This is a genomic window from Mycoplana sp. BE70 (assembly GCF_031455855.1).
GTDB lineage: Bacteria > Pseudomonadota > Alphaproteobacteria > Rhizobiales > Rhizobiaceae > Mycoplana.
This window is the reverse complement of record NZ_JAVDTM010000003.1, coordinates 1-54,378: the sequence shown is the minus strand read 5'-3', so window position 1 is coordinate 54,378 and position 54,378 is coordinate 1. Positions and strand designations below refer to the sequence as shown.

The following is a 54,378-nucleotide window of genomic DNA, read 5'->3' as shown; positions in this document are numbered from 1 at the left end:
CTCCTTCCCTTATAGTATACCCCCCTATGCTAATTGTCAGGCTCATCCCATGTCGCACACGACCCGTGAAAAAACAAAGCTGATTGCCCGCATCCGCCGTCTCAAGGGCCAGATGGAAGCGGTCGAGCGTGCGCTTGAGGCCGAGCGCCCCTGCGGGGAGGTCCTGCAACTCCTGGCCTCGATCCGCGGAGCAATGAACGGGCTGACGGCGGAACTGATCGACGGGCATCTGCAGGAGCACGTTCTGGCGGCGACGGGCGAGGAAGATCGCCGGCAGGCAGTCACCGAACTGGCCGAAGTCATTCGCAGCTATCTGAAATAGCGCTGCCGCCGAAAGAGATATGAAGGAACTGTCGATGACAAACCTGGAAGCGAAGCGGCGCGGACACACCCACGATTTCCTCGGAAAGAATCACGCCCGGAATGAACGGCGGGTCTGGCTGGTGATAGCGCTGACGGCGGTCATGATGGTCGCCGAGATCGTCGCGGGCACGCTGTATGGGTCGATGGCACTGACCGCCGACGGCTGGCATATGGCGACCCACGCCGGCGCCATGCTGATCGCCGCCTTCGCCTATTTCTACGCGCGGCGCGAGAACGGCAACGCACGCTTTACCTTCGGCACGGGCAAGCTTGGCGATCTCGCCGCTTTCGCGAGCGCCGTGCTCCTGGCGCTCATCGCCCTGCTGATCGCCTGGGAAAGTTCCGTCCGACTCGCCAATCCGGTATCGATCGATTTCGGTCAGGCGATCCTCGTCGCCGTATTGGGCCTGGCCGTGAATCTCGCGAGCGCATGGCTGCTGAACGACGGCGGCCAACACCACGGTCACAGCCATCATCATGGTCACGCCCATCCCCACCATCCGCATGGTCACGCCGGACGCAGCGATGACGACGATCACGATCATCAACACCACGACGACCACAACCATCACCACGGTTACGAGCGGAGCGGTGCCGGCAGCAATTTGCGGGCGGCCTATCTGCACGTTCTCGCCGACGCACTGACCTCTGTGCTGGCCATCCTGGCCCTGGTGTTCGGCCTGTGGAACAACTGGGCGTTCCTCGATCCGCTCATGGGCATCGTTGGTGCACTGGTGATCGCCAGATGGTCCTGGGGGCTGATCCGCAGTACAGGAGCCGTCCTGCTCGACGCGCTGCCGGCAGGCGAGACCCTGCCAGAGGAAATCCGCGAGGTGATCGAAACGCCGGCAGATCGCATCACCGATCTGCATGTCTGGCAGGTCGGCCCTGGCCACCACGCCGCGATCGTGTCCCTGGTCACCTCGGATCCGAAGGAGCCAAGCTTCTACAAGGCAAAGCTGGCCGCGTTGCGCGAACTATCCCACGTCACGATCGAGGTAGCGACGGCGGCGTGAATCTGCCTGCGTGAGCATTCACGGCAGCGTATAGGGTCGGCGCTCCTTTGCGCCCGTACGGCAACGGCCTCCGCCAACAGCCTCGGCTATGAGTTCAAATGACAAAGAAGTCCGCAGCCGAAAGGGCGAGGCCCTTCGCCAGCAGCGCAAACTGCACGGCGCCGGCCGAACCCGTTCCGTCGGTATCGTAGAAGAGCTTGCCGGTGTCACTTTCGTAAACGATGCGGTCGCTGGCATCTGCCGCCTTGCCACTGGTGTTGGCGACGAACGCGGCCGCGGCGAGCTTGCCGGTGGAAAGTGCCGTAAAGATCGCATTCTCCAGCCGGATCGTGTCGTCGGCGACGTTGTAGTCGGTGATCGTGTCGATGTTTCCGCCGCCGAGCGAGGAATTGAACAGGAACTGGTCCTTGCCCGAACCGCCCGTCAATCTATCCGCACCGCCGCCGCCGGAGAGCACGTCATCACCGGCTTCGCCTGACAGCAGGTTCTTCCCGCTGTTGCCGGTGATGATGTTGGCGAGGGAATTGCCCTTGCCGGCGAGGTCTCCCTTGCCCGTCAGCGTCAAGTTCTCCACGTTGGCGGAGAGTTTATGGCTGGCGCTGGACCGCACCGTGTCGGTGCCACCGTTCAGCTGTTCCTTGATCGTGTCGCCGCCATCCGTGACGTAGGTGTCGTTGCCCGCGCCCCCTTCCATGTAGTCGATGCCGCTTCCGCCATCGATCTTGTCATTGCCGGCGTCGCCGTAGAGACTGTCGTTGCCGCTGCCGCCCTTCAGGCTGTCATTCCCATCGCCACCGCGGAATAAATCAGCGCCGCTGCCCCCAAGTACGGTGTCGTTGCCCGCTTTGCCAAGCACTGCCCCGGTCAACGTTCCCTTCGAGCCGTCGTAGACATCCGCGCCGCTTCCGAGGTCAATCGAGCCGATGATCTTGCCTCTGTTGTAGATGAGGTCGGGGGCATCCATCAAAGACGTGTAGGCCCAGCCGTTGCCGCTGTCGATCGTGCCGGTGTTCGTCAGTTGAACCCTGTCCGTTCCGATGTTGCGGATACCGGAGAAACTCGTGATGCGGCCTTCATTCGTGATGGTCGAGGTCACCGTGGATAGCCCCGACGAGCCGTCGATCGCAATGGCGGTGCCTTCGGACCATATGGTCCCGGCATTCTTGACACGGTTGCCGATGCCAGCCGCATAGATTGCGGCTTCGAAGCCGCCGACCTCGGCCCCGGCCTCGATTGTGATGCTATGGCCGCCTTCGGTTGGCAATCGACCCAACATCAATGCGTAGGTTCGCCCGACCACCGCTCCATTGATCCAGAGCGCGGTGGAAGGGTCGTAGGCATAGATCGCTGCGGTGTCGCTCGATGCAACCAGGACCCCCGCGCGAACATAGGCCACGTCACTGCCCGCGAGTGTGGCGCGGACGCCGGTTCCGACAGAATCATTCGCAAAGACATAGGATGCCATTTCCTCACCTCATTGCTGATTGGGATTGCAATTCTCGAGATCAGGTGTGCGCGGGGCCTAGCCCAGGATTGCCATAGATGCAGCGCTGTCGGTATTCCACGCAGATCGATTGTCGAGCGCGAGATAAACCTATACGATTAATAATCTACCTAGGGTTGAGACTGAGGGCAAGTCGCGGATGGAAATGGAAAGGTTGCTGCATGTTGCCCCAGCAGCGCGGCCTTGGAGCGCACAAGAAAAGGTAGAGTTGTCAACAGGCTGCGGACCAGCCATCAGTTCCAGTCAGGGAGCCGCAATCGTCGTGTCGATTCCGAGCTGCGCTTCGATCGCCTGGCGGATCTCGTCCTCGATCGCTTCGCGCTCCGCTTCCGGCAGTGTCTTCAGCGATGCTTCGGTATGGCCCAATTCTTCGAGCACCTGGGCTCGGATTCGCTCGGCGGGCGACATCTCCGACCATTCCATGAACTCCGCCACCAGGCTGGCGCTGGCAGCCGCGGTGTTCTCCGCCTTCGTATCCTTCTCGACGCCGATCAGCCAGAGGGCACTGGCAAAGCCCGAAGAGGCCGGAAGCGACGGTGCAACGCTGGGCGTAAGGTTTCGCGGAACGGCGCCGCCCCGGTTGGATTCGTTGACGTCGTCGTCCCCGGACGCGGCGCGGTGCTGCCGTGCGATGGCATGGCTTGCCAGAAGCCCACTATCGATCTTCATGAAAATCTCTCCCTGAAAAGCTAGTCAGGAAGAGGCTAGGTCGCACACCTTATGCGAGCCTTGCTGACGTTACGGCAGCGTATAGGCGATCACATAGTCGCCCGGCTTCGTCCCGATCGAGCCGTGGCCACCGGCGACGATCAACACGTACTGCTTGTCGCCGGCCGCGTAGGTCATCGGCGTCGACTGGCCGCCCGCCGGCAGCCGCGCCTCCCAGAGCTGCCGACCGGTCGTCAAGTCGTAGGCGCGCAGGTAGTCGTCGACCGCGGCTCCGAGGAAGGCGACGCCGCCCTTGGTGATGATAGGCCCGCCGATGCCCGGCACGCCGACCTTGAAGGGCAGCGGAATCGGTGACAGGTCCCGCACGGTGCCGTTCTTGTAGCGGTAGGCGATCTCGCCGGTGCGCAGGTCAGCGCCGGCGACATAGCCCCAGGGCGGTGCCTGGCAGGGAATCTTCAGCGGGCCGAGGAAAGGGCCCATGTAGACGCCATAGGGTGCGCCCTCGTTGCGGTTCAGGCCCTGTTCCGAACCCTTTGCGCTCTGTTCCTTCGGCGGGATCTGGTCGCGCGGCACGAGCTTCGAAGTGAAAGCCAGGTAGGTCGGCATGCCGAACATCACCTGCCGCTCCGGGTCGACGGCGACGGAGCCCCAGTTGAAGACGCCGAAATTGCCGGGATAGATCAGGCTTCCCTGCAGCGACGGCGGCGTGTAGCGCCCCTCGTATTTCAGCCGGTGGAAGTCGATGCGGCAGGCGAGCTGATCGAACATCGTCACGCCCCACATGTCCTTTTCCGTGAGCGGCTCGGGCATGAAGGTCAGGCCGGAGACCGGCTGCGTCGGCGCGGTGAAATCCTCCGGGATCGCGCCGGTCGGCGCCGGCTCCTCCTTGATCGGGATCAGCGGCTCGCCGCTGCGCCGGTCGAGCACATAGATGTCGCCCTGCTTGGTCGATCCTACGAGGGCGGGAACCACGGTGCCGTCCTCCTTGGTGATGTCGAGCAGCGCCGGCTGGGCGGGGATATCCATGTCCCACAGGTCGTGGTGCACCGTCTGGCGCACCCAGCGTACCTGGCCGGTCTGGAGGTCGAGGGCGACGATCGAGGACGAATACTTTTCGACATGCTCGCTGCGGCCCATGCCGAGCTGGTCGGGCACCTGGTTGCCGAGCGGCACGAAGATCAGGCCCAGATCTTCGTCGTAGCTCGACACCGACCAACTGTTCGGCGAGTTCGTCGTATAGGTCTGCCCCGGCGGCAGCGGCGTCGTCACGTCGGGATTGCCAGAATCCCAGTTCCAGATCAGCGCGCCCGAATTGATGTCGAAGGCGCGGATCACGCCCGACTGCTCGTGGATCGAATAGTTGTCGTTGACGGCGCCGCCGACGATGATCTTGCCGGCGACGGCCACCGGCGGCGAGGTCGAATAGTAGTAGCCAGCCGGATTGTATTCCATGCCCTGTTCGAGACGCAGCGTGCCGTGGTCGGCAAACGAGGTGCAGACCTCGCCCGTGCCGGCATCGAGTGCGATCAGCCGCGCATCCGAGGTCGGCAGGTAGACGCGCTCGGCGCAAGGCGTTCCCGCGGCAGCGGCGGGGTCCTTCCAGTAGGTGACGCCGCGGCAGGTCTGGTGCTGACGGTCGGGGTTCATGCCGGAATTGCTGTCGTACTTCCACTTCTCCTTGCCGGTGGCTGCGTCCAGCGCGATCGCCCAGTTGTGCGGCGTGCACAGATAGAGCGTGTCGCCGACCTTGAGCGGCGTCACCTGGTAGGTCGTCTCGCCGATGTCGTCCGGAAGCTTCACGTCGCCGGTCTGGTACTGCCAGGCGACCTTCAGCGTGCCGACATTGTCGGTGGTGATCTGGTCGAGCGGCGAATAGCGCTGGCCGAAGGCGGTGCGGCCGTACTGGTGCCAGTCGCCGGGCGGCACGTCGCCGCCGAGAGCCGGCGTGGTCGTAACGGCCTCCAGGGGCAACGCGCCGCCGATGTCGTGCATGTCGCGCGTCATGGCGTAGACAGCGACGCCGATCGACAGCAGCCCGGCGATGGCGAGCGGCAGCGCCGAGGCGGGGTAGGTTTCGCCGGTGGGGCTGGTGAACCCGAGCGGACGGCGGATTGCCGGCAGCATCAGCCAGAGGCCTAGCAGCACGATGATGCCCCCGCGCGGACCGAGCTGCCACCAGTCGAACCCCACTTCCCACAGCGCCCAGGCAAGCGAGCCGACCATCAGGATGGCGTAGATCCAGATGGCGATCGGTCGCTTGAGAAACAACAGGATGCCGGTCGCGAGAAAACCGAGGCCGGCGATGATGTAGTAGGGGCTGCCGCCGAGCGAGACCAGCCATCCGCCGCCGACGACGAGAACGATCCCGATCAGGTCGAAAAGGATGGCGGTGAGAATGAGCAACATGGACGCTTTCTCCCAGAACGGACCGTCGGATACGGCAGCGTGTGGCAACAATGCGTGGGTTGAGGCTCGTCTTCAGGAAAAGCTAGTCCAGCCTCGGCCGGAATCAATGCCATCGCCCACAATTCCTGCGCGAGGCTTCGGGCTGTCGAGGTGATGCGGTGCCTGCTTGGTGAGGCTTCGGCGCTCGAATCCCGCTTCGCGTGGCGGAGCCAGTTCCGGGCGCCGTGGCGGTCGAGGCCCTGAGCCTGAGATCAGGCCCAATAAAGTGAGGCTTCGACAACCTGATCTCGTGGGATTAGCATGAGCTAAAATGAGCTGGCGTCACATCATGCTGTCGAGGCGTCGTCGAGACGACGTCCTCCCCGGGGGAGATCGACAATGTGCTACAGACTGCTTGGACATGTCGCATGTGCACTGGGACTGGCCAGCCTGGTCTCGTTGGCTGGCCCCGCGAAGGCGGCCGAAATTCAAACCACCGGCACGCCAGGCGCACCGGACGCGACGACGACAATCGATGGCAGGCAACTGCCTGCCCCGATCCCCAGTTCGGTGGCGAGATCAAGGATGATGCCCTGAGTTCAAAGCCGTGGTGGGCACCGCGGATCCTGCCGCCGAAGAGCGCTCCCAACATCCTCCTCATCATCACTGACGATGCCGGATTCGGCGTGCCCAGCACCTTTGGCGGCGTTATTCCGACGCCAACCATGGATCGCATCGCCAATGATGGGCTTCGCTACAACAATATCCATTCAACGGCCCTGTGCTCGCCGTCACGGGCAGCTCTCATTACCGGGCGAAATCATCACTCGACCGGGTTTGGGGTGATTTCCGAACAGTCGACAGGATTCCCCGGCTACAACAGCCTCATCCCCAAGGACAAGGCCACCATCGGTCGAATCCTGCTCGATAATGGCTACGCGACAGCGTGGTTCGGCAAGGAGCATAACACGCCGGCATTCGCAGCGAGCTCGGTTGGACCGTTCGACCAGTGGCCCATTGGCATGGGCTTCGAGTACTTTTACGGCTTCGTCGGCGGTGACGCGAACCAGTGGCAGCCGAACCTGTTCCGAAACACCACGCAGATATATCCGTTCGAGGGCAAGCCAGGCTGGAACCTGGTCACGGGAATGCCGATGACGCCATCGACTATCTGAACCGCCTGAACCAGACGTTGCCAGACAAGCCCTTCTTCGTGAAGTACGCGCCGGGAGCGACCCACGCGCCCCACCATCCGACCAAGGAATGGGTCGACAAGATCAGCGCCATGCGCCTGTTCGACGATGGCTGGAACAAACTTCGCGAAAAAATCTTCGAAAACCAGAAGAAGCTCGGGGTCATTCCCGAAAACACCCAGCTGGAGCCCTGGCCGACTGAAATCCTGCCCAATTGGGACGATGTGTCCCCTCAGGACAAGAAGCTCTTCATCCGACAGGCCGACGTCTTCGCTGCCTACACCGCCTACAGCGACCATGAGATCGGGCGCGTCGTGCAGGCGATCGAGGACATGGGTAAACTCGACAACACCCTCATCATCTATATCAACGGCGACAACGGGACGAGTGCCGAGGGCGGCCCGCTCGGCACCCCCAATGAGGTGGCGTTCTTCAACGGTATCAACAAGATGCCGACCGACGTGCAGATGAAGGGGTATGACGTCTGGGGCACCGAGCAGACCTACAACCACATGTCCGCCGGCTGGTCCTGGGCCTTCGATACGCCCTTCACCTGGTTCAAGCAGAACGCCTCGCGGCTCGGCGGCATCGGCCAGAACATGGCAATCTCCTGGCCGGCCCGCATCACGGACAAGGGCGGGCTGCGTCAGCAGTTCATGCACTTCATCGACGTCGTGCCGACCATCCTCGAAGTGACCGGGATTCCGGCACCCGACATGGTGGACGGGATCAAGCAGTCGCCGATGGAGGGCACAAGCTTTGCCTACACGTTCGATGCGAACAACGCCAAGGCACCGTCGCAGCACAAGATCCAGTATTTCGAGATGATGGGCCAGTGGGCCCTGTATGATGACGGATGGCTCCTCAGCACGAAGGTCAACCGCGCGCCGTGGGAGGCCTTTGGTGCAGCCAATCCCGACCCGTTGAACAACCAGGTTCTGGAGCTTTATGACCTCAATACCGATTTCAGCCAGTCCCAGAACGTCGCGGACAAACACCCTGACAAGGTCAAGCAGTTGAAGGAGGCGTTTCATCGCCGAAGCAAGGAAATACCAGGTCTTCCCGATGGATGCGTCGGTGGCCGCGCGCATCGTCGCACCGCGTCCTAACATAACGGCCGGGCGAACCGAGTTCACCTACACGATGCCGATGGTGGGCCTGCCGCAGGGAGATTCCCCCTCCATCCTCAACAGCTCGTACACGATCACGGCTGACATCGATGTCCCCGACGGTGGCGCGGAGGGGATGATCCTAACCTCGGGCGGGCGCTTTGGCGGCTATGGCTTCTATCTGCTGAAAGGCAAGCCCGTGTTTGTGTGGAACCTTGTCGATCTGAAACGCGTGAAATGGGAGGGGGCTGACGCGCTCACGCCCGGTCGGCACACCGTCGAATTCGACTTCAATTATGACGGACTGGGTGTCGGTACACTGGCGTTCAACAATATGAGCGGCCTGGGGAGACCAGGGACCGGCACCTTGAAAGTCGATGGAAACACCGTGGCGACGGAGCAGATGCAGCGCACGTTGCCAATGATCCTGCAGTGGGATGAGAGCTTCGACATCGGCTCCGATACGCTGACGGGCGTCAATGACGCGGACTATCAACCTCCGTTTGCTCTGACCGCCAAGCTCAACAAGTTGACGCTGAAGGTGAACCGGCCGACGCTTTCACAGGAGGACATCAAGAACCTCCAGAACACGGAAGCCATCGCTGTCGACGGCAATCCGATCCATCACATGCAGCCTGGGCCGCAATAGGCCAGGCCTTGAGACAGACCAGGGCGAGGAGCTTTGAGCAGTAGAGGCCACTCCCTTTGGAGTGGCCTCACGTTACTCCGACTTGTGACCGCTTATGGCGGCGCAAAGCGCGCATGGCATCCGCGCGGATGAGCCGCGCGCGCGGCGACCTCGGCCTCAGGTGCCGCAGAAGGTCTGCAGCACCTCTTCGCCCGGTTTCGGCGGCTCGGCATAGGAGGCAAAGGCGGGCTGATCCTCGAACGGTCGCGCCAGCACGTCGTTCAGCGCCTCGAACAGCGAAAAGTCCTGGTTCTCGGTCGCTGCGGCCAGCGCTTCCTCGACCTTGTGGTTGCGGGGGATGAAGGCCGGGTTGACGGCGCGCATCATCGTGGCGCGCTGATCCGGCAAGCGCTCGTCGCGCGAAAGTCGCTGCCGCCAGCGGGAGAGCCAGGGGCCTGCGGATTGCGGATCGGCCAGCAGGGAAGCAAAGGTCGCATCCGCGCCTTCACCTGCCGCAGCATCCGAAAGCCTGCGGAAGGAGAGCGTGAAATCCGCCTTCTGCTCGTACAGCAGCGCCAGGAAGGCGCGGATCAGGTCGGTGTCCTCGTCCTCCTCCTGCACGCCGAGCCCGAGCTTGGCGCGGATCACCGCTTTCCAGTGTTCCTGGAACCGCTCCATGAAGCGCGTCACCGCATCATTCGCCAGATCCACCGCCTCGCCGGGCGTCTCGTGGATCAGCGGCAGCAATGTCTCGGCGAGCCGGGCGATGTTCCACTGGCCGATCATCGGCTGGTTGCCATAGGCATAGCGCCCCATCTGGTCGATCGAGGAGAAGACGGTGCGCGGGTCGTAGGTGTCCATGAAAGCGCAGGGGCCGAAATCGATGGTTTCGCCCGAGACCGCCATGTTGTCGGTGTTCATCACGCCGTGGATGAAGCCGACGCCGAGCCAGCGCGCGATCAGCCTGGCCTGCCGCTCCGCCACCGCATCGACCAGCTTCAAGTAGCGGTCGTCCGCGCCGGCAAGCTCGGGGTAATGCCTATCGATCACATGGTCGGCGAGCGCGCGGATACTGTCGGTGTCGCCGCGCGCGGCAAAATACTGGAACGTGCCGACGCGGATATGGCTTGCGGCGACGCGGGTGAAGATTGCGCCTGGCAGGATCGTCTCGCGATAGACCGGCTGGCCGGTCGTCACCGCGGCAAGCGCCCTTGTCGTCGGAATGCCGAGTGCGTGCATCGCCTCGCTGACGATGTACTCGCGCAGGACCGGGCCGATTGCCGCCCGCCCGTCGCCGCGCCGCGACCAGGGCGTCTGCCCCGACCCCTTGAGCTGGATGTCGCGGCGGGCGCCGTCCGGGCGCACCACCTCGCCGAGCAGGATCGCCCGTCCGTCGCCGAGTTGTGGCACGAACTGGCCAAATTGGTGGCCGGCATAGGCCATGGCGATCGGCTCGGAGCCGGCAAGCAGCCGGTTGCCGGAGAAGACCGCAGCCCCATCGCGCTCCAGTGCATCGGCATCGAGGCCCATCTCGAGCGCCAGTGGCCGGTTGAACTTGACGAGCCGGGGCGCGGCAACCGGCGTGGGTTCGGTGCGCGTGAAGAAATTCTCCGGCAGCCGCGCATAGCTGTTGTCGAAAATGATGGGAGCCAGTTCCTGCTGGGTGAGATTTGGCGCGGTTTCGGTCATGGATGGGCTCGCAGGCGTTCGTGGGTACGGTTGTGCTACCCTATTAGATAGGAACGCGCGGCGCGAGCAAAAGTGCCTGCGACAGGTGGGTGGCCCTTGTCCGGGCCACCCACGACGGTTGGGGGCTAGTGCCCGCAGGTGCGGTGGCGTGCGGGTTTGCGCGGCAGACTTGGCAGGTCGCCCTCGCAAACGAGTTGCTCCTTGAGGACATCGGACTCCGCTACGTCGATCGGGCCGCAGCCCCAGTCGTAGTTCGCTCGTTCAAGCCATCCGCCGAACAGGCGTCCCAATAACCCGTGAGGTCGATGGTCAGTCGTTGTCATGAGTTTGTTCTCCTCATGCGCTCATCGCCGGCTGTGGCATGCACGCCGCGCAGATGGCGCCTATGTGTCGATGATCCGTTCCGCAACAGCCGCCGAGCAGGCGCAATTGCGGCATCCGGCGGACGAGGTCCTGGTAGCGGCGGCCGAAATCGATCGGGTCGCCTGCATCCAGGGTCTCGCTCTCGTCGAGTTCCTGATGGCTCTTGGCCGAGGCATTGGCGCGAATGCCGCCAAGGCGCTTGATCCAGGTGCTGTTCTCGTCGAGGGCGTCCTCGAAATGCGTCGGATGCGCGCAGTTGACCATGTAGAACACGGGATAGGCTCCGGTCGCCGCATCCACGGCCTCGATCGCCTCCTGTATCGTCCTGCCGGTCACGATCCTGCCGTCCGTCTCGACAGTGAACCCGATCACGCAGGGGATTGCGGCCGTCCGGGCCGCCCGCGCAACGCCGATCGCCTCGTCGATGTTGGTCAGCGTTATCGCGCTGATCATGTCGGCGTCGGTGGCGGCGAACGTTTCGACCTGCGGCCGGTGATAGGCCTCCGCTTCCTCGGCATCCATGGTGCCGGCCTTGTAGCCGTCACCACGCGGGCCCATGGCGCCGTTGATGATGATCGGTGCGCCGGGGCGCTCGTACTCGTCACGCAACTGGACGAGGAGTGCTACGGCTTCCTCGTTGACGCCCCGCAGCGCATCGCCGTCATACCCGAGTTTTGCCGCCCAGTCCGGGTTGGCGCGCCAGGTGGCCGTGTCGAGCACGAAGCCGGTGCCGGCGCTACGGGCGATGTCGAGATAGCGGACGTAGTATTCTTTCAGCTTCCGCCGACCTTCCGGCGTCACCAGAAGCACGAACGAGGCGAAATGCGGCAGGTCAATTCCTTCATGAAAGATCAGCGTCGTCTCCATGCCGCCGTCGGTGAGGAAACGTCCGCCCTTGGTCAGCGGCAGGCCATGTCTGTATTTTGCCATAACTGTCTCCACTCGTTCCAATTTCGCTTCGGAAAATTGCAGAGCCGCCCGTTCTGCCGAACGGTGCCAACGAGACCCATGTCATGATTTTTGTTGTATCGCTTTCGGTGCTTCGTCTGGGTGAGAACCCACGTATTCCGAAACGCGCGTGGATTTTTGCCTGTTTTTCGCCTGTAAAACTAGGCGACTTGTGGTCAAGCGGACCGAAGAAAATTGTATATTAGCAATTAATCAATTGCTTGCGCCCCGCTTTCACGCCAAAGTTGGCGCCGCAGGGCTGGCGTGAGGGGAGAGAACTGTACCGCCGGTACTGGAGGCGACGATGCGCAAGGGCGAGGAGACGCGCGCGAGGATTCTCGATGTGGCCGAAGCCGCAGTGCTTTCCAAGGGGTTCGGCGCGACCTCGATCGAGGAACTCATCGTCGAGACCGGCATCACGAAAAGCGGTTTCTTCTATCATTTCCACGACAAGAACGAACTGGCGAAGGCCCTTCTGGAGCGCTACGTCGAAAACGATACGAGGATCTACAACGAGATCTTCGGGCGCGCGCGCGAACTGGCGGACGACCCGCTGCAGGCCTTCATGCTCGGCCTGAAGCTCTTGTCGGAACAGCTTGCCGACCTCCCGCGTGGTCATCCGGGCTGCCTGGTCGCCACCTTCTGCGTCTACGAGCGGGCCTACGACCGCGACATACAGGAAATCAACCGCCAGGCGGCACTGATGTGGAGGCGCCGGTTCCGCGGCTACTTCGAGGAGATCATGGCGGTCTATGAGCCGCGCGAGCCGATCGACGTCGACCAGCTCGCCGACATGGTCTCGACGGTGCTGGAGGGCGGCATCGTCATGTCAAAGGCGCTCAAGGAGCCGAAAAGCCTGTCGAAGCAACTGCTGGTGCTGCGCGCCTTCGTCAAGATGCTGTTTCGCGGCGGGGAGGGGCGAAGGCAGTTTGATGCGTAGGGGAGATTTCGACAATCAAGCATATGAAGGCTGGAGATCCCCCACCGACTTTAATGGCAGATGCGGACATCTATTCCGTCGAGAAGGGATTGACTCTCCGGATCCTGGCGGTCGAGCCAGGTCAACACTGCGGGGTTGCCGGCAAGCCTTATCGGCTCCGAAACGACGTTCGTATCGAGGATGATCATTCGAAATCTGCCGGTTCGATCGGCGGATGCCTCTCGATCCGATCAAGGTCGATATCGCCGTATTTTTCCCCGAACGCTTTCAGCGCGGTGCCGATCTTCATCCGAGCCTCGGGATTAACCTCGCTCTCGAGGATCTCCGCCTCCGTGCTGCGACCGTTGCGTGCGGCACGCAGCTTCAGGGCGCGATGCGTTTCTTCCGGCAGATTGCGAATGGTGACGGCCGCCATGTACGCTTCCTCATCTCAAAGGAAACGATATCATGATCGGCAAGTGTTGAGGATCACATCTTCCCTGCCACCTTGATCGCAAACGCGTACTCGAAGGCGATCTCCTCCAATCGCTGGAAGCGCCCGGACGCGCCGCCGTGGCCGGCGCCCATGTTGGTGCGCAGCAGGATCGGCGCGTCGCCGGTCGCCTTCTCGCGCAACTTCGCCACCCACTTGGTCGGCTCCCAGTAGGTGACGCGCGGGTCGGTCAGGCCGGAAAGGGCGAGGATCGGCGGATAGGCCTTGGCCTCGACGTTGTCGTAGGGCGAGTAGGAGGCCATCAGTTTGTAAAAGTCCGCGCTTTCGATCGGGTTGCCCCATTCGGCCCATTCCGGCGGCGTCAGCGGCAGGGTGTCGTCGAGCATGGTGTTGAGCACGTCGACGAAGGGCACGGCGGCGATGATGCCGCCGAATTTCTCCGGCGCCATGTTGGCGATGGCGCCCATCAGCATGCCGCCGGCCGATCCACCCTCGGCGACGATGTTCGCGTAGGAGGTGAAGTTCTCCTGATTCAGATAATCGGCTGCCGCGATGAAGTCCTTGAAGGTGTTGGGCTTCTTGTCCATCTTGCCGTCTTCGTACCAGGAAAAGCCCTTCTCCTTGCCGCCGCGGATATGGGCGATGGCATAGACGAAGCCGCGGTCGACCAGCGACAGGCAGTTGGTGTTGAAGCCGGCGGGGATGGAGATGCCGTAGGCGCCGTAGCCGTAGAGCAGGCAGGGGGCCGAACCGTCGAGCGGGGTGTCCTTGCGGTAGAGGAGCGTGACCGGCACGCGCTCGCCGTCATGGGCGGGGGCGAAGACGCGGCGGGTGACGTAGTCTTCGATGTTGTGGCCGGAGGGAACCTCCTGCGTCTTCAGGAGCGTCCGCTCGCGCGTCGCCATGTTGTAGTCGTAGAGTTGCGACGGCGTCGTCATCGACGAATAGGAGAAGCGGATGACGTCGGTGTCGTACTCGGCCGCCCCCGAAAGCCCGAGCGAATAGGCCTCCTCGGCAAAGGCGATTTCATGCTGCTCGCCGGTCGTGCGGTCGCGCACGATGATGCGCGGCAGTCCCTCGTGGCGCTCGAGCCAGACAAGGTGGCGGGCAAAGGCGAGATGGTTGAGGATCAGCGTGCCGGACCGGTGCGCGACGACCTCGGTCCAGTTCTCGCGGCCCGGCGCGTTGATGGGGGCCTCGCAGATCTTGAAGTCCTTGGCGCCGTCGGCATTGGTCAGGATGAAGAAGACGTCGCCGCCCTCCGTCATCGAATACTCCATTCCCGTGTCGCGCGGCGAGACGATCGCCGGTTCCGCCAGGAGATTCTTGGTCGAGAGCAGCCGGTATTCGCTGGTCTCGTGGTCATGGATGTCGATGTAGATGAAGTCGTCGAGCAGCGAGCCGCCGACCGACATGAAGAAACCCGGATCCTTCTCCTCGTAGACAAGCCGGTCCTGCGATTGCGGCTCGCCGAGGATGTGGTGGTAGATCTTCGACGGGCGGTGGTTCTCGTCCTGCAGCGTGTAGAAGAAGCTCTTGCCGTCCGGCGCCCAGGCGCCGCCGCCGGCGGTGTTCTCGATCGTGTCGTGGCGATCCTCAAGGGTGGCGAGATCGCGCACCTTCAGGGTGAAATATTCCGAACCCTTGTCGTCATAGCCCCAGATGCCGAGTGAATGATCCGTGCAGTGGTCCAACCCGGACAGCCGGAAGTAGCCCTTGCCCTCGGCCTCCTTGTCGCCGTCGAGCAGGAGCGTCTGCGCGCCGCCGTCGCGGGGCTGGCGGAAGTAGCGCGGCTGCTCGCCGCCGGTGACGAAGGACGTGCCGTAGGCAAAGGGGCCGTCCTTGACCGGCACGGAGCTGTCATCCTCCTTGATGCGACCGCGCATCTCCGCGAAAAGCGTCTTCTGCAGGTCCTTCGTATCCTCCATCGCCGCTTCCATGTAGGCGTTCTCCGCCTCGAGGTGCGTGCGGATCTCCGGGTCGAGGATGGAGGTGTCCTTGAACATGGCCTGCCAGTTGTCGGCGCGGAACCAGGCGTAGTCGTCCGTCCGGGTGATGCCGTGGCGCGTGTCCTCGACCGGCTTTTTCGTGGCGATCGGGGCGGTGGGCAGGTTCTTGAAGGCGGCCAAGGCGGTACTCCGGCAAATCGGGCAAGGATGAAGCACAGAGATAGAGGTGAGGGCGGGCCGCATCAAGTCGCTTCTCTACAGCGACCGGACAGCGGTACCTGCGCGGCTGGATGCCGGCTCGGTGGCCGGCCAGGACTGGCAACCCCAATGAGCGCTGAACGGCCGGCTCACCGCCGGTCGCCGCGGATGTCCATGTCGAACTTGACGACGTTGAGGTAGATCGGCGTGCCGACATCCATCTTGTAGCGAGACCGATAGACGTTGCCGGTCACGTTGAAGGCGATGGCATTGCCCTTGAGGTTCTGCAGGCGCACCGCGAACTGTTCGCGATGGGTGATGCCGCGGGCGGTCAGCATGCCGTCGACGATGGCCGTGTTCTCGCCGGTCTGGCGCACGGCGGTCGAGCGAAAGGTCACGGTCGGATAGGCTTCGGCATCGAAGACGGCGCTGGAGCGCAGAAAATCAGCCATGCGCTGTTCGGGCGTGGCCACGCTCTGCGGATAGAGCGTGAAGGACACGGTGGAAGCGCCGACGCTGTTGCCGTCGATGCGCAGGCGTCCGGCAAACTTGGTGAACTTTCCGTTGATGCCGCCGCCGCCGACCTGGTCGACCGTGAAGCGGATCTGCGACGAGCCGCTGATGTCGTAGGTGCCGGCCGCCTGCGCCAGTTCGGGCGCCGCGGCATGCGCGGCGGAAGCGCAAAGAAGCGCAGGGAGAACGAGCAAGGTCATGGCGACGGATTTCATTGCTTTCTTCCTTCTCTTGGCGCCGGCTGCGGGGCAGGGGAGGCCAGCCGGACGTTCCCACCTTGCGGACCCTTCCGCCCCAGCATGCGCAACAGCACCTCGTCGTGGCGGACGAAGTGATGGTAGAGCGCGGCCGCGACGTGCAGTGCGGCGAGCGCCAGCAGCAGATAGGCCGTGCTCGCATGGACGAGCGACCAAAAGTCCTCGCCCGCCTCGCTGCGCCCGAGCGGCAGCGGCGGGATTACCACCAGCTCGAAGAAGAAGGTCGGAATGTTCAGCGGCGTGGTCGAGGCGACCGTCCAGCCGGCAACCGGAACGACGAGGCAGAGCAGGGCGAGGGCGAGGTGGGTCGCCAGCGACGCCCGCCGCTCGATCGGCCCCAGGGTCGGCACCGGCGCGGGATGACGGGCGGCGAGCCAGTGCAGACCGTTCAGGGCCGCCAGCCCGAGAACGACGAGTCCTACCGACTTGTGCCACTGGTAGAGTGAGAACTGCAGGGCGGGATCGATCGCCGTCCGGCGCATGATGAAGCCGAGGCCGAGCAGGCCGAAGATCAGCAGTGCGATGAGCCAATGCAGGCCGATCGCCCAGAACCCGTATTCGTTCACCTGATGACGCCGCATGAACCCGGCCTCCATTGTCCCATACAGACACTTCAGGGCTGCCGATTATTCCGCGCGCATGTGCCGCTGGCCGCCTCTGTGACGCGCTTCGAGCGGAATGCCACAGTCTCGGCGCTTTCGTGCCCGATGGAAAGCGCCACAACCCTACGGCCCCAAAGGCGTCGCCTCATGTATCGTTTCCTTGTGCCCTTCACCTGTGCGCTTTCCATCGCTGCTTCGGCAATTGCCGGTCCAAGGCTGGTCGAGCCCAGGCTGCATATCGGCAAGGAACATGGCGGTCCCGCCCACGTCGCGCTGACATTCGATGCCTGCATGGGCAAGGTCGACATGCGCATCCTCGACGTTCTGCTGCGCGAAAGGATCCCTGCGACGATCTTCGTCACGGCGCGCTGGCTGCAACACAATCTGCAGGCGGCCGCGTTGCTGCGCGCCCATCCCGACCAGTTCGAGATCGAGAACCACGGCGCCATGCACGTGCCGGCGGTCGACCACCCGGCCTCGATCTACGGCATCACCGCGGCGGGCTCGCCGCAGGCCGTCGCCCGGGAGGTCGAGGGCGGCGGAGACGCGATTATGGCGACCGGCGCGCCGCAGCCCCATTGGTTTCGCGGCGCCACCGCCAAATATACCGCATCTTCGATCACCGAGATATCAAGGCTCGGTTACCGGATCGCCGGTTATTCGCTCAATGGCGACGACGGCTCGCTGCTCGGAGCAAGCGCGGCCGAACGGCGGATCGCTGCGGCGCGCGACGGCGACGTGGTCATCGCGCATATCAACCAGCCGACCCACGCCGCCGGCGCCGGGGTTGCCAAGGGCATCCTGGCGTTGAAGGCGAGAGGCGTCCGGTTCGTGCGGCTCTCCGACAGCGAACCTGTTTTGCCCGCCTTCTGACGAGCCTGCTCAGCTGGGCAGATCCGGCTGTATCTTGTCGTCCGAGCGCAGTTCCTCCGCGATCGTCATGCCGATGATCGACAGGGGCAGCGCCAGCATTGCGCCGGCCGCCCCCCACATCCAGCTCCAGAAGACGATGGCCGTGAAGATAATGAAGGCATTGACCTCAAGCCGGCGGCCCATGATCGACGGCAGCACGAAGTTCTCGATCACCAGATGCGTGCAGAAGAAGGCGAGCGCCGGCGCCAGCCCGGCCAGCACCGTGTCGTGCGCCAAAAGGCCGGCAGCTGAAAGCGACAGCGTCATGGCGGCCACGCCGAGAAACGGCACGAACGAGGAGACGAAGGCGAACAGCCCCCACATCCACGGCACGCCGAGATTGCCGATATAGGCGATCAGGGTCGTGAGGATCCCGAGCGCGCCATAGGCGAGGGCGGCGGTGGCAAAATAGTAGCTGAGCGCCCGGTCGATGGCGTTCATGACGCGGATCGCCGTCAGGCGCTGACCGCGCTCGGGAAAGGCCAGGATCAGCATGCGCCGCAGCTTCAGCCGCCCCGACAGAAAGAGGACGAGGGCGGCAAAGAAGATCAGCACCTGCACAAGCGCCGGCGTGACGCCGGCCGTGATGATGCCGAGCAGGCTTCCGGCCTTTTCCAGAAGACCGTCGAGGGTGACCGAACCGGTCATGAAAGCCCGCGGGTTGATGTGCAGCCATTCGAGCTTGTTCAGCAGCGGCGTGACCCGGTCGATCGTCGCATTGACGATGTCGGGCGCTTGGCCGGCAAGGCGCATGAGCGGACCCGACAGCGTCGCCGCCGCAAAGAACAGACCGACGGCGAAGGCGCTGGCAAGCAGGAGTGCGGTCGGCAAGGGCGGAATACCGAGGTCGTTGAGCTTCTCCGCGGCCACGGCAAGGATCAGTCCGGTGACGACCGCCAGCGTCAACGGTATGAGGATCGGTGCCATCAGGTAGATCGCCCCCAAGGCCATCAGGACGAAGATGCCGACCGTCGCCCAGCGTGCGGCGACCGTCACATCGCGCTCGTCGTCCGGTACCGAATCCGTCGGTGGAACGGCCGGTGGAATGGTCTGTGATCCGTTGGTCTCGCTCTTGGTCAATCTCCTGTCCATGGCGGCCTCCCCTCTCGCTGCGGCGGTAACGCGCGGCGGCGAATACGGTTCCCCGCAGGAGCGAGACGCTTCGGGAGCATCTGCGTCCGCTTTGCCTCAGGGGGCGAATTTCACGTCTCGACTCTCAATTGCCCCATTTCGGCCGCATGCACGGCCATTCCCAACACAGGAGTGATTCTGCGAATGAGAACCGCCATCGCCTCGATCGTGATAGCCTGCGCCATTGCGCCCTCCGCGCATGCCATGGATGCGCGGTTGCGGGGGCAGCTCGCCAAGCTCGATCTTGAGACCCGTTTCGAGCAGCGTTGCGACATGGAAGCCATGGATCGCATCAAGGCGGCGAAGCTCGGCTACAGGCCGGACAAGGTGATCGCCTACTCGTTCGGCGACCCCGGCGCCGACGGCAACCTGTTGAAGACCAGGGGCGCGGTGTTTCGCAGCGAGGGCGAATGGTATCGGCTCGCCTTCAAGTGCGAGACGACGCCGGATCGCTTCGACGTCACCGCCTTCAAGTTCCGCATCGGCGAGAAGGTGCCGCGCGAGGACTGGGACGCGCACTATCTCTACGACTGAGCTGCCGTGATGCAGCCCGTCAGGCCGACAGCCTGAGACCGATGCCCCATGGGTCGATCAGCGAGATCACCTCGCCGTCGCGGGTCGTCGGGATTTCCAGCTTATCGAGCGACTCCGCCGCCTGCTCCAGCCGGTCCTTGCTGCTGAAGCGGATCGTGTAGTCGGCAAGGCCGGTCATGTGGGCCTCGCGCTTGGCCGCGCCGCGTGAGTTCCAGACGTTTGCGCCGATGTGGTGATGGTACTTGCCCGAGGCGAAGAAGCTTGCGCCGGGATAGCGGGCCATCAGGTCGAGGCCGAGCACGTCGCGGAAGAAGGTGTCGGCCTGCGGAATGTCGGACACCTGCAGGTGGATGTGGCCCATGGCGGAGTCCTCCGCCAGCCCCGTCCAGCTGTCTTTCGGCGCCTCGTCGTAGAGCTTCTGCAGATCCAGCGGCAGCGTCGCCATCTCGACCATCCCGTCGTTCAGGTAGTGCCACTCGTCACGCCCCCGGTCGCGATAGATCTCGATGCCGTTTCCTTCCGGGTCGTCCAGATAGATCGCCTCGCTGACGAGGTGGTCGGATGCACCCGTCAGCCGCACGCCGCTGTGGGCCGCGTGGGCCAGCCAGCGCGACAGTTCCTTGCGGCTCGGTACCAGGAACGCATTGTGAAACAGGCCGGGCGTGCGCCGTGAGGCGCGCGCGGCGTTGCCTTCCGTCGTCAGCGTCAGCAGCGGCCGCCCACCAACCCCGAGCGTCTGGCCCGAGGCGCTTTTGTCCAGGACAGACAGGCCCATCACCTTCTGGTACCAGTCCGACGTCAGCGGCAAGTCGGTGACGACGAGATGCGAATGATCGACATGCGCCGGCATGTTGACGGCGTGATCGGGCGAGGAAAGCGCCGAGGCTGCGGTCATTTGTGTTCTCCAATTCGACGTCGTGGTACGCCCCTTGGTATCGGCGGCGGCACCGGGTCGGTTTCGACGAAACCGTTCGTTGGACTGCAATATGGCCGCCTGCCACCGTTCGGAAAAGATGACGAATCGGTGAAATATCGTCAACGCAGCGTTGACGGCCTCTACATTTGGCTCCGGCACCTCACGCTTGTCCGATTGATGCAACCATTTGTTTTGCGGTTCCGCTGCCACCACACAGATTTGTCTTGATCCCTGTCAATGCAGCGCGCAGTCTCCACGGACAAACCTGCTGCATCCAATGAATCTGGATAGGGAGCCAGGCATGTACAAGAAGATCATCGTTCCCGTGGCCATGGACCAGTTGGAACGCGGCGAGCAGATCCTGCGCAGGGCAGCGGACCTGCTGGCAGACGACGGTGAAATCGTCCTCGTCCATGTGATCGAAGCGGCCACCGGCTATCTCTCGATAGAGTTCCCGGCCGCCATGGTCGAGATGGAGATCAAGCAGGCCGAGGAGCGTCTGGGCCGGATGCGGCAGGATCTCGGCATTTCCGCCCTTATCGACATCCGCTATGGCGGGAGTGCGCGTCAGATCATTGCCGCAGCGGAGGAGCACGAGGCCGACCTGATCCTGATTGCATCGCATCGTCCCGGATTGACCAACTACCTGTTGGGCGCAACGGCGGATCGGGTTGTACGCCACTCGCCGATGTCCGTTCTCGTCGATCGCTAGGCATATTCATGTGAAGATCGAATTCGATCTTCTCACAGCGTGCGCAGCTTTAGGCCCAAAGCGGGCCGGTACAGACGGATCCTGCGACGGCGCCGCCGGGCAGGAATAGTCAGAAAGGAAAGTCCATGCTGGATACCGCACTATTCAAGGACAGGCTTGTCGGCCGCAAGCACGAACTCTACCGCCGTCTGCACAAGATCGAGGGCGATCTGGAGGCCACCCCGAATCCCGACGCCGAAGAGCGGGCGACCGAGCGGGAAAGCGACGAGGTTCTCGAGGAAATCGGCAATACGGGGCTTGATGAACTGGCGGCGATCGATGCCGCACTCGATCGCATCGAGGCCGGGACGTTCGGCATCTGCCCCAAGTGCGGAAATCCAATCTCGCCCAGGCGGCTCGAGGCCGTTCCCCAGGCGGCGCTCTGCGAGGAATGCATCAAGAGATAGGCGCTGCAAGCCGTGATCGTTCGATCATCGCAGGAGCCGCTCCAAGGTCCTGGAGCGGCGACAGCGACGCACCGAACGGTTACAGCCGTTACCAAAAAGTGAAGCGAGTTCCGGCACTTGGCCCGCAATCGGCCTTGATGATGACACGCGCAACCGCCACCATGACACTTTCAACAGGTCCCGATCCTCTACCCAAAGCGGGAAGGCCGGGCATCTATGGCGCCGATCTAACGATGCGCCTTCGCGAAGTGTGAACAAGCGGCATGTATTCGCGTGGAACGGTTCGCATGGAACCCGTAAGTTTCAGATGGCAGTACGATCGCCATGAACTGATCGCCGATGGCATCGTTCATGGCGTCGGCGTTGTGCTTGCCCTGGTCGGGGTCACGGCGCTCCTCTTCTACGCGACGGTCTGGGCCACGAGCGGCCAGCTTGCCGCAGCCTGGATCTATGGCGTCGGCCTGGTCCTCTCGCTCGGCATTTCCTTTGCCTACAACCTGTGGCCGGCATCGAACGTCAAATGGTACCTGCGGCGGTTCGACCACTCGGCGATTTTCGTTCTGATCGCCGCAACCTACACGCCCTTCCTGCAGCGCGGCTGGGACGATCCGATGCTGGCGGGCATGCTGGTCGCGGTCTGGCTCATCGCGGCTGCCGGGACCGCGCTGAAATTCTTGCGCCCCGGGCGCTACGACCGAATGGCGATCATCCTGTACCTCGCCATGGGCTGGAGCGGCATCATTGCAGCCGATTCCCTCTTGGAGATGCTGCCGGAGACGACCATGGCCCTGCTCCTGATTGGCGGCGTGCTTTACTCGGTGGGAGTCGTCTTCTTTGTCTGGCAGAGCCTGCGATTCCAGAACGCGATCTGGCACGGCTTCGTCGTCGCCGCAGCGGCCGTCCACTATTCCGCCGTCGTTACGTGCGTCAGTGCCTGAGGGCATCGCGGTTCTCAACGTGCGTGCTACACCTATGTGATCAATCGACAGACCCAACCGAAACCGTGAGGTCAATTGTGATGGAGCAAGCGACGCTGATCCGTGACGCGCGCGAAGAGGACATGGCGGCGGTGATGGCGATCTACAACGATGCCGTCGCCAACACGACCGCGATCTGGAACGACGCGCTCGTCGATCTCGACAACCGCATCGAGTGGTTTCGCGGCCGCCGTGACCGCGGCTTTCCCGTTGTCGTCGCCGAACTGCACGGCGAGGTGGTCGGCTATGCAACCTATGGCGACTGGCGCGCCTTCGACGGCTATCGCCATACCGCCGAGCACTCGATCTATGTGCACAAGGACGCGCGCGGCAAGGGGATCGGCCGGCAGTTGCTCGCACACCTGATCGACCGTGCCCGGTCCTCCGGCATCCATGTGCTGATCGCCGGCATCGAGGCGGAGAACGACGCCTCGATCAGGCTGCATGAAGGCTTCGGCTTTCGTGTCGTCGGCCGCTTCAAGGAGGTCGGCACGAAGTTCGGCCGGTGGCTGGACCTGACGTGCATGGAGCTGTGCCTGCAACGCCCCGATGGGCGAACAAGCGGCTGAGCCTGCCATTGGTTCGCCCGCAGCGTGAGGTGGGCGGAATCAGTTTTCAAGCCCGGCTGCGCAAGCGGCTGATATTGCCGATTTAACCGGCCGTCATTCTTCCGAAAATGTCAGCGCTACGCCGTTCATGCAGTAGCGCAGACCTGTCGGCGGTGGGCCGTCCGGGAAGACGTGGCCCAGGTGGGCGTCGCAATCGGCGCAACGGATCTCGGTCCGGTCCATCCCATAGGACACGTCACGGTGGCTCGTCACCGCACCCGGTTCGATCGGCTGGGTAAAGCTCGGCCAGCCGGTTCCGGAATTGAACTTCGCCTGCGAACTGTAGAGCGGACGGTCGCAGCAGACGCAACGATAGGTGCCCGTCTTCGAGCTGTCGAAGTCCGGGCTGGAAAAGGCCCGTTCCGTGCCGTGCTGCCGGGTGATCCGGTATTGATCCGGCGTCAGCAGTTGGCGCCATTCCTCGTCCGTCTTGACAACCTTCAACTGGACATTGTCACTCATCGGAGCCTCCTTTGCGCATGAAGCATGTAGGGTTCGGGCGAGGGAAATGCAATCGAGCCGCAATTCCGCCGCGTCGCGTTCGAAGAGGCGCGCGGGAAAAAGCCTCGGCCTTGCTTTTCAAGGGTGGCGATTTCGGCCATACCGACATAGAACGAGCCCATTGATCCATCAGGGGATTCGGCGCTGGTTCGGGAGAGGGTATGCAAACAGACATGGCATTGACGTTTGTCGCCTTCTGTCTGCCGTTCCTCGGTGCGCTCGCCGCCCCCTTGCTCACCCGTATCCTAGGGCATCGCGCCGCTTGGCCGCTCGCGCTCTTTCCGGCGGCGATCCTCTGGCACTTCACCGGCTTCCTGCCCGAGGTCTCGCGCGGTGAGATCGTCACCGGCGGCTACGACTGGGTCCCGTCCTACAATGTCAGCTTCTCCTGGCTGATCGACGGCCTGTCGCTCACCTTCCTGCTGCTCATTTCGGGTATCGGCACGCTGATCATCCTCTATTCCGGCGGTTATCTGCGGGGACATCCGCATCAGGGGCGCTTCTTCTCCTTCATCCTGATGTTCATGGGCGCGATGCTCGGGCTGGTGGCCTCCGACAGCTTCCTGATGCTGTTCGTGTTCTGGGAACTGACCTCGATCACGTCCTTCCTGTTGATCGGCTTCGACCATGCGCGCGAGGCCTCGCGCCGCGCCGCGCTACAGGCGCTGGTGGTGACGGGCGGCGGCGGCCTGTTGCTGCTCGCCGGCCTGCTCGTCATCTGGAACGTCACCGGCGTCACGCAGCTTTCGCTGCTGTTGTCGTTTGGCGAGGAGATCCGTGCGAGCCCGTTCTACCTGGCGATTCTTCTGCTGGTGCTCGGTGGCGCCTTTACCAAGTCCGCGCAGTTCCCCTTCCATTTCTGGCTGCCGAACGCGATGGAAGCGCCGACGCCGGTTTCCGCCTACCTGCACTCGGCGACGATGGTGAAGGCGGGCGTCTATCTACTGATGCGGCTCAATCCCGTCCTCGGCGGGACCGCGCCCTGGGAGACGATCCTGCCGGCCTTTGGCGGCCTGACGCTGCTCGTCGGCGCCGTGCTGGCAATCCGGCAGACCGACCTGAAGCTGATGCTCGCCTATACGACCGTCGCCTCGCTCGGCCTGCTCGTGCTGCTGACCGGGTTCGGTTCCGAACACGCGGCGGCGGCTGCCGCGCTCTACCTGGTGGCACACTCGCTCTTCAAGGGAGCGCTCTTCATGGTGGCCGGCCTCCTCGACCACGAGACCGGCACGCGGCACATCACCCGTCTCGGGGGTCTCGGCCGCGCCATGCCGATCACCTTCGCCGCGGCGGTGCTCGCAGCCCTGTCGATGGGTGGCCTGCCGCCGTTCTTCGGTTTTCTCGGCAAGGAGGAGGTCTATACGGCCCTTGGCGGTGGCGACCTTCGCGCGATTGCGTTTACCGCCGCTGCCGTCATCGGCAATGTGCTGATGGTCGCCGTCGCCTTCGCCATCGCCATCAAACCGTTCCTCGGGGCGAAGGTCGCCACGCCGAAGACGCCGCATGAGGGGCCGTTGCTGCTCTGGCTCGGCCCGGTCGTTCTGTCCGTCTGCGGGCTTGCCGCCGGTCTTCTCTCCTCCTTCGTCCATCCGCTCATCTCCTCACCGCTCGCCTCTGCGATTGCCGGCCGGCCCGAAGCGGTGACGATGTCCGCAATGCCGCACGCCAGCGTCGCCCTCTTGCTGTCGGCGGTGACGGTCGCGGCCGGCATCGGCCTGCTTGCCGGGTTCGACCGGGCGCGCGCGGCCGCCGACAGGCTGGTCAACGACATCGGCTGGGGACCCGATCGCGGCTTCGACCAGTTCATGACCGGCCTCGTTCGCTTCGCCCACCGCCTGTCGCGCCTGCTGCAGCCGGGGCTGATGGAAGCCTATCTGACGGTCACCTTCGTCATGGTGGCACTGGCGCTTCTGCTGCCGCTGGTCTGGTACGGCGAGTGGCCGCGCCTGCCGATCTGGCCGGCAGACGCACAATTTCATGAGCTTGCCGTGATGGCGCTGGCCCTGCTCGGGGTCGGCGGGGTGCTGACGGCGCGCAACCGGCTCAACGCGATCCTTGCGCTGGGCATCCAGGGCTTCTCCGTGGCGCTGCTCTTCCTGCTGTTCGGCGCGCCGGACCTGTCCTTCACCCAGTTCATGGTCGAGACGCTTTCCGTCGTGATCCTGGCACTCGTCATGACCCGGCTGCACCTGCAGCCGCGCGATGCCCGGCCGTTGGCCCAAAAGATCCCCGACGCCGCGGTCGCGATCGCCTGCGGGCTCGGTTTCTGCCTCTATCTGCTGCGCGTCACCCAGGGGCGGTTCGATCCGCTGCTCACCGATTTCTTCAATCTCTACTCCAAGGCGATCGCCCACGGCGCCAACGTCGTCAACGTGATCATCGTCGATTTCCGCGGCACGGACACGCTCGGCGAAATCGCCGTTGTCATGACGACGGGACTTGCGATCCTGTCACTGATCCGCATCCGCAAGCCGGCGGCAGAAAACGGGAAGGAGACGCGCCGATGAACACCGTCATCTTCCGGACCCTTGCTCCGTTCCTGACCGCGCTGATGCTGCTCTTTTCGGTGTTCGTGCTGCTGCGCGGCCACAACGAACCGGGCGGCGGCTTCATCGGCGGGCTGATCGCCGCCTCCGGACTTGCGATCTACGGCATCGCCCGCGGCATCCAGCCGGTGCGCCAGGCGTTGTGGTTTCATCCGATGACGATCGCCGCGATCGGGCTCTTCCTCGCCTGCATCGCCGGCCTGATCTCGATGTTTGCCGCCGTGCCGTTCATGACCGGCCTATGGATTACGCCGTCGCTGTTCGCCATCGAGGCCCCGCTGTCGACCGTCATGCTGTTCGATTTCGGCGTCTACCTCGTCGTCGTCGGCGCGATCACCTCGATCGCGCTCGCGCTCGAAAGGGAAGACATCTGATGGAAGCGCTGTTCTCCGTCCTGATCGGCATCTTCTTCGCCGCAGCGGTCTATCTGATGCTGTCGAAGTTCCTCGTGCGCATCCTTCTCGGCGTCGCGATCCTCGGCAATGCCGTGAACTTGCTGCTTTTCACCACCGGACGCATCGTCCGCGAGGTGCCGCCGATCATCCCGGCCGGCCTCGACCGGCAGTTCGCTGTGACCGCCAACCCGCTGCCGCAGGCACTGATCCTGACGGCGATCGTCATCTCGTTTTCGTTCTTCGCCTTCCTGCTGGTGCTTTCGTATCGCGCCTTCCAGGATCTATCGACGGACAATGCCAATGAAATGCGCGTGGCCGAGCCTGAAGCCGACAGCGCGCCCCCGACCGGATATTAGGACTGCCGATGGCCGCCCCCTCAGGTTCTGCGCTCGATCTTTCCCAAGCGCTCGTCATGTCGCCCGCGGCGCCGCGCGACTGGCTCGTCGTGCTTCCCGTCGTCTGGTGCCTGGCAAGCGGTGCCATTCTGCTCATGATGCGCAAGCATGTTCGCCTCCAGCCGTGGCTTGCCGTCCCCGCGCTGGTCGTTCTCCTCGCGCTGGACGGGCTGCTGCTCTGGCAGGTCGCTGTGGGCGGTCCGATCACCATGGTCATGGGGCGCTGGCTGCCGCCGTTCGGCATCGCGTTCACGGTCGATCTTCTGGGTGCGCTTTTTGCCTTCTTCTCCGCCCTTGTCGCCCTTGCCGGCGGCGTCTATGCGATGGGCAGCATCGATGCCTCCGGTCGCCGCTATGGCTTTTACCCGTTCCTGATGCTGCTGATGGCTGGCGTCTCGGGCGCGTTTCTGACCGGTGACGTCTTCAATCTCTATGTCTGGTTCGAGGTGCTTTTGATCTCCTCCTTCGGCCTGCTCGTGCTCGGCTCCGAGCCCCGGCAGATCGATGGCGCTGTGAAGTACGCCTTCCTCAACCTCGTCGCTACGACCCTGTTTCTCATCGCTGTCGGCTATCTCTACGGCCTGTTCGGCACGCTCAACATGGCCGATATCGCAGCCAAGGCGGCCGCACGGCGTGGCGATCTGCCATTGATGACGCTCGCCAGCCTCTTCGTGCTCGCCTTCGGCATGAAGGCCGCGGCCTTCCCGGTCAATTTCTGGCTGCCTGCCTCCTACCACACGCCGCGCATCGTCGTCTCCGCGCTGTTTGCGGGATTGCTGACCAAGGTGGGCGTCTATGCGCTGATCCGCGTCATGGTGATGCTGTTCCCGGTGGAGCGGGAGGAACTGAGCTTCGTGGTCGCCGTCGCAGCCGCCGCGACGATGATCCTTGGCGCATTGGGCGCCATCGGCCAGAGCGACATCCGTCGCCTGCTCGGTTACCTGGTGATCTCGGGGATCGGCGTGATGCTCGCAGGTGTCGCCGTCGGCGGTCCCGGCGGGGTCGGCGGCGCGCTGTTCTATGCGCTGCATTCCATGGTGGTGATGACGGCGCTTTACATGACGGCGGGCATCGCCGGCCGGATCGCCGGCGGCTTCGACCTGCATGCGAGCGGTGGCATCTACGCCCGCGCCGCCTACTTCTCAGCCGTGTCGCTCGTACTGTTTTTCTCCGTTTCCGGCATGCCGCCATTCTCAGGCTTCTGGCCGAAGGTGATGGTGGCAAAGGCGGCGCTCGACATCGGCGCGTGGTGGCTGGCGGGGGCGGTGCTCCTGACCGGCTTCCTCACGATGATCGCCGTCGCCCGCGTCTGGTCGCTTGCCTACTGGCGGCCGGCGGTCGCCTCGGTCGGCGCCGATCCGGCACCGCGAAACGACGGGCTCGTGCCGCTGTCCATACTGGCGCTGGTGTCGGTGCTGGTCGGGCTGTTCCCCGATTTGCTCCTGTCGCACATCCAGTCGGCAGCAGCGCTGCTGGCGGAGCCCTCGGCCTACGTCGATTCCGTCTTCCCGCAAGGAGCGCGCTGATGAAGCTGTTTCTGATCGCGGTGGTCTTTGCCATGGTCTGGGCGGCAGTGACCGGCAGTCTGTCACCGCCGAACCTCGTCCTCGGCTTCCTGCTCGGCCTTCTCGTGCTCTGGATCGTCCGGCGTGATTTCGTCGGCGGCCGGACCGTCTTCCGGCCCCTGAAGCTCCTCTCGCTCGCCGTGCTTTTCATCAAGGAACTGGCGCTGTCGGCCTGGCGCGTCGCGGTGCTCGTGGCCAGTCCGAAAATGGACCTGAAGCCCGGCATCTTCGCCTTCCCGCTGACGGTGGATCGCGACATCGAGATCACGCTTCTGGCAAACCTCATCACGCTGACGCCGGGCACGCTGTCGGTGGATGTGTCCGAGGACCGGCGCGTCCTCTACGTCCATGCGCTCGACTGCTCCGATCCTGTCGCCGTCAAACGCGACATCGCCAACGGCTTCGAGCGAAAGATCCTGGAGGCGCTCCGCTGATGGCCGCGCAATCGATCGTCCTTGCCGCCGCAAACGTCGCGCTGTTTCTGATGTGCGTCGCCTTCTTTCTCACGGCCTATCGGGTGATCCGCGGGCCGACGCTGCCGGACCGGATCGTCGCGCTCGACATGCTGGTCGCGATTGCGATCGGATTCCTTGCCGTCGTGGCGATCAAGACCGGCTTCAACCTCTATGTCGACATCGCCATCGCGCTCGGTCTCGTCGGTTTCCTCGCCACCGTCGCCCTGGCGCGTTTCGTGCTGACGCAGGGCATGCCCGTCGACGAAGCGGACCCGATGGCGGGACGGGCCGAGGGGGCATCCAGGAAGGCCCAGGCAGGATCGAGAACGCCAAAGCGGAAAAAGAAGGGAAGGGGACGGTGATGCAGGTTCTTTTGGCGCTCGTCGTGTCCGCCATGCTGGTCTCCGGCGGCATCTTCACCTTTCTGGCGGCCGTCGGCGTCGTGCGGCTGCCGGACGTCTATACCCGCATGCATGCGGCCTCCAAGGCCGGCACGATCGGTTCCGGCCTCATGCTGATCGCCGCCGGCCTGCAGGCGGGCGATTTTGCGACCCTTGCCCGGGCATTCACCGGCTTCGTCTTCTTCATCCTCACGGCTCCCGTCGCGGCACATCTCGTTGCCAAGGCTGCCCACCAGGCCGGATACCGCCTGTCGCGCCGGGCGGTCTGCGACGAAATGCGCGATCATGCCAAGAAGTGAGGCGCGGCTCCGTCCGTAACGAAACCGGCCGATACACCCTTTTTTGTCCGCATCTCCCCCAAATGGGGGATGTACAAGACACACATTCTGATCTCCAAAATATTATTGGACTTTCTTGAAAACGATGTTATTCCACGTCAAGTAAAGCTTGTATGTTGATTTTGCTTGCGCGATGAACTCCAGTCTAAGTTGCGGCCATTCTAAAGTGCTCCTTTTCTAACGTGGATCTGGCCAAGATTTGGAGAGGTAAGGGGCGCTCCGGTGTCGGAAGTAATATTAGCGCAGTGTGAATCTGTTGCCGCAGGGGCATCCATTCACGGATGCGGGCAGGTTTACCCAGAAAACACAAGGTACGCTTTGCGCATTACGCAGTTTGATTCCGCTGTTGCCCAGGCGTGACAGCCGGATCGTCCGACAGGAGAAGAAAATGACTGAGACTTCCGACGGCAACGGCTCAAATCTGCTCGTTGAACTGACAGCAGATATCGTTGCCGCCTATGTCAGCAACCACGTCGTGCCGGTTTCCGAGCTGTCGACCCTGATTGCCGACGTGCACGCCGCCCTCAACAACACGTCGCGTCCCGCCGCGGTTGTCGAGGAGCCGGTGCAGGCCGAAAAGCCGAAGCCGCCGGTGCCGATCCGCAAGTCGGTCCAGAACGACTATATCATTTGCCTGGAAGACGGGCAGAAGTTCAAGTCGCTGAAGCGGCACCTGATGACCCACTACGGCATGACACCGGAGCAGTACCGCGAGAAGTGGGACCTGCCGCCGGACTATCCGATGGTTGCGCCGTCCTATGCCGAAGCGCGTTCGCGGCTTGCAAAGGAAATGGGCCTCGGCCAGCGCCGCAAGGCGAAGCGCTAAAGCATGTCTCCCGAAAGCGGGAACCGGTATCGGGACAAAGGCGAAAGAACAAGGACTTGAAGCGCGGCAAGCGAATCTGAAAGATCGCGAGGTGCTTCAGGTCAGCGACCGCACCGAAGCTGTTCGTCCACAGCGAGCAACGCGGAAAAGAGCGGATCGATCACGCCGGGTCGCGTTGGTGGCCCGGCTTTTTTGTGTCCTGAAAAAGGAAAATATGCCTATTGCGGGATAGGTTCTGGTAATTATCCTGTGATTTCAACTTGAGTAAGCATTGACACGCTCCATTCATCCCCGCTTCCTGTGTAGGGTGATATGAATAAATTCCTATCAATGGAGTGAGCGCTATGCCCAGCACCCTGCCTTTGCCCGACATCCCTGCCATTTCCGCCTGTTCTCAAGCGGCGCGCGGCGATGGAAAGCATCGCCTGCGGCAAAGGCGTGCCCGGTTGCTGGCCGTTGCCTTCGGTGGAGCGGGGGTGTTCCAGCGCTGCGAACCTCCCGTGCGTTCGGTTTGCCGCGTCGTGCGCCAGCTTGTCGCCGAACTCCTGTCACTGTCGCACGAAAGGATCCTGCGTCGGCGGCACAGTCGCCGTGCCGCGGCCCATATCCGCCAGATCGCCATGTATGTCTGCCACGTCGCGCTGCAGATATCGCTCGCCGACATCGGTGCGGCGTTCGGGCGCGACCGGACGACCGTCGGCCACGCGTGCAATGTGGTGGAGGACCGCCGCGACGACCGCGCGTTCGATGACTTCGTCGCCACCGTCGAGCGGATAACCCTGTCGGTCTTCGGCACGATGGGGGCGTTCGACCATGAGTGAACGCAAGGGCGAACCCGTATCACCCGCCGGACGTCCGCTCGCGGCCCTTCTGCGCTTCCTCGTCGACGCCGGTGGCGGCGTGACGATGTCGGACACCGATCCGGTTCGGTTGCAAAAGTCCTGTGGCAAGGAGGGGACCGTGACGCGCGCCGTGCTCGAACACGCGCTGCGGGCGGGACTGGCGGTGCGGCACGGGGCGACCTTGGCTGCCTCGCCTGAAACCCGCGGGTACATCAAGCGCTTGCTTTCCGGTGCCGATGGTTTTCAGGATCAGCACCGCGCGCTCGAACAGCGGACGGTGCAGGTATCGGCCACCCGCCAAGCGGTCAGCGTCAATCTGCTCGAGTCGCCACTCTCGGCGCTGTCGCGCCTGAAGGACAAGGCGGGAACCCCGTTTCTTTCCGGCGAGGCGATTGCGGCGGCCGAGCAGTTCGCCCGTGACTTCCATCGTGCCGGCCTCACGCCCCGAATGACGATGGCCTGGCAGCCGCGCCTGGCCGGCCGCACCGCCGGCGAGATGGGACAGGCACGCGACATCTCGGACACGGCGCTCGCCGCCCGCCAGCGCCTGCAGCGGGCGATCGATGCGATGGGCCCGGAACTTTGCGGCGTGGCGCTTGACGTCTGCTGCTTCCTGAAGGGGCTGGAAACGGTGGAGCGCGAGCGGCAGTGGCCGGTGCGTTCGGCCAAGCTGATGCTGCGCACCGCGCTGATGGCGTTGTCACGCCACTATGCGCCGCAGCCGTCTTTGCCGAGGCCCCATCGCTGGGGCGCGGACGGCTACCGCCCGGATCTCGCGTCCCGCCCCGGTGGAGGAGCATGACGCAACAGGCGTGTACCGGCTCGACGCGCCCATCTTCCAAACGCGGAAACCAGTTCGTGACGGCGGTGAAACGCAACCAGCGGCGCGACGCGCTTTGCGCCGTTACGCGGCGACGCGGATAGATGCTTCGTCGCGAATGCGCCGCACCATCGAGCGCAATCCGTTAGCGCGCTGGGAGGAGAGGTGTTCGACCAGGCCGATCGTGTTGAACACGTCGAGCGCATCGGTGCTGGAGATTTCGGAGGCGCGCTTGCCGGAATAGACGGCGAGCACGATCGCCACCAAGCCCCGCACGATATGCGCGTCCGAATCGCCTTCGAACGTCAGCACCGGATCGCCGCCGCCATCCGAATGCGTCACGAGCCAGACCTGGCTGGCACAGCCGTGCACCTTGTTCTGCGCGCTCTTTTTGTCTTCGCTCAATTCCGGCAACGCCTTGCCGAGTTCGATGACATAGCGGTAGCGGTCCTCCCATTCGTCGAGAAAGGCGAAGTCATCGATGATCTGGGCAAGGTCTGTCATGGCGGATCCAATTCTACATCTGCCAGACATATAATGCACAAGGACGCCGATTTGAACCCAACGCCCGCCGTGTCGTTCTTCAAGAAAAGAAGCGCCGCGAGGCAGGGACGCTCCTCGCGGCGGTTGCAACAGCAACAAGGCGGGCAAATTTCAGAGGAGCCGTTACCTGGCCGGGTCGGGCCGGCGCGAGGGAACGGCGATCGTGCCGGTAATGACGGTGTCGGCCTCGGCTGCCTCCGCGTCAACGGCGGCGAGCGCCGGCAGCGGCTGTGCCAAGGCGGCCCTGGCGTCGGCGGAGTCCTCAGCCGGATCGGCAAACTGCGCGTCGAGCAGCTTGTAGGCGACGCGGGCGCCCTCACGTGCCCGGTGTCCGAGCGCCACGAAGGTTTCCGCTCCCTTCTCGCAGACGTCGGGTTTCTGCAGGCACAGGGCGGACAGATAGGTGATGGCCTCGCTGGCGGCGCTGACGGTATCGCCGATTTCGACGGAGGGACCTTGTTGCAGCTTCGTCGCCGCGTCGTTGTCGAACAGCGGCAGCAGCACCAGCACCAACGAGAACCAGAACGCTCCCTTGATCAGAAACCACATTGCCTTGCCCATCCTCGTTCCGGCGCGGCTCTTGCCGACCGCTGCCTCGTCGCCGTCCCGGTCGTGTCTACCGGGTTCAAGCCATTGATGCGAGCATAGCGATGGCAGGAAAATGGCCCTTTGCTGGAATCGCTCGTGTTTTCCTCAAAATTGCATAAAACTTGAACGATCGGCGTTTGATCGGCATTTCTCTCAAATTTTAGGGGCCGGCGTTAAGCATGATGGCAGGGCAGGTCCGCCACACCGCCTTGAAGACCGGCGTTCCTGCCGCGCGGGCACGTCCGAGAAGTTAACACGAACGAAAAAATGCCGCATTTTGAAACGCTTACCCCCCATTAACCACACCGGACGAATGCCGGCTGTGTTGCTTTGAAACAGGCTTTTTCGGCTCTTTCGGCCTCTTTCCGGCGGCGTGTGTTTAATCTTTTCTAAGCCGCCGGTGCGATTCTGGGCGCAGATAAAAGAACGACTGACGGCAGGGTATTGCGTGCGTTTCCTGAGTGACATCGCTGACAGAATGGCAGCCACCGCGGCCGCTGTTACGGGTGACATGCGTACCTCCGGCGCAGACGGCGGCGCGCCGGTCGGCCTGCGGGCGATCTTCCTGACGGCACTGGTCGCCGTTCCAGTCCTGCCGCTGGCGCTCTCAATGGTCATGCCGCTGTCCTCCGCTCTGCCGGCGGGCGCAGCGCTTGCCGCCGCCGGCGGGCTGCTTGCGACGGCCACGTCGTCGGCCCTCGGCCGCCACGGCGCCGGCGGTCGTACCGTCGCGCCCGTCAATTCGCTGTCCGCCGCCCCGGAGACCGCGTGCTACGACCTCTTTGCCGGCCTCGTCACGCTGCACGATCCCCGCGGCTACGTCACGGCCGTGCATGGTCGCGATCGCAAAGCGATGCTGGCTGCGATGCGCGATCCGCTCGCGCGCGGGTTCATCGACCAGATCCATGTTTCCGACCGGCTCGGTTTCCTGCAGGCGATCGATCGCCTGCGCCAGGGCCAAGATCATGTCAGCGTCGACCTTCGACTTGAGCAACGCCGCAAGGCGATGGACGGCGAGCAGTTCCTGAACGTGCGCACCGATATGACGGCGATCCGCGACGCGGCTGGCCTGCTCGCCTCGATCGTTGCCCAGTCGCGTGATATTTCCGCCGAGGCTGAGCTGCGCAGCGACAGCGCGCGCAAGGCGGCCGAAGCGGAATCGGCCAACGACGCCAAGACGCGGTTCCTCGCTGCCGTCAGCCATGAGTTGCGCACGCCGCTCAACGCGATCCTCGGCTTTTCCGACATCCTGGCCGGCGAATATTTCGGTAAGCTGGAAAACGATCGCCAACGGGAATACGTCGCGCTGATCCATCAATCGGGCGATCACCTGCTCTCCGTCGTCAACACGATGCTCGATGTCAGCAAGATCGAGGCCGGCCGCTACGAGCTGGTCCTGGAACCTTTCCCCGTTGCCGATAGCGTCCGCACCTGCGAGCAGATGCTGGCATTGCAGGCGCGTCAGAAGGGCGTGCAACTCACAAGTCGCGTATCGCACGACACCGGCGAGGCGGTCGCCGACCAGCGCGCCCTGCAGCAAATCCTCATCAATCTCGTCGGCAACGCTGTGAAGTTCACCGACAAGGGCGGCCTTGTCACCATCGATGCTACCCGCGCGGGTCGTGATCTCGTGCTTTGCGTCAGCGACACCGGCATCGGCATTCCCGTCGAGCAGCTCGACGTGATCGGCCAGCCGTTCGTGCAGGTCCAGAACCAGTATACGCGCAAGTACGAGGGGACGGGCCTTGGACTGTCCCTGGTCAAGGGTCTGGTGAGACTGCATGGCGGCAGCGTTACCATCCGCAGCAAGGCAGGCGAGGGAACGCAGGTCATCGTGACGATCCCGGCGGATGGGGCGAGCGCGGCTGGCACTGCCGTGGGCTACGGTGCCCAAGACAATGCTGAGGAATTCCCGCCCCGCCTGTATTCCCGTGAGCGGAACCATGCGATAGCGATGCGCATGACGGAGGGAGGCATCCCGGACGGCGACAAGGAAAGGGGCCATGACGGCACGCGCGCGAAAACAGCTTGAACGGGGCGGCCGCAGCCGCAACGCGGGCAAGCGGAAGGCTGCGGGCCCCGGCATTGTCCAGCGCGCCGTTCTGGCGCTCGGCGCCTTCGCGGCCCGGCATCCGTCCGTGGTCGGCGGAGGCGCGGCCTTTGCCGTGGTCTTTTCCTTCGTCGCCGCCAACGCGCTCTGGTATCAGCCGAGTGACCACCCGTCGCCGATCATGAAGACGCGATCGGCGCAAAATTCGCTCGGTTTCTCGGCGTTGCGCAAACCGCCGACGGACGTCACCACCTTCCTGATCGAGCGGGAGGGCGAGCAGGCCGCCGATGCGGCAGCGGATGCGCAACCTTCGAAGCTCGTTTTGGAGATCCAGACGGAACTGGCACGGCAGGGGTTCCATGCGGGCGATCCGGACGGGCGCATGGACGAAGGGACGATGGCGGCGATCCGGCGCTTCCAGCAGCAGCGCGGGCTTGCGGTGACAGGCGCGCCGAACGAGGAGCTGCTTTCGGCACTTCATGGCGACCTGCCGGCGCAGGTGGCCGTCCTGCCGGCACAGCGACCGCTGCCGGACGGCAGCGCCTCCGACATGGGAGCCGAGATCGATCCTGTCGCCGCTGCCATCCGTGCCGCCGAGGCCGAACCGGCAATGGCACCGACCTCGAGACCGGCGGAATCGAGCGCGCTGGTGATGAAGATCCAGAAGGGATTGAGCAACATCGCTTATGCCGACATCGCCGTCGACGGCGTCGCCGGTTCAAAGACCCGCGAGGCCATCCGTGCCTTCGAAAAGCACTACAGGCTGCCGACCACCGGCGAGCCGAACGAACTCGTGCTCAGCAAGCTGAAGGAAATCGGCGCTCTCTGACGCGAACAGGCGCCGCCTGTCGCGGTTTCTTGTGACCCAAACTGTCCCACCCGCGTATTCGACCAAAGCTGCAACTTGTCGCCTCCGCGGGGAAAGGATGCGTTAACCATGTTGCCGCACTCTTTTCCCGAATTACGGGAGGAAGGTGTGAGATCTGCAATCATGGCGGCAGAAACTGCCGAAGATTCGCTCCCAGTGGGCGAGGAAAGCACACAGATGTTGCGCGGTGTAATCGCGACGCTCGCGGGCGAGGCGTCCCGGCTGGGCGTCCATCTCGTCGACATTGCGGGAGCGATCCAGGATACGGCCAACCAGTCCGCCGCGCACGCGGCCCATTTTGCCCGACTGACCCGTGCAGCCGAAACCGTGGCCGCCGCCAATGGCGAAGTTGCGCGTTCCCTCGGTGAAACCGACAAGTTGGCCGCCAATGCCCGAACCCTGCTCGGCGAGCAGGCATCGCAACTCGATGGATCCATCCAGGCCATCGACCAGATGGTGACCGCCTCCAACGAGATCGGAACCGAAATATCCGCCGTCTCGGGGGCGCTGTCCGATGTCGGCATGCTTGCCGACGCGATCGGCACGATCGCGCGCCAGACCAATCTTCTGGCTCTGAACGCGGCCATCGAGGCGGCCAGGGCAGGCGATGCCGGAAAGGGGTTTGCCGTCGTCGCTGCCGAGGTGCGGGCGCTGTCCCTGCAGACCTCGCAGACGACCGCATCGATCCAGTCGACCCTTCGGGAACTTGCTCACCGTATCGACCGCCTCGTCGCTGCCGGCGAGGGCGCACGTCTGTCGGCGGAAGGGGTGCGAACCACGGCGGCCGTCGTCAAGGGTTCGTTTGCGGAAGTTGGCGGTGTCATGGCGCAGATCCTTGACGGGGCCTCGGCCCTTGCTGCGAACACGGGGAGCGTCGACCAGCAATGCGCGGATCTGGCGCAGACGCTGTCGACTGTTTCCTCCGAAATCCTCAAGTCCGATGACACGTTGCAGGCGACCTCGGGGCGGGTCAACGACGTCGTCGCGATCTCCGAGCGCATCATTCAGGCGACCGCGAGCGCCGGCATCGAAACGCCGGACAGTCCCTTTATCCGCAAGGTAATGGCAGTGGCCGCCGATATGTCCGAGCGCTTCGAGGCGGCAGTTCGTTCCGGGGCGATTGGCATGGACGCGCTTTTCGACCGGCGTTACCGGCCAATTCCGGGATCGGATCCGGTCCAGTACCTGACGAGCTATACCGAATTTGCGGAACGCGTCCTGCCCGAGCTTCAGGAGCCGGTCCTGGAGATGGATGACCGTATCGCCTTCTGCGCCGCCGTCGACGAGGGTGGCTATCTGCCGGCGCACAATCTCAAATTCTCCGCACCGCAGCGGCCTGGAGATGTCGCCTGGAATACCGCCAACTGCCGCAACCGGCGGATATTCGACGACCGAGTCGGCCTGGGCGCCGGCCGCAGCACGGAGTCGTTTCTCGTGCAGACCTACCGTCGTGACATGGGTGGCGGCCAGTTCGTGCTGATGAAGGACGTATCCGCGCCCATCACGGTCAATGGCAGGCATTGGGGCGGATTGCGCCTGGCGATCCGCGTCTGAGCGCGAGCCTGCTGGGCGGAAGGTTGCGTCGCGGGCAGCCTGCCGGTATGGAGCCTGATGCGCCTGAAATCCGAGATCTTCGCCGCCGCCCTGGTCCGCAACGCCTTCGCGCGCGGTGATTTCGCCGCAATCGAGCGCAAGGGGGCTGCCGAAGGCGGCGCCGTCTTCGTCCGCCAGTCCTTCCGCGACGGCACGGAAACGCTCTACGCACCGGCGCCGCAGAGCTTTTTCGACGAGGACACCACCGGCAAGCGCCTATTCGAGCTTCGGCTCGATCGCCAGCCGCGCGAAGCTGTTTCCGAGGCGCTCGATCGCGAAATCCGCTTCGATCCGGACCTGTGGATCGTGGCGTTGGAGGCCGAGGAGATCGGCAGCCTTGTCGAGCTGCAAGCGGCCGAACGGGACGATCCCCTGTTCCGGCGGTAACAGCGTCGGCGGCGTGGCTGTGGGACAACACGGTTCAGGAAATGCTGAACCGGAGCCCCGCGATGTTGATCGTCCTTCCCGTTTTCGTCCTGCTTGTAGCCGGCATGTTCGTCGCCACCATGCTGGCCGCGGTTCGGGCCGACCTGCGCGAGCAGGCGACCGGCCACTGACACCGGGCTGCTGCACCGCACACAGAGCGCGATCACGACCTCCGGGAAGGGACGCGGCATCGCGCCTCGATGGGGCTTAGCCCGCGGCGCGCCGCGACGCGCCTGCAGAAGGAGTCTCGGTTCCGGCCGCATTGCCAGCCGCAAGAGGCTGGTCGCGATGGGTGTAGGCGTCCGCCCGGCGCCAGCTTTCGACCCGCGCGACGCAGGCGGCCCGTTCGAGCCCGGCAAGCAGCATGTCGGCGCGACTTCCCACCCGCCCGGTCTGTGCAAGGTGCGGATAGAGGCGGGTGAGGACAAAGGTGCAATCGATGTTCGGTGCGGCGAGGGCAACCAGCACCGTTGCAAGCTGCTGGCCGGAAATGTCGAGCAGGATGCGCTCGGTGAGCCACTGGCTGGAGCCGAGCGCATCGGCAAGGGTCACCGATAGCATTCCCGTTTCGCCGGAGCGCGCAAAACGGACGATCAAGGCGAGATGTATCTCGGCGATCGCGGCGAGCGGTGCAAGGCCCGTCTCTGCCGGCGTCTGCGCGCGCGCCAGCGCCTTGATCTCCTCGCGCAGTTCCTCTTCCCGCGCCTGGCGACGCGTCTCGGCCAGGGTCGCCTCGCGGTCAACCTCGTGTTCGACGGCGCCACGGCTGCGGTGAGCCTGATGCAGCCCCACCAGGTTTTCGATCAGCCGGGGCGAGAGACTGTCGCGGCGTTCGATTGCGCGAGCGTGCGCCGGAGAGGCGCCGGGCAGGATGCCAAGCAGGGTGGTCTCGCTGATGGCGCTCGATCGGGTGAGGAAGATGGCGGCGATTGCAATCGGCTGGCGAGCGATGAACAGTGCCGTCTCCTGCGGCACGACCGGGCATTGCGACAGCGCGGCGACCGCCTGCCGGCGGGCCTCGTCGCTGGAAGCGAGGTAGGTGGCCAGAAACAGCTCGTGGAATTGCTTGAGGTCGGAGCGCGTCGGCCGGGAGAGGCTTTCGAAGCCGGAGACCGTCGCCATCAGGACAATATCCTTCGGCCGTCCCGACTGCGGTCGTTCCAGTTCGCGAAATCTGTCCCCCACGACGTACCACTCTGACACGATTGCAGCGATTGACCGACGCTTTCCTGTCGATCCTACGGCTTTCGGATGCGGCAGGAGTGCGAGCAGTCAACGGTTCGCATGGAACCCCAGCCGCTTGAAACCCATGATTGCCAACAAGTAGACGAAAAGAATTAGCAAGATGTTAACCGTAATGGCACTACGATTCGATGGTGGGAAGGGGCATGGGCAAACGACAATCACATGCTATGCTTCCCGACATGCGCAGCTGCTTCGCGCGGATGCCAGCAGCGGCGCACCAGGGCAGGGTGCGATGTACCGGATGCCTTGGACGGCGGCGGCAGGCATTTTCTTTCCCGCTTCGGGAAACCATTCAGCGCCCTCGTCCGTTCAAGGTTGGCTGTGGTGGCACTGTTCAGCGTTCGAAAACCACCATCGGCAGCGGATACGGTAGCACCGGCTCGGACAGGGTGAGTTATGTGCGGTCCTTCATCCGTCTCAATTCTTGTTAAGGAGGCGAGAATGTCAGACGTGGTACGATTACAGGAACGACTGTCGCGCACGCCCAGACGCGATAAGGTCTGGCACGAGGCGCCGGCAGCCGTGCTGCTGTTTACCGGTGTGCGTTACGAGCGGCTGACCCCGGCCATGATCGCTGCGAAGGCGCGCGCCAGGAAAGCGAGCGAAGCCGGCAACGACGCTCGTCGCTAGAATAATTCGCGCTTGCTGAGCTTCTCGGCGGCGTGACGATCGCGTGCATCCGGGCATCTCTCGAAATGCCCATTGGAAGCTGTTCGCTTCATCCTTCCTTGAAAACTGAAAAGATCTGCGCGGCGTCGTCGCCCTAGGCCATCACGTGCAACCGCGCGGTGTCAGCGGTTGGTTCGGCCACTCATTCCGTCTCGTCCTCGATCGCCTCGCAGCCGGCATCGCTGAGGAAGGAATAGGCAGCCTCGTCCATCGTGGCGGTGGGCACGAAGGTGCGCAGCACCGCATAGCCGTCCTCGCCCGCCATCTCGACGAGGATCGATCGCGACAGATCTGCCGGCAAAGTTTTGCGGATCGCGTTCAGCTGGATCGGCGTGGCGACAACGACGTCGAGCACGCCGCCCACCGACGTGCGATCGTTCATGCTGAACACCTCGTTTGCGGTGCTGTCGAAGAGGCCGATCGACCAGAACGGGACACCGGCCGGGGCGTACAGCCGCACAGGACGCTCGGCGACCGAGAGCGCGCAGACGGCGATCCGCATGCCCGGATCGTCGTTGACGAGCCCGCCGTCGGCGACCGGATCGTTGTCCAGCGGATAGAAATGCTGCGGCTCGCCCAGTTCGGTTATCCGCGTATAGGCGTCGTTGCCGGTGAAGCCGGGCACGGCCAGAATGATCAGGATGTGCAGCGCGGCGGCGCCCAAAATGCCAACGAGCACGGCGAAAATGACGCTACGCATTGGCGCATCCGGCCCGGGTGATTACCGGCATGGACAGGTCCACCACCCCGGAACTGCCAGCCGCCGGCGTGTCGAGCAGCGTCAGAACGAGGCGGAACGGCTGACCCGCCGGGACAGCCAGCCAGTTGCCCGGCTGGGCACTAGCGGCCACCCGGACGGTGAAGTTGCTGTCGGCGCCCCGCAGGACCGTCCAGGAATTCAAGCCGCCCGGCATATTGCGATCGAGCGACAACGGCTTGCCGTCCGGTGTCGTGGCATGCAGCGTCCAGAAGCGGGCAGCGGGTGTCAGTCCGGCCACGTCGTAGCTGCATCGTCCCGTGAGCGTGAGTCCGCTGCTGTCGTGGGAGGCACGAAACACCAGCCCCTCTGCGCTGCCGAGGAGCAGCGCCCCGTCCCGTGCCCGATGGGCTCTGGCGTACGGGTCGGCGCTGCCCGTCTGCGCGTTCGGAAAGGCGTTCCAGGGGCCAAGCGCAATCGATCCGAAGCCGATCGTCGCCTTCAGCGCCCAGACCGCCGAGAGCGTGCCGAGACCGAAGGTGATCGCAAGGGCGAGGGCGACAAGCAGGGGAATACGGAACAAATGGGCCTACCGATTGGACATGCGACGGTCGTCTTGCGCCCAGCACACCTGAGCTTGGGCGGGAACAGCCAGAACCTTGCATGATTCCGCGCCGAAATCGATTCCCATCTGAATTGCAGCGACGGCCCATCGACCGGAAGCGATCGGGGGCATGACCACCGGCTCACAGCGCCGCCACGTGGCCATCGGCGGAAACCGGCTTGGCGTCGCGAAGATCCCTGGCGATCGAGCGCAGCAGCCGCGTCGTCCCGACCGACAGCGAACGCGGCCGGACAAGCGGCGGAAGCGCATCCTCGGCCGTGCCTGCCGTCGCTGCCGTCGCCGTTTTCGGTGCTGCGCCCGGCAACGGATTCTCGATGCCTGGGATCGGCCGCAGTTCGATGCCCTGATGGGCGTAGTCCATCAGCCGCTTGAACGTCATGGCGGGCAGCGAGCCGCCGGTCATGTTGTTGGTCGACGTGTAGTCGTCGTTGCCGAACCAGACAGCGGTCGTGTAGTTGCCGGTAAAGCCGACGAACCAGCCATCGCGATAGCCCTGGGTCGTGCCCGTCTTGCCGCCCGTGACGATGCCGCCGTCGAGCGCGGCCTTGCGGGCCGTGCCGTTCACCGGGATGTTGACGAGCATCCGGTTCATGTTGGCATTCGCCGTCTCCGAAAGCACCCGGTTGGCCGGCTGTTCGTCGCGACCGAAGTCGTAGAGGATGTCCCCCTTGTAGTTCAGGATCTGGGTGATGCCGTGCCGGCGCGATTGCACCCCGCCGGCCGGAAAGACCGCATAGGCGGTGGCCTGGTCTAGCACCGTCAACTCCGAGGTGCCGAGCGGCATGGTCTTGTCGGTCCGCAGCGGCGTCTCCACGCCCATCGCCTTGGCGGTCTGGGCGATCAGCTCGGTGCCGAGGAAGTCCTTGGCGAGCCGCACCGGCACGGTGTTGATCGATTTCGCGATCGCCGTCATCAGCGTCACCCGGCCGGCATAACTGCGGCCGTAGTTCTGCGGCGACCAGCCGCGCCAGGTGATCGGTGCGTCGATGATCGTGTCTTCCGGCGTCTTGCCCTTCTCCATCGCGGCCGCATAGGTATAGACCTTGAAGGACGAGCCCGGCTGGCGGAGCGCCTTGGTGGCGCGGTTGAACTGGCTCTCGCCGTAGTCGCGCCCGCCCACCATGGCGCGCACGGCGCCGCCGTTCTCGACCATCACCAGCGCCCCCTGCTTGACGCGGAAGCTCTCGCCGTACTGGCGCAGCCCCGTCTCCACCGCCTCTTCGGCCGCGGCCTGCAGGCCCATGTCGATGGTGGTGCGCACGATCAGCGAGTGCTGGGCGAAGGGGCGGGCGATCCGCTGCACCTCGTCGAAGGCCCAGTCGAGGAAGAAGTCCGGCGCCGTCTTCTCCTGCCGGTCGATGACGCTCGCCGGGTTGCGGCGGGCGGCGATCACCTGGCCCTCCGACATCAGCCCGCCCTGGACGAGGTTGGTCAGTACCTCGTTGGCGCGGGCGCGGGCGGCCGGCAGATTGACGTGCGGGGCGTAGCGCGCCGGGGCCTTGAACAGGCCGGCCAGCATCGCAGCTTCAGCGAGGTCCACGTCGGTGATGTCCTTGCCGAAATAGAACTGCGAGGCGGCCGCGACGCCAAACGTGCCGCCGCCCATGTAGGCGCGGTCGAGGTAGAGGCGCAGGATCTCCTTCTTCGAGAGGTTCGCCTCCAGCCACAGCGACAGAAAGGCTTCCTTGATCTTGCGTTCGATCGTGCGCTCGTTGGTGAGGAACAGGTTCTTGGCGAGCTGCTGGGTCAGCGTCGAGCCGCCCTGCACGACGCCGCCGGCGCGCGCATTTTCCGTCATGGCGCGGGCCAGGCCGAGGAAGTCGATGCCGAAATGGTCGAAGAACCGCCGGTCCTCGGTCGCCAGCACCGCCTTGATCAGGTGATCGGGCAATTCGTCGATCGGCACCGAATCCTCGTGGATGATGCCGCGATGGCCGATCTCGTTGCCGTAGCGGTCGAGGAAGGTGACGGCGAAATCACCCTTGTTGCGCCAGTCGCCCTTGGTCTCCTCGAAGGCCGGAAGCGCCAGCGCGAGGAGCAGGATGAAGCCGGCCGTGCCGAGGTTCATGCCTTCGCCGGCAAGCTCGAACAGCACCCGTTTCCAGCCCTTCACGATGAAGCGGCGGAAAAAGATGGTGATCTCTTCCCACCACTCGGCGAGGCGGAAGCCGGCGTTCCAGATCGTCGAATCGATCCAGGAATCGATCCGCAGCAGAATATGCCGTTTGCGGCGGCGCGGCTTTTCCCCCGGCGTTTCGTCTGGCGACGGATCCTGGTCCTGCAAGGCTTCATCCCTCATGCGCGCGGCGCAACCCACCGGCTCCTGCCTACGATATCAGGCAAACGTCACGGATAAAACAACATGGTTTCCGTTTCGTTTCCTGGTCGTCACGGGCGCGTTCTGGCTGAAGCGACGTCGCCGCGTACAATCCTTCCTTGCCGCAAAGCGGGTTTGCGGCCCGAACCGATGCTTTTGCTTGACCTTTCAGGCGGTTGGGTCCACTGGACAGGCATGGGTGCGACGAACGAGATGAAGAAGGTTCCGTTGACCGACGAAAGCGTCGGCAACGAGCGGCCATTCTGGCAGTCCAAGTCGCTGGCTGAAATGACAGACAGCGAATGGGAGAGCCTTTGCGACGGATGCGGGCTTTGCTGTCTCAACAAGCTCGAGGACTGGGATACCGGCGAAGTCGTCTGGACGTCGATCCGCTGTCAGTTGCTCGACGAGCATAGTTGTCGCTGCAAGGACTACGAGAACCGGCAAGCGACGGTGCCGGACTGTATTCGCCTGACGGTGAAATCGGTCGGCGAGATCAGCTGGCTGCCGCCCACCTGCGCCTACCGCCTGGTCCGCGACGGCGAGGATCTCTACTGGTGGCACTACCTCGTCTCCGGCGATCCGGAAACCGTCCACCAGGCCGGCATCTCCGCTCGCGGCCGCACGGTCAGCGAGGTGGGGATCGATGTCGAGGACTACGAGGACTATCTCGTCACCTGGCCACTTGAGGTGGGCAAGGCCGGCAACCGGTAAGGATGCGACCGCTCCGCGCCGGGTTGTAATCACGCAAACGTCATTGTGGTTGAACGCTTCGCCGCACTCGCGCCATAGACTGGACAAGAGCGGCCCCTAGTTTTGTTTTCGCAAGGGACATTTCCCGAGGAGAAACAAAACGATGACCAGCAATATCCCGAACCGCTCCAGACGACTGCGCAATGCCTTGGCTCTAGCAGCCGCGCTGCCGCTGATGGTTGCGCCGGCGCTGCCGGCGCATGCGCAGGATGCCGGCCACCCGGCGCGCGCAGAAACACAATCGGGCGATCGCGACCGCATGGAGCGCGGCTACCGGCATGAAGCACATGGCCGCGATCGCGACCGTGGCCCCCGGCGCTGGCACGGCGCCAACTTCGCCGAGCGGCTGGCGACGCGGCTGGCCGCGGCGGAAACGGCGGCCGGCATCAAGACGGCGCAACTGGACGCCTGGCGGACCTTTACCGCGGCTCTCGTCGATTTCGCCACGCCCCAGCGCGCGTCCATGGCGTCACGCGACCAGGCCGGGGACGAGGGCGCAATGAAGGGAGAGACCCTGGCACCGACTGACGAACAGCAGGCAGCGCAGACGCCCCCCGCCGAAGGCACGGCATCCGGTCGCGCCGGGCCTTCCGGCCTCGACTTCCTCGACCGGATGATTGCCCGGGCCGAAACCCGCGCGGAAAAGGCGGAAAAGCTGAAGGCGGCCAAGTCCGCGCTGGAGGCAGTCCTGGAACCGGGACAGAAGGAAGTGCTCGAACGCTTCCTGTTGCCACCGCGCCGTTCTGGCGGGCGTGACTGATCGGGACGCTACGCCATTGCCCGGTTCACGGAGGTTGACCCGTGGGCTGGGCCTTCCGGCACTGCCTCCTTTCAGGCGAGCGACCTCATGGGTCGCCCGTTGACGTGACGCGGTCTTCCGCGTTAGCCCAAGAAACGACGAATGGGTTGCCGGCGGGATTGTGGATGGCGAGCAGGGAAGACTTAAGGGCACGGCTGAAGCAGGCAGAGGCGCTTCGGGAGGAGGGACGGTTCGAGGATGCCCTTCAGATCCTCGATGCCGTCGCGGCCGACCCCGACAACCATCTCCTGGGTCCTCTGACGGTGCTCGGTCTGCCGCGCAAGCTGCATTCGGCCTATCTGAAGATCGCCAAGCGGCAGGGCGAGCCGATCCGGCGCGTCGGCTACCAGTACACGCTGGTCCCGCCGCCGGAGCTTCTGGCTCGCTACGGGCAGTTTTCCTCCGCCGAGCGCGCTGCGCTGGCCGAAGCGGACCGGCAGCCGGTGCCGCGCATCATTCATCAAGTCTGGATCGGCACGGCGGACGTGCCGGTGTCCACGCAGGCCTGGGCCGACCATGCTGTCCGTCACGGCTACGAATATCGGCTGTGGCGCGAGGCGGATCTGCAGGCGGCGGGCTTCGACCGGCATCCGATCCTTGCGGCCATGCGGGACGCCGGCGATCTGCCGGGGGCGGTCGACGTCGCCCGTTACCTCATTCTCGAACGCTTCGGCGGCATCTACCTCGACTGCGACTGGTATCCGACGCGGCGCGACGTCGCCTTGCACGACGTCATGCCGCTGGTCGGATTGACGGCGCTGGCGGAGAAAACGCCGCGCGATCTGGGGACGGGCAGCCTGCTCCTGACCAATTCCCTGATCGCCGCCCCGCCGGCGCATCCCGTCTTCCGGCGCATCCTCGACGCGCTCCCCGATGCGGCGGCCGCCTTGCCGGACGCGCCCGCCTGGTGGTCGACCGGGCCGCTGCTGTTCACCGTGGTCTGCCGCGGTGGTGCGGTGACCGTCACCGACGCTGCGCTGGTTGCGGGCGAGGTTGCCCGCCGTGCGCCGATCGAGGAGGTGACTGCCCTGTGCGAGCGCGCCGAGCGGGAGGATGGCGGGCTGCTGGTCGCCTGGAAGCCGTGGTAGGCTGAAACACTACGCCCGGTTCGCATTGCGGCCGCCCCCGGTTGCAAACTGGAGCGGCGGTTCACGTAAGTGCAGAGGTTCGCCGTGCGCGCGGCTATGAAGACGTGGGCGGCAACAATACCTGGTGAAACGCCGCGACCAAAACCTGCGCCAAGGTCCACGTTTCAAACGGCCGCTACAGTCGGATCGACACCCTGAAGGCTGGTCAATGCGGGAAGCAGGGCGGCGGATCGACGTCCGCCGGGGTGGCTACTGGCGAGGTTCCGCAGGCGGCGCTCGACGCCTGCATGCGGGGTGCCGATGAATTTCAGGACGCGACGCCGGGAACCTCGGTGGCGAATGGTGCCGAGTGCTCCGGCCCGAACTGGGTCTTGACCATGGGAACGGGCGCCTACACCTCGAAATGCACGGTCACCGGGTCGGGCAAGATCGTCAGCATGGATCCTGTCTGAGACCCGCGCGGAAGGCCCTGCCGCAGTTGGCAGCCTTTCTGCTGCGGCGTCTCGTCAACGCACCAAAGCGCAGGCCTTCTCGTCGCGCAACACGTCGATGCAGTCCGGCGACCGGCGGAAATCGTCGTAGTAAAGCGTCCACTCGCCTTGGCCGGCGGCGCGGTAGGGGCCGAACTTGAAGTACTGGTTCTCGCCGAGCCCGCGGTCGTTGTGGCCGATGTAGCCCTTGGCCGTCATGATCCATAGTCCGTTGGCGAAGATCTCGATATGGCCGGTGCCGTCCGGACCGGGCCGCGTATAGATGGCGAAGTCGATCCAGCCGGAGGCGGGGGCCGGCAGCGGATTTCCGCGCCCGGTCACGACCAGCTTGTCGGTGCAACTGGGAAAGATCTTGGCGTCCTCGGCCGTCCAGTTGGCGTCATGGGCGACGAGCGAGCGCATCTGTTTGGTCTCGGGCCGCAGCCACACCGGCGTGCTTCCGGTCGGGCATGCCGCCACGCCGTCCTTCATCTCGGCGCTCGTGCCATCCTGGTAATTGCTCTCGATCGTGGCGAAGAGTTTTCCGTTGTCGAGCCGCAGGGCGAGGAAGGGGCTGAAGTCGCCCTCCGCGTCCGATCCGATCTCGCGCTTCCACTGGGCGATCAGGTAGCGGTGGTCGTCCTGCGGGATCGGATCGACAAACAGGACGGAAAAGCCGAACCATACACCCTCGTCGTAGGGCACGCGCAGTGCCGTCTTCTCCCAGATTTCCGCCCGCTCGCTGCAACCTTCGCTTTCGGCGTCGCATAGCGGCCGGACGCTGAGCTTCAAGGCACCGGCGCCCTCGCGCTTCACCTCGCTCTGGAACGTCGCTGTTCCCGCCTGCTGCTCCGCGTTATCCCGGTAGTAGAGCCCGCCGGTCTCGACGAAATCCGCAGCGTTGAAACCATCATAGAGCTTCCGCTGCGCTGCATCCTCGGCGGAGGCGGGCATTGGAGCAGTCATGAGGACGAGAGCGGCAAGCGCAGTGCGGGCGAATGGCAACATTGCGGGCATCCGAAAGGCTCCTCTTGATATCGCCGCGAGACTAGCGCGGAATTGTTCTTTTCGTACATCAATTTTGACGGAGGATCCGTGGCGATTTTCAATGCGTTACGGGATGCATGGACGACGGGTCCATTTCCAAACCGCACGCTGATGCGCTAGAACGCTCTCCTGATGAAGATCGCCTTCTACGCTCCGCTGAAATCGCCGAACCACCCGGTACCCTCCGGTGATCGCCTGATGGCGCGCCTCCTCATCGAGGCGCTCGAGCGCGGCGGCCACACGGTGACGGTCGCTTCGGAACTGCGCAGTTTCTCGTCCGATCCGACCGGGAAGGAAAGAGAGCGCACCGACCGAGAGGCGGACGCGGAAGTCGAACGGCTGTCGCAGCTCTGGAGCCTCGAAGGCGCCCCCGATGCCTGGTTTTGCTATCACCCCTACTACAAGGCGCCCGACTTGATCGGCCCGCAACTCGCCCGCCGGTTCGGGCTCGCCTACCTCACCGCCGAGGCGTCCTATTCCCGGCGGCGCAACCAGGGGATATGGGCCCGGAACCAGGACCACCTGATCGAAGCGGTGCGTGCGGCCGCCGTCAACATCTGCTTCACGCGCCGCGACCGCAACGGTCTCCTCGAAGGTGTTCCGGACGGGCGATACGTGCTGGTGCGCCCCTTCATCGATCCGGCGCCATTCCTCGCTAAAGAACCGCGTCCACAGCCGGGCCGGCTCGCCACGGTCGCGATGATGCGCGCCGGCGACAAGATGGAAAGCTACCGCATGCTGGCGGCCGCACTGGTTCGTCTGCCGCACGTGCCCTGGACGCTGTCCATCGTTGGCGACGGGCCGCTGCGCGATGAGGCGACGTCGCTGTTCGCGGCGCTTCCGTCCGAACGCATCACCTGGCATGGGCAGCGCAGCACGCAAGAGGTTGCCGAGATCCTCCAGCAGTCCTGCGCCTATGTCTGGCCCGGGACGGGCGAGGCCTATGGGCTCGCCTATCTTGAGGCGCAGGCGGCCGGGCTGCCGGTTGCGGCGCAAGCGGTCGCCGGCGTGCCGGAGGTCGTGCGGCACGGCGAGACCGGCCTGCTGACGCCCGCCGGCGACGTCGGCGCCTATGCCGCGGCGCTGGAGCGGCTTTTGACCGAGAGCGACGAGCGGGATCGCATGGCGAAGGCTGCGCGCCGCTTCGTGACCGAGGACTGTTCGATCGAACGCGCGGCACGGCGCCTCAACGACATCCTGCATGAACATCTGGGAGCCCGCGCATGAGCGATGACGCCGTCTGGCAGCCGCTTCTCGACGAACTCGATCGCTGGCATCAGCGGGGGCGGGTCGCGACATTGTGGCTGCGCGACGACGACGCGGTCGAGCCGACGGTTCTCCTCGAGCGGCTGCTGACGCTGTCGGGCCATTACGCGGTACCCACGACGCTCGCAGTCATCCCGGCCTTCACCGGTGAGGCACTGGCGCATCGGCTGGCGACGGCGGCGCATGTCGAGGTCACGGTGCATGGCTGGTCGCACGACAATTTCGCGCCTGCCGGCGAGAAGAAGCAGGAGCTCGGTGGCCATCGGCCGGCCGATGTCGTCCTCGCCTCGCTGGAAAAGGGGCTGGCGCAGCTTTCACGCCTCCATCGGTCCCGTTTCGTGCCGGTGCTCGTGCCGCCCTGGAACCGGATCGATGTGAAGCTGATCCCGGAGCTCAGCGGGATCGGCTACCGCGCGCTCTCGGTCTTCGGCCCGGAAAAGGACTTGGGGCTGCGGGCGATCAACACTCATGTCGACGTGATGGACTGGCGCGGAACGCGTCGCGGACGCGACGCCGGCATGCTGGTCGGGGAGATGGCGGCGCGGTTGCGGGCGATGGAAGCGGGCGGCGGGACGCTCGGCCTGCTCACCCACCATCTCGTCCACGACGATGCGGTATGGACTTTCCTGGAAACGCTGTTCGAGCGGACGGTCCGCCACCCCGGCTGCACCTGGACCAGACTTTCGACTTTGGTTGAGGCAATAGTCGAGACGGCGTCGGAATTTGGTCCATCGACTTGCCTGAACGGCAAACATTAGCCGGCACGTCCGAGAAGACGCGGATCCTCATTCGCATGCCGCCCGTTCAGCTTATCTGAAACCGACTCGCAGGAATGGACGTTCTGTGCTGTGTTTACATTCCAGTCCATCAACTGTGGTGAGGGCAATGTCGGGACGGGACGAGCAAGACACCGGCGGCGGCAGTGCCGGCGACCAATAGGGACGCCGAGGGCGCGAAAGAAAAGACGAGCAGCCGATCGCCTGCAACCGAGCGCGCGATGCCCTCTGCTGGTGGCGAGCCGCGCCTGCTTTCCGGCGGCAACCCGCAGATCGCAAAGGGTGCCGGAGATGCTCCGGTGCAGGCCTATATCGCGGCCATGCCGGGCTGGAAAAGCGAGGTCGGGCGCCGCCTCGACGCGCTCATCGCCCGGACGATCCCCGGCGTGCACAAAGCCGTCAAATGGAACTCGCCATTCTACGGCATCGAAGGCCAAGGCTGGTTCCTCAGCTACCATTGCTTCACGAAGTACATCAAGGTGGCCTTCTTTCGCGGGACGTCGCTGCGTCCCGTCCCGCCAGGCGGCTCCAAGCAAAAGGAAGTCCGCTATCTCGACATCTACGAGGATGACATGCTCGACGAAGCGCAGTTCGCTGCCTGGGTCGAGCAGGCCAGCCGATTGCCGGGAGAGCGAATGTAGGTGGCCGGTGCAGATTGGACGTCTGGCAGGACCACGTCTCTACACCGTGTGAGAGACAGCGAGCCGAAGCAAGCGGGCAAGTGAATCTGAAAGATTGCAGCACGCTTCAGCCGACGGTGGTGTATTCCAGCACTTGGCCGTCGCGGGCGGAGAAGGACTTGGGGAACTCGGCAGCCGCGAGGCGGTCGATCTGTTCCAGTTCCGCGTCGGTTCGCCACGGCGCATGGTGGATGAAGGCGATCTCCCTGGCATTGGCGGCCCGGGCCAGGCGGATCGCCTGCTGCCAGGTCGAGTGACCGAAGCCCTTGAAGATTTCCATTTCCTCGTCGGTATAGCAGCAGTCGTAGATGAACAGGTCGACGTTCTCGATCAGCCTCAGGACTTCCGGATCGAGCGTACCCGGCACGTGTTCGGTGTCGGTGATCATCGCCACCGATCGCCCATTCCATTCGACGCGGTAGCCGATCGCGCCACCAGGATGGTTGAGGTTGCCGGTATGCACCGTCACGTTCGGGCGCGGCTCCAGCACGTCGCCGGCGCGGAAGTCGTGATAACCGAGATGGGCGCGGCAGATTTTCGGATCGACAGGGAACCACGGCGGCTGCATGAACTCGCAGACGATCTCCCGGGTCGTCATGATGCCCGCCAGGTGTCCCGACCAGATGTTCACGGCGCAATCGGGGTTGTACAGCGGTTTGAAATAGGGAAGGCCGATGATGTGGTCGTAGTGGCAGTGGCTGAAGAAGAGATCGACCTTGTCGACGCCCTCAGCTTTCAGCGCCAGGCCGGCGGGGGGGATACCGGAACCGGCATCGAAGAACAGGACCTGGTCGCCGCAGCGGATCTCGACGGAAACGGTATTGCCGCCGTAGCGGCTGAACTGGGGGCCGGAAACCGGGATGCTGCCGCGCGTCCCCCAGAAGCGCACAGACATGACATCGTTCGCGCCGTTGCTTTCCTTCAGCCGGCGGGGGCCTTGCGTTTCGTGCCTCGAATGCGGCGGCCTTCCCAACATGTTCATCTCTGCCTGACCTCTTCCGGATCGCCGAAGGCGGCGAAGGCTCTTAGCCTTCCACAGTTCCTTTCGGTGCCCCAGACACAATTGGTATTTCAAGCGTAGCGAATGTGAAACTGTTTTGCGAGAAGGAAGTTGGGAGGGAAACTCCAGCCTCCGAAAGTCCGGAACTCTGAAACCATCCTGTCTCAACGTTTCAATGCCGCAACTGGTTCCTTTCCTGTGTGCAGGCTAATCCTGCTTGCGTGCCCGAGCGCGCGCCTCGGTCAGCTCCGCCGTGGTGCGGCTGAGACGGCTGGCGAGCTCGCGCATGATTTCGATCGTCATCTCGGGGAAGTCGGTCAGCAGCTTGAGGAAGTGTTCCTTGCTGATCCGCAAAGCCTCGAGGCTGGTCGCCGCCTTCACGGTCGCGGTGCGCGAGACATCGCAGAGGATCGCGATTTCGCCGACGATCGAGTTGTCCTCGACCTCGGCCACCTTGATCTGGCCGCCCGGCGCCTCCACCAGGATGTCGGCCTTGCCGGTCAGGATGACGTAGGCGGCGTCGCCGCGGTCGCCCTGCCTGAACAGGATTTCGCCGGCCGCATAGCTCACCCGGTCGGAGGTGAAGGCCAGAAGCTTCAGCTTCGTCGGCTCCACTCCGGCAAACAGCGGCACCCGCCGCAGCATTTGTACCTCATCCTTCAAAAGCATGGTCTCGTCCGTTCCCCGGTGCTGGTGGCGTAAGGCCTTCTATCGCGCCATTATGACACCAATTCCTTGAATGTCGCATTGTCTGCAAGTTCGGCATGATTACCATCTCCCACCAGCCGGCCTTTGTCGAAGATCAATACCCGATCGAAAAGGTCCGTCAGCGACGTGTTCGACAGCACCCAGACAACCGCCGAACCCCGGCTGTGGTTTCGCACCAGCGCCAGCGCGTTTCTGCAGATCTGCTCCTGCAGCCGTGAATCGAGCGCCGGCAGCGGGCGGTTGAAGACATAGAAATCGGACTGGCGCAGGAGTGCGCGGGCGAGATTGAGCTTCTGGCGCTGGACCTGGGTGATGCGGCGGCCGCCCGGACCGAGATTGAATTCCAGCCCGATCGACAGCACCTGGTCGTACAATCCCGGCTCGCTGAGCAGCGAGATCACCATGGCACGCACCCGCTCCGGACCGTCCGCCTGGCGGTGACTGACGCGGCCGAAAAGCACGTTGTCCAAGATGCTGGCCGAGGCGGTGAAGGTGTCGGGATCGTAGCGATCGATCGCGTCCTTCATGTCGTCCGGCATTCCGTCGTGGAACTGGCGGCGCACCTCGACGATCTTGGCCATCAGCTCGTCACTGAGCAGGCCGAAGCGATGCCGCGGCTCGATATAGGCGAAGCTCAGGCGGATGATGTCGTGCTTCTCGTCGTCCGTCGTCTCGGCGAAGTCCTTGCCCTTCAGCCGCTGCAGCAGCTGCTGGTAGTGCGGGATGTCGTCCGCCGTCATGAAGGTGAGCTGCTGGAAGAACGGATGATCCGGCGGGAGCCCGGCGAAGAGCTCGACCGCGTTCTCGGCGATCTCGTAGCCCATCTGGTAGAGAATGCGGTCGAGGCCGTTGCGGGTGACCACGTCGACGAAATACCGGTTTCGGCCGATGGCCCGGCCCATCAGTTCTTCGCCGATGGCGGTGCCGAACAGCAGGTTCTCGCCGACTGTGGCCTCGACATTGTAGCGATCCGGCTCGAATGGAACGACGAGGTTGCCCAACCCAGCCCTTTCCAGTTCCTCGCGGAAGGTTTGGCGCAGCTCAACGATATGTGCCGTCAGGTCCGGGTGGAGCGCCGGATTGATGGTCGAGCGCAGCGCCAGCTCCAGAATATCTTTGGTCAGGTACACGCAATCGAGCGCCGCGGTCACCGAGTCGAACAGGTCTTCCGGCCCGGTCGCCCCTGCCGCCTCGTAATCGATCCAGTCGCTGTGGATGTCGAGATCGGGGTTTCCGGCCAACCTGGCCTCGGCAATCTCCCATTTGCGCTGGCCGATGTGGGCATCGTCGTATTCAGCAGCCTTGAGCGGCGCGTGCTTCAGTCCGTAAAGCAGGTTATCGCGCAGCGAGCCAAAGAAGAAATAGGCGTCGGAGGTGACGTAGGTAATGCGCCGCCCGGTGACCGATTCCGGCAGCTCGAGCAGATCTTTCGATCCCACGGTGATACGCCCCGATTCCGGCCATACGGTCCTGCCGATCGCCTCGGCCAGCGCCTCGCCGCCGGCTGCGGCCCCGCCGATGATCGCCGTGAACTGGCCCGGATCGAACTGGATCGACACGTGCTCGAGCGTGCGGGCGCCGCTGTCGTCGGCAAGCGTCAGGTTGAAGGTCGAAAGCGGGCCATCGAGACGTTTCGGCTCGTCGATCGCAACCGTTTGCAGGGCGGGATCGATGAGGTTGTTGACCTTGAACTGCTCGACGACCTGAGTGTACTTGATCTGTACATCCTGGCGCGCCTGGTCCCAGTCGATCAGTTCCTTCAGCGGACCGGGCAGATCCTTGTAGGCCGCGATGACGGCCACCAGCTGGCCGATGTCGAGCCGACCCTGCAGCGCCAGGTAGCCGCCGATGCTGTAGAACAGGAAGGGTGTGACGGAGGCGAGGAAATTGTTGATGAACTTGACCAGGAACTTCCACTGGTAGAGGTCGTAGCGGATCTTGAAGATCCGACCGAGCCGGGCGGCGATGTCGGCGCGCTCCAGGTTCGAGGTGTCGAAGGCGCGGATCGTGCCGATGCCGTCGACGATTTCGCTGACCCTGCCGGCCAGTTCGCGCGCGGTCAGTTGCCGTTCCCGTCCCAGCACCAGCAGC

The 54,378-nt window shown here is 64.1% G+C and carries 55 protein-coding genes and 1 pseudogene; 32 read left to right on the top strand and 24 right to left on the bottom strand.

Going from position 1 to position 54,378, the window contains the following annotated elements:
- The first annotated feature begins 49 nt into the window (after nt 1-49).
- Together J2Y48_RS06405 and dmeF are read left to right on the top strand one after the other, a co-directional pair.
- Nucleotides 50-322, top strand: a complete 273-nt coding sequence (locus J2Y48_RS06405) for a metal/formaldehyde-sensitive transcriptional repressor (protein WP_310414501.1) — start codon at nt 50-52, stop codon at nt 320-322.
- Nucleotides 323-341: 19 nt separating this feature from the next.
- A complete protein-coding gene (gene dmeF, locus J2Y48_RS06400; RefSeq protein WP_310414498.1) occupies nt 342-1,379 on the top strand; it encodes a CDF family Co(II)/Ni(II) efflux transporter DmeF in 1,038 nt (345 codons plus the stop codon).
- Nucleotides 1,380-1,473: 94 nt separating this feature from the next.
- On the opposite strand, the gene J2Y48_RS06395 is transcribed toward dmeF, so the two are convergent.
- From J2Y48_RS06395 to J2Y48_RS06385, 3 genes are all read right to left on the bottom strand, one after another.
- Complete coding sequence (locus J2Y48_RS06395; RefSeq protein WP_310414494.1) at nt 1,474-2,844, bottom strand: calcium-binding protein; 1,371 nt, start codon at nt 2,842-2,844, stop codon at nt 1,474-1,476.
- 282 nt (nt 2,845-3,126) lie between these two features.
- Nucleotides 3,127-3,552, bottom strand: a complete 426-nt coding sequence (locus J2Y48_RS06390; RefSeq protein WP_310414491.1) for a hypothetical protein — start codon at nt 3,550-3,552, stop codon at nt 3,127-3,129.
- A 69-nt stretch (nt 3,553-3,621) separates the two neighbouring features.
- The gene (locus J2Y48_RS06385) at nt 3,622-5,958 is read right to left on the bottom strand and encodes a glucose/quinate/shikimate family membrane-bound PQQ-dependent dehydrogenase (protein WP_310414488.1); all 2,337 of its coding nucleotides are present in this window, start codon (nt 5,956-5,958) and stop codon (nt 3,622-3,624) included.
- 378 nt (nt 5,959-6,336) lie between these two features.
- Here J2Y48_RS06385 and J2Y48_RS06380 point away from each other — a divergent pair.
- Nucleotides 6,337-8,888, top strand: a pseudogene (locus J2Y48_RS06380) (arylsulfatase).
- 156 nt (nt 8,889-9,044) lie between these two features.
- Here the strand turns inward: J2Y48_RS06380 and J2Y48_RS06375 are convergent.
- From J2Y48_RS06375 to J2Y48_RS06365, 3 genes are all read right to left on the bottom strand, one after another.
- Nucleotides 9,045-10,520, bottom strand: a complete 1,476-nt coding sequence (locus J2Y48_RS06375) for a protein adenylyltransferase SelO (protein WP_405030176.1) — start codon at nt 10,518-10,520, stop codon at nt 9,045-9,047.
- A gap of 161 nt (nt 10,521-10,681) precedes the next feature.
- The gene (locus J2Y48_RS06370) at nt 10,682-10,879 is read right to left on the bottom strand and encodes a hypothetical protein (protein ID WP_310414482.1); all 198 of its coding nucleotides are present in this window, start codon (nt 10,877-10,879) and stop codon (nt 10,682-10,684) included.
- 13 nt (nt 10,880-10,892) lie between these two features.
- Nucleotides 10,893-11,849, bottom strand: coding sequence for a homocysteine S-methyltransferase family protein (locus J2Y48_RS06365; protein WP_310414479.1), 957 nt, complete (start codon nt 11,847-11,849; stop codon nt 10,893-10,895).
- 322 nt (nt 11,850-12,171) lie between these two features.
- Here J2Y48_RS06365 and J2Y48_RS06360 point away from each other — a divergent pair, with 322 nt between their 5' ends.
- Nucleotides 12,172-12,807 carry a TetR/AcrR family transcriptional regulator gene (locus J2Y48_RS06360; RefSeq protein WP_310414476.1) on the top strand — a complete coding sequence of 212 codons (636 nt, stop codon included), beginning with the start codon at nt 12,172-12,174 and terminating at the stop codon, nt 12,805-12,807.
- Between the two features lie 50 nt (nt 12,808-12,857).
- Here the strand turns inward: J2Y48_RS06360 and J2Y48_RS06355 are convergent, their stop codons facing one another.
- The 5 genes from J2Y48_RS06355 to J2Y48_RS06335 all read right to left on the bottom strand — a co-directional run bounded on the left by J2Y48_RS06355 (nt 12,858) and on the right by J2Y48_RS06335 (nt 16,738).
- Nucleotides 12,858-12,995 (bottom strand): hypothetical protein, encoded by a 138-nt coding sequence (locus J2Y48_RS06355; RefSeq protein ID WP_310414473.1) that lies wholly within the window; start codon nt 12,993-12,995, stop codon nt 12,858-12,860.
- Nucleotides 12,992-13,222 (bottom strand): FitA-like ribbon-helix-helix domain-containing protein, encoded by a 231-nt coding sequence (locus J2Y48_RS06350; protein ID WP_310414470.1) that lies wholly within the window; start codon nt 13,220-13,222, stop codon nt 12,992-12,994. The genes J2Y48_RS06355 and J2Y48_RS06350 overlap by 4 nt, the downstream gene beginning before the upstream one ends.
- Before the next feature lie 53 nt (nt 13,223-13,275).
- Nucleotides 13,276-15,369 (bottom strand): S9 family peptidase, encoded by a 2,094-nt coding sequence (locus J2Y48_RS06345; protein WP_310414467.1) that lies wholly within the window; start codon nt 15,367-15,369, stop codon nt 13,276-13,278.
- A gap of 167 nt (nt 15,370-15,536) precedes the next feature.
- Complete coding sequence (locus J2Y48_RS06340) at nt 15,537-16,115, bottom strand: YceI family protein (protein ID WP_310414464.1); 579 nt, start codon at nt 16,113-16,115, stop codon at nt 15,537-15,539.
- Nucleotides 16,112-16,738, bottom strand: a complete 627-nt coding sequence (locus tag J2Y48_RS06335) for a cytochrome b/b6 domain-containing protein (protein WP_310414461.1) — start codon at nt 16,736-16,738, stop codon at nt 16,112-16,114. Before J2Y48_RS06335 ends, J2Y48_RS06340 begins: the two co-directional genes overlap by 4 nt.
- 168 nt (nt 16,739-16,906) lie before the next feature.
- Between J2Y48_RS06335 and J2Y48_RS06330 the strand changes: the two genes are divergently transcribed.
- Nucleotides 16,907-17,632 carry a polysaccharide deacetylase family protein gene (locus J2Y48_RS06330; RefSeq protein WP_310414459.1) on the top strand — a complete coding sequence of 242 codons (726 nt, stop codon included), beginning with the start codon at nt 16,907-16,909 and terminating at the stop codon, nt 17,630-17,632.
- A 9-nt stretch (nt 17,633-17,641) separates the two neighbouring features.
- On the opposite strand, the gene J2Y48_RS06325 is transcribed toward J2Y48_RS06330, so the two are convergent.
- Nucleotides 17,642-18,763 (bottom strand): AI-2E family transporter, encoded by a 1,122-nt coding sequence (locus J2Y48_RS06325; protein WP_310414455.1) that lies wholly within the window; start codon nt 18,761-18,763, stop codon nt 17,642-17,644.
- A 183-nt stretch (nt 18,764-18,946) separates the two neighbouring features.
- On the opposite strand from J2Y48_RS06325, the gene J2Y48_RS06320 reads away from it, so the two are divergent.
- Nucleotides 18,947-19,336, top strand: coding sequence for a DUF930 domain-containing protein (locus J2Y48_RS06320; protein ID WP_310414451.1), 390 nt, complete (start codon nt 18,947-18,949; stop codon nt 19,334-19,336).
- A gap of 19 nt (nt 19,337-19,355) precedes the next feature.
- Here J2Y48_RS06320 and J2Y48_RS06315 read toward each other — a convergent pair whose 3' ends face one another.
- A complete protein-coding gene (locus J2Y48_RS06315; protein ID WP_310414448.1) occupies nt 19,356-20,231 on the bottom strand; it encodes a VOC family protein in 876 nt (291 codons plus the stop codon).
- 322 nt (nt 20,232-20,553) lie between these two features.
- Here J2Y48_RS06315 and J2Y48_RS06310 point away from each other — a divergent pair, with 322 nt between their 5' ends.
- The 4 genes from J2Y48_RS06310 to J2Y48_RS06295 all read left to right on the top strand — a co-directional run bounded on the left by J2Y48_RS06310 (nt 20,554) and on the right by J2Y48_RS06295 (nt 22,956).
- Nucleotides 20,554-20,964 carry a universal stress protein gene (locus J2Y48_RS06310; RefSeq protein ID WP_310414446.1) on the top strand — a complete coding sequence of 137 codons (411 nt, stop codon included), beginning with the start codon at nt 20,554-20,556 and terminating at the stop codon, nt 20,962-20,964.
- 125 nt (nt 20,965-21,089) lie between these two features.
- Nucleotides 21,090-21,410, top strand: coding sequence for a TraR/DksA C4-type zinc finger protein (locus J2Y48_RS06305; protein WP_310414444.1), 321 nt, complete (start codon nt 21,090-21,092; stop codon nt 21,408-21,410).
- A 287-nt stretch (nt 21,411-21,697) separates the two neighbouring features.
- Nucleotides 21,698-22,348 carry a hemolysin III family protein gene (locus tag J2Y48_RS06300; protein WP_310414441.1) on the top strand — a complete coding sequence of 217 codons (651 nt, stop codon included), beginning with the start codon at nt 21,698-21,700 and terminating at the stop codon, nt 22,346-22,348.
- Between the two features lie 80 nt (nt 22,349-22,428).
- Nucleotides 22,429-22,956 (top strand): N-acetyltransferase family protein, encoded by a 528-nt coding sequence (locus tag J2Y48_RS06295; protein WP_310414438.1) that lies wholly within the window; start codon nt 22,429-22,431, stop codon nt 22,954-22,956.
- A gap of 93 nt (nt 22,957-23,049) precedes the next feature.
- Here the strand turns inward: J2Y48_RS06295 and msrB are convergent, their stop codons facing one another.
- Nucleotides 23,050-23,457: a peptide-methionine (R)-S-oxide reductase MsrB gene (gene msrB, locus J2Y48_RS06290; RefSeq protein WP_310414435.1), complete on the bottom strand. Its 408-nt coding sequence runs from the start codon at nt 23,455-23,457 to the stop codon at nt 23,050-23,052.
- Between the two features lie 200 nt (nt 23,458-23,657).
- Between msrB and J2Y48_RS06285 the strand changes: the two genes are divergently transcribed.
- The 10 genes from J2Y48_RS06285 to J2Y48_RS06240 all read left to right on the top strand — a co-directional run bounded on the left by J2Y48_RS06285 (nt 23,658) and on the right by J2Y48_RS06240 (nt 32,061).
- Nucleotides 23,658-26,003, top strand: a complete 2,346-nt coding sequence (locus J2Y48_RS06285; protein WP_310414431.1) for a putative monovalent cation/H+ antiporter subunit A — start codon at nt 23,658-23,660, stop codon at nt 26,001-26,003.
- Nucleotides 26,000-26,416 carry a Na+/H+ antiporter subunit B gene (locus tag J2Y48_RS06280; RefSeq protein WP_310414428.1) on the top strand — a complete coding sequence of 139 codons (417 nt, stop codon included), beginning with the start codon at nt 26,000-26,002 and terminating at the stop codon, nt 26,414-26,416. Before J2Y48_RS06285 ends, J2Y48_RS06280 begins: the two co-directional genes overlap by 4 nt.
- Nucleotides 26,416-26,793 (top strand): Na+/H+ antiporter subunit C, encoded by a 378-nt coding sequence (locus J2Y48_RS06275; RefSeq protein WP_310414425.1) that lies wholly within the window; start codon nt 26,416-26,418, stop codon nt 26,791-26,793. The genes J2Y48_RS06280 and J2Y48_RS06275 overlap by 1 nt, the downstream gene beginning before the upstream one ends.
- Nucleotides 26,794-26,801: 8 nt before the next feature.
- A complete protein-coding gene (locus J2Y48_RS06270; RefSeq protein WP_310414421.1) occupies nt 26,802-28,358 on the top strand; it encodes a Na+/H+ antiporter subunit D in 1,557 nt (518 codons plus the stop codon).
- A complete protein-coding gene (locus tag J2Y48_RS06265; protein WP_310414419.1) occupies nt 28,358-28,831 on the top strand; it encodes a Na+/H+ antiporter subunit E in 474 nt (157 codons plus the stop codon). The genes J2Y48_RS06270 and J2Y48_RS06265 overlap by 1 nt, the downstream gene beginning before the upstream one ends.
- Nucleotides 28,831-29,214, top strand: coding sequence for a cation:proton antiporter (locus J2Y48_RS06260; protein ID WP_310414416.1), 384 nt, complete (start codon nt 28,831-28,833; stop codon nt 29,212-29,214). Before J2Y48_RS06265 ends, J2Y48_RS06260 begins: the two co-directional genes overlap by 1 nt.
- Nucleotides 29,214-29,552, top strand: a complete 339-nt coding sequence (mnhG, locus tag J2Y48_RS06255) for a monovalent cation/H(+) antiporter subunit G (RefSeq protein WP_405030169.1) — start codon at nt 29,214-29,216, stop codon at nt 29,550-29,552. The genes J2Y48_RS06260 and mnhG overlap by 1 nt, the downstream gene beginning before the upstream one ends.
- 427 nt (nt 29,553-29,979) lie before the next feature.
- Entirely contained in the window at nt 29,980-30,417 is a 438-nt protein-coding gene (locus tag J2Y48_RS06250) for a MucR family transcriptional regulator (RefSeq protein WP_310414408.1), read from the top strand.
- Nucleotides 30,418-30,761: 344 nt separating this feature from the next.
- Nucleotides 30,762-31,238 (top strand): helix-turn-helix domain-containing protein, encoded by a 477-nt coding sequence (locus J2Y48_RS06245; protein WP_310414406.1) that lies wholly within the window; start codon nt 30,762-30,764, stop codon nt 31,236-31,238.
- Nucleotides 31,231-32,061, top strand: coding sequence for a DUF6456 domain-containing protein (locus tag J2Y48_RS06240; RefSeq protein ID WP_310414403.1), 831 nt, complete (start codon nt 31,231-31,233; stop codon nt 32,059-32,061). Before J2Y48_RS06245 ends, J2Y48_RS06240 begins: the two co-directional genes overlap by 8 nt.
- A gap of 102 nt (nt 32,062-32,163) precedes the next feature.
- Here the strand turns inward: J2Y48_RS06240 and J2Y48_RS06235 are convergent, their stop codons facing one another.
- Nucleotides 32,164-32,583 carry a SufE family protein gene (locus tag J2Y48_RS06235; protein WP_310414398.1) on the bottom strand — a complete coding sequence of 140 codons (420 nt, stop codon included), beginning with the start codon at nt 32,581-32,583 and terminating at the stop codon, nt 32,164-32,166.
- Between the two features lie 162 nt (nt 32,584-32,745).
- On the bottom strand, nt 32,746-33,171 hold the full coding sequence (locus tag J2Y48_RS06230) for a DUF5330 domain-containing protein (RefSeq protein ID WP_310414397.1): 426 nt from the start codon (nt 33,169-33,171) through the stop codon (nt 32,746-32,748).
- 550 nt (nt 33,172-33,721) lie between these two features.
- Here J2Y48_RS06230 and J2Y48_RS06225 point away from each other — a divergent pair.
- The 4 genes from J2Y48_RS06225 to J2Y48_RS06210 all read left to right on the top strand — a co-directional run bounded on the left by J2Y48_RS06225 (nt 33,722) and on the right by J2Y48_RS06210 (nt 38,108).
- The gene (locus J2Y48_RS06225; RefSeq protein WP_310415704.1) at nt 33,722-35,242 is read left to right on the top strand and encodes a HAMP domain-containing sensor histidine kinase; all 1,521 of its coding nucleotides are present in this window, start codon (nt 33,722-33,724) and stop codon (nt 35,240-35,242) included.
- A complete protein-coding gene (locus J2Y48_RS06220) occupies nt 35,214-36,089 on the top strand; it encodes a peptidoglycan-binding domain-containing protein (RefSeq protein WP_310414394.1) in 876 nt (291 codons plus the stop codon). Before J2Y48_RS06225 ends, J2Y48_RS06220 begins: the two co-directional genes overlap by 29 nt.
- A gap of 162 nt (nt 36,090-36,251) precedes the next feature.
- A complete protein-coding gene (locus J2Y48_RS06215) occupies nt 36,252-37,682 on the top strand; it encodes a methyl-accepting chemotaxis protein (RefSeq protein ID WP_405030175.1) in 1,431 nt (476 codons plus the stop codon).
- 57 nt (nt 37,683-37,739) lie between these two features.
- The gene (locus J2Y48_RS06210) at nt 37,740-38,108 is read left to right on the top strand and encodes a DUF1491 family protein (RefSeq protein ID WP_310414391.1); all 369 of its coding nucleotides are present in this window, start codon (nt 37,740-37,742) and stop codon (nt 38,106-38,108) included.
- Between the two features lie 246 nt (nt 38,109-38,354).
- On the opposite strand, the gene J2Y48_RS06205 is transcribed toward J2Y48_RS06210, so the two are convergent.
- Nucleotides 38,355-39,269 (bottom strand): hypothetical protein, encoded by a 915-nt coding sequence (locus J2Y48_RS06205; RefSeq protein ID WP_310414388.1) that lies wholly within the window; start codon nt 39,267-39,269, stop codon nt 38,355-38,357.
- A 564-nt stretch (nt 39,270-39,833) separates the two neighbouring features.
- On the opposite strand from J2Y48_RS06205, the gene J2Y48_RS06200 reads away from it, so the two are divergent.
- The gene (locus J2Y48_RS06200; protein ID WP_310414386.1) at nt 39,834-40,022 is read left to right on the top strand and encodes a hypothetical protein; all 189 of its coding nucleotides are present in this window, start codon (nt 39,834-39,836) and stop codon (nt 40,020-40,022) included.
- 181 nt (nt 40,023-40,203) lie between these two features.
- On the opposite strand, the gene J2Y48_RS06195 is transcribed toward J2Y48_RS06200, so the two are convergent.
- The 3 genes from J2Y48_RS06195 to J2Y48_RS06185 form a co-directional block, all read right to left on the bottom strand.
- Nucleotides 40,204-40,761, bottom strand: a complete 558-nt coding sequence (locus J2Y48_RS06195) for a DUF1254 domain-containing protein (protein WP_310414383.1) — start codon at nt 40,759-40,761, stop codon at nt 40,204-40,206.
- Complete coding sequence (locus J2Y48_RS06190) at nt 40,754-41,341, bottom strand: DUF1214 domain-containing protein (RefSeq protein WP_310414379.1); 588 nt, start codon at nt 41,339-41,341, stop codon at nt 40,754-40,756. The genes J2Y48_RS06195 and J2Y48_RS06190 overlap by 8 nt, the downstream gene beginning before the upstream one ends.
- A gap of 163 nt (nt 41,342-41,504) precedes the next feature.
- Nucleotides 41,505-43,667, bottom strand: a complete 2,163-nt coding sequence (locus J2Y48_RS06185) for a transglycosylase domain-containing protein (protein ID WP_405030168.1) — start codon at nt 43,665-43,667, stop codon at nt 41,505-41,507.
- Between the two features lie 228 nt (nt 43,668-43,895).
- On the opposite strand from J2Y48_RS06185, the gene J2Y48_RS06180 reads away from it, so the two are divergent.
- The 4 genes from J2Y48_RS06180 (at nt 43,896) to J2Y48_RS06165 (ending at nt 46,792) form a co-directional block, all read left to right on the top strand.
- On the top strand, nt 43,896-44,414 hold the full coding sequence (locus J2Y48_RS06180; RefSeq protein WP_405030167.1) for a YcgN family cysteine cluster protein: 519 nt from the start codon (nt 43,896-43,898) through the stop codon (nt 44,412-44,414).
- Between the two features lie 142 nt (nt 44,415-44,556).
- On the top strand, nt 44,557-45,213 hold the full coding sequence (locus tag J2Y48_RS06175; protein WP_310414376.1) for a hypothetical protein: 657 nt from the start codon (nt 44,557-44,559) through the stop codon (nt 45,211-45,213).
- A 164-nt stretch (nt 45,214-45,377) separates the two neighbouring features.
- A complete protein-coding gene (locus J2Y48_RS06170) occupies nt 45,378-46,340 on the top strand; it encodes a glycosyltransferase (protein WP_310414373.1) in 963 nt (320 codons plus the stop codon).
- Between the two features lie 245 nt (nt 46,341-46,585).
- Complete coding sequence (locus tag J2Y48_RS06165) at nt 46,586-46,792, top strand: hypothetical protein (protein WP_310414370.1); 207 nt, start codon at nt 46,586-46,588, stop codon at nt 46,790-46,792.
- A gap of 54 nt (nt 46,793-46,846) precedes the next feature.
- Here the strand turns inward: J2Y48_RS06165 and J2Y48_RS06160 are convergent, their stop codons facing one another.
- Nucleotides 46,847-47,827, bottom strand: coding sequence for a polysaccharide lyase (locus J2Y48_RS06160; RefSeq protein WP_405030166.1), 981 nt, complete (start codon nt 47,825-47,827; stop codon nt 46,847-46,849).
- A gap of 162 nt (nt 47,828-47,989) precedes the next feature.
- Here J2Y48_RS06160 and J2Y48_RS06155 point away from each other — a divergent pair, with 162 nt between their 5' ends.
- The 3 genes from J2Y48_RS06155 to J2Y48_RS06145 all read left to right on the top strand — a co-directional run bounded on the left by J2Y48_RS06155 (nt 47,990) and on the right by J2Y48_RS06145 (nt 50,540).
- The gene (locus J2Y48_RS06155) at nt 47,990-49,084 is read left to right on the top strand and encodes a glycosyltransferase family 4 protein (protein ID WP_310414367.1); all 1,095 of its coding nucleotides are present in this window, start codon (nt 47,990-47,992) and stop codon (nt 49,082-49,084) included.
- Nucleotides 49,081-49,881, top strand: coding sequence for a polysaccharide deacetylase family protein (locus J2Y48_RS06150; protein WP_310414365.1), 801 nt, complete (start codon nt 49,081-49,083; stop codon nt 49,879-49,881). Before J2Y48_RS06155 ends, J2Y48_RS06150 begins: the two co-directional genes overlap by 4 nt.
- Before the next feature lie 239 nt (nt 49,882-50,120).
- The gene (locus J2Y48_RS06145) at nt 50,121-50,540 is read left to right on the top strand and encodes a DUF1801 domain-containing protein (protein WP_310414361.1); all 420 of its coding nucleotides are present in this window, start codon (nt 50,121-50,123) and stop codon (nt 50,538-50,540) included.
- 106 nt (nt 50,541-50,646) lie between these two features.
- Here the strand turns inward: J2Y48_RS06145 and J2Y48_RS06140 are convergent, their stop codons facing one another.
- The 3 genes from J2Y48_RS06140 to J2Y48_RS06130 all read right to left on the bottom strand — a co-directional run.
- Nucleotides 50,647-51,474 (bottom strand): MBL fold metallo-hydrolase, encoded by an 828-nt coding sequence (locus J2Y48_RS06140; protein WP_310415695.1) that lies wholly within the window; start codon nt 51,472-51,474, stop codon nt 50,647-50,649.
- 312 nt (nt 51,475-51,786) lie between these two features.
- The gene (locus J2Y48_RS06135) at nt 51,787-52,248 is read right to left on the bottom strand and encodes a cyclic nucleotide-binding domain-containing protein (protein WP_310414358.1); all 462 of its coding nucleotides are present in this window, start codon (nt 52,246-52,248) and stop codon (nt 51,787-51,789) included.
- 50 nt (nt 52,249-52,298) lie between these two features.
- A partial coding sequence (locus J2Y48_RS06130) for an ABC transporter transmembrane domain-containing protein (protein WP_310414355.1) occupies nt 52,299-54,378 on the bottom strand: 2,080 nt, incomplete at its 5' end.

What these genes read in the sequence shown, in the direction of transcription:
- J2Y48_RS06405 (WP_310414501.1), top strand. Translation starts at nt 50, where the DNA reads ATGTCGCACACGACCCGTGAAAAAACAAAGCTGATTGCCCGCATCCGC.
- dmeF (WP_310414498.1), top strand. Translation starts at nt 342, where the DNA reads ATGAAGGAACTGTCGATGACAAACCTGGAAGCGAAGCGGCGCGGACAC.
- J2Y48_RS06395 (WP_310414494.1), bottom strand. Translation starts at nt 2,844, where the DNA reads ATGGCATCCTATGTCTTTGCGAATGATTCTGTCGGAACCGGCGTCCGC.
- J2Y48_RS06390 (WP_310414491.1), bottom strand. Translation starts at nt 3,552, where the DNA reads ATGAAGATCGATAGTGGGCTTCTGGCAAGCCATGCCATCGCACGGCAG.
- J2Y48_RS06385 (WP_310414488.1), bottom strand. Translation starts at nt 5,958, where the DNA reads ATGTTGCTCATTCTCACCGCCATCCTTTTCGACCTGATCGGGATCGTT.
- J2Y48_RS06370 (WP_310414482.1), bottom strand. Translation starts at nt 10,879, where the DNA reads ATGACAACGACTGACCATCGACCTCACGGGTTATTGGGACGCCTGTTC.
- J2Y48_RS06365 (WP_310414479.1), bottom strand. Translation starts at nt 11,849, where the DNA reads ATGGCAAAATACAGACATGGCCTGCCGCTGACCAAGGGCGGACGTTTC.
- J2Y48_RS06360 (WP_310414476.1), top strand. Translation starts at nt 12,172, where the DNA reads ATGCGCAAGGGCGAGGAGACGCGCGCGAGGATTCTCGATGTGGCCGAA.
- J2Y48_RS06355 (WP_310414473.1), bottom strand. Translation starts at nt 12,995, where the DNA reads ATGATCATCCTCGATACGAACGTCGTTTCGGAGCCGATAAGGCTTGCC.
- J2Y48_RS06350 (WP_310414470.1), bottom strand. Translation starts at nt 13,222, where the DNA reads ATGGCGGCCGTCACCATTCGCAATCTGCCGGAAGAAACGCATCGCGCC.
- J2Y48_RS06340 (WP_310414464.1), bottom strand. Translation starts at nt 16,115, where the DNA reads ATGAAATCCGTCGCCATGACCTTGCTCGTTCTCCCTGCGCTTCTTTGC.
- J2Y48_RS06335 (WP_310414461.1), bottom strand. Translation starts at nt 16,738, where the DNA reads ATGCGGCGTCATCAGGTGAACGAATACGGGTTCTGGGCGATCGGCCTG.
- J2Y48_RS06330 (WP_310414459.1), top strand. Translation starts at nt 16,907, where the DNA reads ATGTATCGTTTCCTTGTGCCCTTCACCTGTGCGCTTTCCATCGCTGCT.
- J2Y48_RS06325 (WP_310414455.1), bottom strand. Translation starts at nt 18,763, where the DNA reads ATGGACAGGAGATTGACCAAGAGCGAGACCAACGGATCACAGACCATT.
- J2Y48_RS06320 (WP_310414451.1), top strand. Translation starts at nt 18,947, where the DNA reads ATGAGAACCGCCATCGCCTCGATCGTGATAGCCTGCGCCATTGCGCCC.
- J2Y48_RS06315 (WP_310414448.1), bottom strand. Translation starts at nt 20,231, where the DNA reads ATGACCGCAGCCTCGGCGCTTTCCTCGCCCGATCACGCCGTCAACATG.
- J2Y48_RS06310 (WP_310414446.1), top strand. Translation starts at nt 20,554, where the DNA reads ATGTACAAGAAGATCATCGTTCCCGTGGCCATGGACCAGTTGGAACGC.
- J2Y48_RS06305 (WP_310414444.1), top strand. Translation starts at nt 21,090, where the DNA reads ATGCTGGATACCGCACTATTCAAGGACAGGCTTGTCGGCCGCAAGCAC.
- J2Y48_RS06300 (WP_310414441.1), top strand. Translation starts at nt 21,698, where the DNA reads ATGGAACCCGTAAGTTTCAGATGGCAGTACGATCGCCATGAACTGATC.
- J2Y48_RS06295 (WP_310414438.1), top strand. Translation starts at nt 22,429, where the DNA reads ATGGAGCAAGCGACGCTGATCCGTGACGCGCGCGAAGAGGACATGGCG.
- msrB (WP_310414435.1), bottom strand. Translation starts at nt 23,457, where the DNA reads ATGAGTGACAATGTCCAGTTGAAGGTTGTCAAGACGGACGAGGAATGG.
- J2Y48_RS06285 (WP_310414431.1), top strand. Translation starts at nt 23,658, where the DNA reads ATGCAAACAGACATGGCATTGACGTTTGTCGCCTTCTGTCTGCCGTTC.
- J2Y48_RS06280 (WP_310414428.1), top strand. Translation starts at nt 26,000, where the DNA reads ATGAACACCGTCATCTTCCGGACCCTTGCTCCGTTCCTGACCGCGCTG.
- J2Y48_RS06275 (WP_310414425.1), top strand. Translation starts at nt 26,416, where the DNA reads ATGGAAGCGCTGTTCTCCGTCCTGATCGGCATCTTCTTCGCCGCAGCG.
- J2Y48_RS06270 (WP_310414421.1), top strand. Translation starts at nt 26,802, where the DNA reads ATGGCCGCCCCCTCAGGTTCTGCGCTCGATCTTTCCCAAGCGCTCGTC.
- J2Y48_RS06265 (WP_310414419.1), top strand. Translation starts at nt 28,358, where the DNA reads ATGAAGCTGTTTCTGATCGCGGTGGTCTTTGCCATGGTCTGGGCGGCA.
- J2Y48_RS06260 (WP_310414416.1), top strand. Translation starts at nt 28,831, where the DNA reads ATGGCCGCGCAATCGATCGTCCTTGCCGCCGCAAACGTCGCGCTGTTT.
- mnhG (WP_405030169.1), top strand. Translation starts at nt 29,214, where the DNA reads ATGCAGGTTCTTTTGGCGCTCGTCGTGTCCGCCATGCTGGTCTCCGGC.
- J2Y48_RS06250 (WP_310414408.1), top strand. Translation starts at nt 29,980, where the DNA reads ATGACTGAGACTTCCGACGGCAACGGCTCAAATCTGCTCGTTGAACTG.
- J2Y48_RS06245 (WP_310414406.1), top strand. Translation starts at nt 30,762, where the DNA reads ATGCCCAGCACCCTGCCTTTGCCCGACATCCCTGCCATTTCCGCCTGT.
- J2Y48_RS06240 (WP_310414403.1), top strand. Translation starts at nt 31,231, where the DNA reads ATGAGTGAACGCAAGGGCGAACCCGTATCACCCGCCGGACGTCCGCTC.
- J2Y48_RS06235 (WP_310414398.1), bottom strand. Translation starts at nt 32,583, where the DNA reads ATGACAGACCTTGCCCAGATCATCGATGACTTCGCCTTTCTCGACGAA.
- J2Y48_RS06230 (WP_310414397.1), bottom strand. Translation starts at nt 33,171, where the DNA reads ATGTGGTTTCTGATCAAGGGAGCGTTCTGGTTCTCGTTGGTGCTGGTG.
- J2Y48_RS06225 (WP_310415704.1), top strand. Translation starts at nt 33,722, where the DNA reads ATGCGTACCTCCGGCGCAGACGGCGGCGCGCCGGTCGGCCTGCGGGCG.
- J2Y48_RS06220 (WP_310414394.1), top strand. Translation starts at nt 35,214, where the DNA reads ATGACGGCACGCGCGCGAAAACAGCTTGAACGGGGCGGCCGCAGCCGC.
- J2Y48_RS06215 (WP_405030175.1), top strand. Translation starts at nt 36,252, where the DNA reads ATGGCGGCAGAAACTGCCGAAGATTCGCTCCCAGTGGGCGAGGAAAGC.
- J2Y48_RS06210 (WP_310414391.1), top strand. Translation starts at nt 37,740, where the DNA reads ATGCGCCTGAAATCCGAGATCTTCGCCGCCGCCCTGGTCCGCAACGCC.
- J2Y48_RS06205 (WP_310414388.1), bottom strand. Translation starts at nt 39,269, where the DNA reads ATGGCGACGGTCTCCGGCTTCGAAAGCCTCTCCCGGCCGACGCGCTCC.
- J2Y48_RS06200 (WP_310414386.1), top strand. Translation starts at nt 39,834, where the DNA reads ATGTCAGACGTGGTACGATTACAGGAACGACTGTCGCGCACGCCCAGA.
- J2Y48_RS06195 (WP_310414383.1), bottom strand. Translation starts at nt 40,761, where the DNA reads ATGCGTAGCGTCATTTTCGCCGTGCTCGTTGGCATTTTGGGCGCCGCC.
- J2Y48_RS06180 (WP_405030167.1), top strand. Translation starts at nt 43,896, where the DNA reads ATGGGTGCGACGAACGAGATGAAGAAGGTTCCGTTGACCGACGAAAGC.
- J2Y48_RS06175 (WP_310414376.1), top strand. Translation starts at nt 44,557, where the DNA reads ATGACCAGCAATATCCCGAACCGCTCCAGACGACTGCGCAATGCCTTG.
- J2Y48_RS06170 (WP_310414373.1), top strand. Translation starts at nt 45,378, where the DNA reads ATGGCGAGCAGGGAAGACTTAAGGGCACGGCTGAAGCAGGCAGAGGCG.
- J2Y48_RS06160 (WP_405030166.1), bottom strand. Translation starts at nt 47,827, where the DNA reads ATGCCCGCAATGTTGCCATTCGCCCGCACTGCGCTTGCCGCTCTCGTC.
- J2Y48_RS06155 (WP_310414367.1), top strand. Translation starts at nt 47,990, where the DNA reads ATGAAGATCGCCTTCTACGCTCCGCTGAAATCGCCGAACCACCCGGTA.
- J2Y48_RS06150 (WP_310414365.1), top strand. Translation starts at nt 49,081, where the DNA reads ATGAGCGATGACGCCGTCTGGCAGCCGCTTCTCGACGAACTCGATCGC.
- J2Y48_RS06145 (WP_310414361.1), top strand. Translation starts at nt 50,121, where the DNA reads ATGCCCTCTGCTGGTGGCGAGCCGCGCCTGCTTTCCGGCGGCAACCCG.
- J2Y48_RS06140 (WP_310415695.1), bottom strand. Translation starts at nt 51,474, where the DNA reads ATGTCTGTGCGCTTCTGGGGGACGCGCGGCAGCATCCCGGTTTCCGGC.
- J2Y48_RS06135 (WP_310414358.1), bottom strand. Translation starts at nt 52,248, where the DNA reads ATGCTTTTGAAGGATGAGGTACAAATGCTGCGGCGGGTGCCGCTGTTT.